Source organism: Streptomyces sp. GL_141 (assembly GCF_057834385.1).
Genome location: NZ_CM174402.1, coordinates 2,104,552 through 2,162,222 on the forward strand (window position 1 = coordinate 2,104,552; position 57,671 = coordinate 2,162,222).

The window sequence follows — 57,671 nt, forward strand, 5'->3', positions numbered from 1 at the left end:
TCGTTCATCGGATGTCTCCAACCGTTTCGTGAGCGGTGTCGTGGGAGTGGGAGTCGGCGTGGGAGTGGGAGTCGGAGTGCGAGTGGGAGTCGGAGTGCGAGCGGGAGCGGGTGGCCAGCCGGCGGGTGTCGATCCCGCGGTCGGCGCAGAAGGCGCGCAGGTCGCCGTGGACGAGTACGTCGCACCGGCTCAGATCGGCCGGGGTGCGCGCGCCCAGCGCGGTCATCAGGGCTTCCACCTGGTCGAGCCACGTGGTGATCTGCGCGATCAGGGCGGACGGGCCGCCGTCGAGAACGGTCCGCAGGAAGCCTCCGGACACGCCCACGGCGGCGGCGCCGAGCGCCAGTCCGCGCACCACGTCGAGCGGGTTGCGGACCCCACCGGACGCCAGTACCGGGATGGCGGCGTTCTGGGAGTCCAGCAGGCAGGCGGGGGCCGACTGGCCCCAGCCGTTGAGGTAGGCGTAGTCGGCGTGCTTGCGCCGGTCGTTTTCGATGCGCGCGAAGTCCGTGCCGCCGCGGCCGGCGACGTCGGCCACGCGCACGCCCATGTCGCTCAGCGCCGCTATGGTCTCGCGGCTCAGTCCGAAGCCGACTTCCTTCACGATCACCGGTACGTCGGGTCCGACCGCGTCCGCGATCTTCTCGATCTGCGGTCCCCAGGAGGAGAAGGAGCGGTCGCCCTCCGGCATGACCGTTTCCTGGATGACGTTGAGGTGGATCTGCAGGGCGTCCGCCCGCAGCAGGTCCACGGCCCGCCGCGCCTTCTCCACGGAGGCGTTGGCGTTGATGTTGGCCATGACGAACCCGTCCGGGTTCTCGCGGCGCAGCACGCCGAAGGTGTCGGCCACGGCCTCGTCGGCGAAGTACGCGCTCATGGAGCCGGTCGCGATGGGCACGCCGGTCTCCCGGGCCGCGATCGCCAGATCCCGGTTGATGGCGCCCGTCCGCACGCTGCCACCGGTCATCGCGTTGATGTACAGCGGCACCTTCCATTCCATGCCGCCGAACCGCGTGACCAGCGAGGCGTCGGACCGGTCGATGCCGGCCAGCGCGTGGTGGACGAAGGACACCTCGTCGAACTGGTTGTATCCGCCCAGGTGGCGTTGTTGCTCGGCGGCGAACCGCACGTGGTCGTCCTTGCGCTCAGCGATCATGCTGCGCTCCCTTTCGTCGACTGGAGATGGATCGGCACGGGGAGCACCCCTGCGGCGGCCCATTCCTTGCGCAGGTGCGAGATCTGCTCTTCCGCCGTGGCGTCCAGCAGCGCGATGCCGCAGTCGCCGCCCCCGGCACCCGACGGTTTCCCCGCGCCGCCGACGGACTCGGCGGCATCGCACAGCGCGGTCAGTGTGGTGGTGAAGATTCCGAGCCGGACCTCTTCGTCCAGTTCGGCGAGCATCCGGCGGGCGCCCCGGACCTGCCGGAGCAACTCGGGGCCGTCGCCCCGTTCGAGCGCGTCGGCCGAGGCGCGCACGCACGCGTCGCTGCGTTCCACGAAGCTCCGCTGGGACGCGCTGCCGTGCCACGCGCGCCGTCCGAGGCTCCCGACCAGCGAAGCCGTACTGGCCGGCCGGCCGGTCCAGCCCACTTCGACCGCCAGGCCACGGGGCGACGGCAGCCGTCGCAGACCGAACCCCGGCCACGGCGCGCGGAGCGACTCCGCGATGCCCCGGCGCCGCAACAGGTCGAGTACAGCGGCCCGATCGGGCGCTTGGTACTCGATCCACCCGCCCCAGACGCTCGCGGCGAGATCGCCGCCGGAGGAACGGGCGTCGAGCCGCGCCGTCGCGAGCATCGCGAGCCGGAACCGCTCCTCGTCCGACAGCTCCAAGCCGTAGTACGCGGCTACGGCGGACACCGAGGCGACCGTCACCGCCCCGCTGGATCCCAGGCCGAGCTTGGTTCCCTCGTGGTGCAGGCGACTGCTGATCGAGACCTGGACGGGGGCCGCGGACAGCCCCTGCTCGGCCAGCAGCCCGTCGACCACGTCGATCGCCGACACCACGTGGGTGAGCCCGTCCCGCACTCGCTGATCGTCGTCCGCGCCGAGTGCGACGAGCCCGCCGTCACCCCGGCGCAGTCGCGCCCCTCCCGGGCAGAGGTCGGAATCGATCTCTACGTCGGCGCCGCCGCCGGGGTGGGCTGCCGATACGGTGACGCCGACCTGCCGGTCGACGGCCGCGAGGATCGCCGGGTGACCTGGCTGCACGACCGCGTACTCACCGACGATGAACAGCTTGCCGGGTGCATACCGGGTCACGGCTCCCGTACCGGCCACGGTTCTCGTACCGGCCGCTCTGCTCGCACCGGCCACGCTGCTCGGGCCGGTCACTGCTCGTCCGCCGCCCGCAGCCGGGCTCCCGGCCCGCGCCGTGCGGTGAGCACCGAGCATCCGGGGGCGGCGGCCAGCAGCGTTTCGGCGACCCGGGGCGCGGCCTCGGGGTGGCAGAGCACCTTGACGTTGGGTCCGGCGTCCATGGTCGCGTAGGCCGCCACGCCGTCCTTGCGGAGCTCCAGGACGCTGTCGAGCACGGCCACCGTGGCCGGTGACAGGTAGCGCACCGCCGGCCGCGCGGCCAGCATGGTCGCGTGCATGCCGAGGGCGTTGCGCTCCGCGATCTCCCCCACCGCTTCGAGGTCGCCGCGGAGCAGCGCGGCGCGCATGTCGATCAGGTCTCCCTTGCTCGACGTCGCCCAGGCCTGGTAGAGCGGCGAGGTCTCGACGGTCCGCCGCATGGCCGCCCGGCTGGACACGGCCTTGGGGCCGGCGTTGACCAGGGCGACCACCAGGGCGGGGTCGAAGTCGGGGAGGGGCACCGGCTCGGCATAGGAGCTGAGGTCCGCCGCCTCGCCGACGCCCTGGCCCGCGTGGCACAGGGCGAAGCCGCCGAAGATCGACCGGGAGGCCGACGCGGAGCCGCGCCGGGCGAGGCGGGAGAGGGCGGTCGGGTCGAGGTCCAGCCCGTACGCGGCGGTGGCGGCGACGGCGAGGGCGGCGAAGCCGCTCGCCGACGAGGCCAGTCCCGCCCCGGTGGGGACGGCGTTGCGGGTGTCGACGGCGGCCCGTTCGGTGCGGCCGGCCAACTCCCGTACGAGATCCAGGAAGACGACGACGCGCCGGTGCGGCTCACCCTCGGCGGGCCTTCCGTCGAGGATGACGCTGTCGGCCCGCGCCTCGGGGTCGAGCCGGACCGTGGTGTGCGTCGGGAAGACGTCCAGGGTCATCGACAGGCTGTCGACGTACGGGATGACGAGTCCCTCGTCGCGCTTGCCCCAGTACTTGATGAGCGCGATGTTCGGATGGGCGACGGCGGTCGACCCGCGGCCGAGGAGGCTCTCCTGCGTCAGCCCCACGCTGTGGTCAATCGTCATGGTGTGCAAACCTTCCCGTCGGGACTACCCAGGTACGGACGGCGCCGGCTTCGTGGAGGCTCCGCACGGTCGCCTCCGCCTGGCGCGGCTCTGCGGCCAGCGCGATCACGCAGCCGCCCAAGCCGCCGCCGCTGATCTTGGCGCCCAGGCCGCCGGCCGCGAGAGCGGCGTCGACCAGCTCGTCGATCCGGTCCGTACTGAGCCCCAACTCGCGGAGCAGCTGGTGGTTTTCTGTCATCCGAGCGCCGAAGTCGCTCGTGCGGCCGTACTCGAGATCACGTGCGGCGGCGCGGGTCAGGCGCGAGACGCCGACGATGAAGTCCGCCTGCGTGTGCGCGCTGCGCTGGAACTTCCGCCACAGGAGCTCGACCGCTTCCTTGGTACTGCCACTGACCCCGCTGTCCGCCAGGACGAACAGCCCGTCGAACGCGTAGGACCGGCCTTCACCGGCGTCGCCGTCGGCCCGCTCGGGGGATTCCGCGGGGGCGTGTCCCGGCATGGGGACGGGCAGTTCCCGGGCCCCGCCGGAACGGAAGAGGAGGGGGGACGTCGCGCCGGTGGCGAGCGCGTCGATACCGCTCGACCTGCCGTGCGCCACCTTCTCCGAAGCCTGTACGAGATCGAACACCTCGCGGGCGTCCAGCCGGCGATCGAAGAGGTCGGCCAGGGCCAGCACGGCCGCCCGGGCGCAGGCGGCGCTGGAGCCGAGCCCACGGCCCTGCGGGATCGCGCAGTCGATGATCACGTCGACACAGACGTGGCCGTCGACACCCGTGATCGCCTTGAAGTCCGGGAGCAGGCACCGCAGGCCGTCCGCGGCCAGCGGTGTGACCGCCCCGGGCCCCGGGCCCGCCATGGCGAAGGAGATCCTGTCCGCGCCGTGGTCGGAGCAGCGCAATCGCCTGGCGGTCGCGGTCACCGGCAATTGCGGGACCGGAATGGCCAGTGCCGGTGCGCCGTAAACGACGGCGTGCTCGCCTAGCAGGATGGCCTTTGCGTGGGCGCGCCCCCATCCGACCCGTCCGTCTTCGAGGTCCGCGTCACCCGCGGAGACGGCGTGGTCGGCGAAAGCCTGCGCATTCGTCAGGGTCATCAGCGAGCTCGCTGCGTGGCATTGATCGCCATCATGGCGAGCTGGTCCTTTGCGGGGGCGGTGGCGCTGCTGGATTCCAGTACGCCCATGGCCCGGTCGGTCCGGTGCGCGATCTGGCGCTCGATCTGGTCCACGGCGCCGACCGTGACGAAGATGTCCCGAAGGGCGTCGATCTCGTTCTCGGAGAGCTCGGTGCCTATCTTCGCCCTGAGGAACCTCGCCGCGTCCGGATCGCATTCGTCCGCTTGTTTGAGCGCCGTCGCGAGCAGCACCGTGCGCTTTCCCTCTCGAAGGTCGTCGCCCGATGGTTTTCCCGTCACCGTCGGGTCGCCGAACACGCCCAGCAGGTCGTCCCGGAGCTGGAACGCGATTCCGATGTCCGCCCCGAACGCCCCGTAGGCGGCGACGAGGTCCGCCCCCGCGCCGGCGATCGCGGCGCCGAACTGCAGCGGGCGCTCCACCGTGTAGGAGGCCGTCTTGTACTGGTTGACGCGCAGGGCCGCATCGACGCTCTCGTCGTCGCTCGCCTGGTTGATCACGTCGAGCAGCTGGCCGTACAGGACTTCCGAGCGCACCGCGGACCACACCGGCCCGACCCGGGCCTGCGCCTCCGCCGACAATCCCGATGCGCGGACCATGACGTCGGACCAGGTCTGGGCCAAGTCGCCGACCAGGATGGCGGTTCCGGTCCCGAAGGCCTCGGGTGCTCCGGAGAAGCCCCGGGTCCGGTGCCGCGCGGCCAGCGCCACGTGTGCGGCGGGACGGCCGCGGCGGGTGTCGGACGCATCGATGATGTCGTCGTGTATCAAGGCCGACGCGTGCAGCAGTTCGAGCCCTGCGCAAGCGGTCAGCACCGCCGTGGCGTCCGGATCGTCCTGGTCGCCGCCGGCACCGAGCCAGCCCAGCCAGGCGAAGACCGGCCGGACTCGCTTGCCGCCGCGCAGGACGTAGTGCTCCAGCTCGGCGACCACTGCCGCGAAGTCCTGGCCGAGCGCGTCGGCTTCGGCCCGGCGCTGGCCGAAGAACTCAACTATCGCGGCGTCGATGGCAGTCGTATCCACGGCTGCCCCGAGATGACTGACGGTCATGCTCTCTTCTCCCGGTCGATGTGACGGTCATTCTCATCATCAATCTCGTACTTGTACTCGCATGTGCACGAATTCGCCGAGATCACGTCACCCGAGTCCGGGCCGTCAGCCCTTTCCGAATACACATCGGCCTCGCCGATTTCCGCAGAAGCCCATCCATGGCCTTAAGCCACCCCACACGTGATCAGCATGCTTCGATGTTAGCCACGGGGCGTCAACCTGCCCACTACTCAACCGAGTAGTGCCCACTGACAGGGGAAGTGCGCGTACGGGAGGGGTCCCACTCAACCGAGTGAGACATTCCCTCTCAGGGAAATGCGGGAGCATGTCGTGTCACGATGAGCCGACTTCTCGAATGATTGTCCCGACAACACGGGGGCGGCCATTCGAACCGCCACCTCACCACGGGAGTCACCATCCGATCCATCCGATCCATCGGAATCCTCGGTACCGGCGCGCACCTCCCGCCGACCGAAGTCTCCAACGACGAGATCGCCGAACGGGCCGGGGTCACGGACGAATGGATCGTCCGCAAGACCGGCATTCGGAGCCGCCGCCGGGCGGATCCCGGCCAGGCCACTTCCGACCTCGCCGCGGCGGCTGCCGTCCGGGCTCTCGAGCAGGCGGGTGTCGGCCCCGAGGAGCTCGCCTACATCGTCGTCGCCACGTCCACACCCGATCACCCGCAGCCGTCCACGGCGAGCATCGTCCAGCACCAGCTGGGGGCGGTGAACGCGGCGGCCTTCGACCTGAACGCGGTGTGCAGCGGTTTCGTGTACGCGCTGACGGTGGCCGAGCGGATGCTGTGCACCGAGCCGGGCGAACGCTACGGACTGGTCATCGGCGCGGACATCTACTCCCGGATCCTCGACTACTCCGACCGCCGGACGGCCATCCTGTTCGGTGACGGCGCCGGGGCCGTCGTCCTCGGCCCGGCCCCGAACGACCGCGGCATATTCGCCACTTCGCTGCTCACCCGGGGCGACCAGCACGAGCTGATCAGCGTGCCGGCCGGCGGCAGCCGGACCCCGACCACCGCCGGGACGCTGGACGAGGGCCTGCAGTACTTCCGGATGGACGGCCGGCGGGTCCGCGAGTTCGTGCAGGACAACCTGCCCGGGGCCGTGGGCGACCTGCTGGCGGGCGTGGGGCTGGACCCGCGCGAGGTGCGTCACGTCGTCGCCCACCAGGCGAACGCGGTGATGCTCCGGGAGGTCTGGCCCTCGCTCGGACTGCCCGAGGCCAGCTTCCACCTGGCCCTGGAGACCTACGGCAACACCGGCGCAGCCTCCGTACCCATCACCCTCGACCTCGCCCACCGCGACGGATCCCTCGCCGACGGGGACGTGGTCCTGCTCACCGGCTTCGGCGGCGGCATGTCCGTGGGATCGGCACTCACCCGCTGGCTACCCACCCGGCACGCGGGACCGGCCAGGAATCCGGCCTACGCCGCGGCCCCCGTGCGGTCGAGGTGAGGGCCCGGGGCCCGCGTTCTACTCGCCTTCGATCGAATAGATCGCGGCCCTGCTCGAATAGCTCGCGGCTCCGCGCGCCAGTTCGGCGCGGGTGTTGATGTTCAGCTTCCGGTAGATCTTCCTGAGGTGGTAATTCACCGTGTGCGCCGACAGGTGGACCCGTTTGGCGATCTGCTGGTTCGTCATCCCCGCGCTCACCAGATACGCGATGCGCCGCTCCGTGTCGGAGAGACCGGACCAGCACGCGGAATTGAGCGGTGCCGCCGCTTCCTCGGGCTTCGCCTGCGCGGGATCGGCCTTCGCTCCGTAGATCTTGGCGAGTTCCTCCGTCGCGAGGGCGACCGAAAGCGGGTCCGGCGACTGGGCGATGATGCGCGACAGTACGGACGGATCTCCACTCACCAAGGCGTTCGCGTGCAGGGCACTGAGGCCGAGCACGGAAATGCCGGGGTTGTCGCCCGCGAGGCCGTCGACGGTTTCGAGCACGCTGTTCTTGAGAGGGGTGTCCCCCACGTCCAGCGCGAGGCGGACCAGGAACGCGGCGGCGGCCGGATCCTCGATGTACAGGCTCCGCTGCGTCGGCAGATGGCTGTATTTGTCGGAGAACAGCTCGACGGCCGCCCGCGGACCCTCCCTTTTCACCGCGATGCGCACGTCCGTCCAGGCGTACTGCGGCGAGTAGAGCACCGCCTGGTCCGTCTCGAACTCGCCCTGCACCCTGTTCAAGTATTCGGTCGCCGCCGGCAGATCCCCCTTGTAGAGGAGGATGGTACTGAGCACCGAGCACGCAAGGGGCCGGAGCATCGCCACCGCGTCCCGGTCGACCGCGGTGGTCGCCAGCTCCGCCTGGCGGCGGGCCTCTCCGACGCGTCCCGCCTGGAGGAACAGCCGGGCGCGCATCGCCGCGGGCGCGGCGTCCCAGACGCGGGTGCCCAGTTCGCGCAGGCCGGCTTCCGCGTCGTCGATCAGCGACTCGGCCTTGTCGAATTCGCGCAGGTTGGCGAGCTTCCCGGCCAGTGCCAGCCGGAAGTGAAGGCGCCACACGGGATCCACGCCGTCGCTGTACCGCACCGCGGCCCGCCCCAGACTGAGCCCCTCGCCCAACTCCCCGGCGCGCCAGCGGGCATTGGACAGCGCCGTCAGCGCCATCAGCCCGGCAACGTCACCCGGCCCGGCTCCCTGTTCCCGCAAGATCCGCGCGGAGCGCTTCTCCGCCTCCTCCATGCCGAGCAGGGAGTACCCCAGGATCACGGAGGCTTCCGCGTCGAGCCGGGCGGAGGCCGAACTCGTGGAGCTGGAGAGAACGCGCTCCGCCGTGCGAATTCCGGCGGTCGCCTTTCCGTCCATGATCAGGCCGTGGGACTTCGAGTAGACCTCGCCCGGGTCACCCGCGGCCTCCCGGGACGGTTCGGCCGGACGGTCGGCCACCCACAACGGGTGCCCGGCCACCCAGAACTGCCGGTCGTGCGACGGCGCGTGCCTCCTGGAATGACCCAGCGCCTCGCGCTGCAACGCGCCCCGGGCGGGAGCGGGGATCGACTCGATGACCCCCGTCAGGAGGAAATCGCTCTGGAATACGAGTTGGTGTTCCGCCGCGACGACGAAGCCCGAAGAAATCGCTTCATCCAAGGACGAAAGCAGACTGGCCGCGGATTTGTCCAGCATTCTGGACACGTCCTCCAGCATGAAGGACCTGCCCAATACCGCGGCGACCTTGAGGAATCGCTGGCAGTCCATGCTGAGATCACCGAGCAAACGCTTCACGAATGACACCACGCGGCCCGGGACCCTGCGCTCCGTCAGCCCGACCGTTCCGCCGTACTCCTTTACGAGCCCTTCCTCCATGAGCCCGGTCGCGCATTCGGCAAGCAATCGAGAGTTTCCGCCGGCGTCGGCCGCGAAGTCGAGCAGCCCCTGGTCCGGTTCACCTCCGAGGATGTCCCGCAGGATCTGTTCGCCCACGATGTCTTCACGCCGGGCCGGTATTGCGCCGTTGACCATGGCCTTCAGACCGCGACTCTCCATTAGCAATTTCATTGCCATGACCCCGGCTTTCCCCCGTATGTAGTCCCGGCACCCAAGAACGGCCTGTCGGCATTGTCTGCACAGAAGGCTCGACCCTCCTGCGAGGATCTTACGAAGCCCGGTCCGGTCTTGACTTGGCAAACGGTTGCCACGGACTCCCGCATTAATGCGCTGTACACCTGCCCGGCGGCCGGGGGTGGCCGCCGGGCAGGTCCGGACGTACGAGCGCTGCGGGCGCCGGGGGCGCCGAGGCCTCTTGGGGCTCCTGGGACTCCGGGAGCTCCGGGGTTCTTTCAGCCCGCCAGGGCCAGGGTCAGGGGGAGCACCTGGTCGGCACCGCTCTGGCGCAGCAGGCGTGCGCCCACGGCCAGGGACCAGCCGGAGTCGGCGTAGTCGTCGACGAGCAGGACCGGTCCGGGGGTGGCGGCCAGAGCGGCGGCCAGTTCCTCGGGGACGGCGAACGAGGCGGCCAGGGCGCGCAGCCGCTGGGCGGAGTTGCTGCGGTGTGCGCCGTACTCGCCGGCCTGCGGGGTGTAGGCGAGGCTGCCCAGCAGCGGGAGCCGGCCGACCCGGGCCAGGCCCTCGGCGAGCGAGCCCACCAGCTGCGGGCGGGAGCGGGAGGGCATGGCCACGATCCCCACGGGCCGGGCCATCGCCCCACCGGCCCAGCCGCCCGGCGACCGGGCCCAGTCGGCCACCACCGTCACCACGGCCGCCAGCACGTCGTCCGGAACCGGGCCGTCCGCGGCCTGCTCCGACAGCAGCGGGCGCAGCCGGTTGCCCCAGCCGATGTCCGACAGCCGCCCCAGCGCGCGTCCCGTGGCCGCCTGCTGGCCCGCGGGGATGCGGCCCTTGAGGTCGACGCCGACCGCGGGCATGCCCGAGGGCCACATGCGGCGGGGCTCGACCTCGACCCCCGGGCGGTCCAGCTCACCGGTCGCCGCGTCGAGGGCCCCGTGGGACACGGCGGGATCGAGCCAGGGCCCGGCGCAGGAGTCGCAGCGGCCGCAGGGCGTCGCCTTCTCGTCGTCGAGCTGCCGCTGCAGGAACTCCATCCGGCACCCCGTGGTCGCCACGTAGTCCCGCATGGCCTGCTGCTCGGCCTGCCGCTGCCGGGCCACCCACTCGTACCGCTGCGCGTCGTAGGCCCACGGCTGTCCGGTGGAGGCCCAGCCCCCCTTCACGCGCTTGACCGCGCCGTCCACGTCCAGGACCTTGAGCATCGTCTCCAGCCGCGAGCGCCGAAGATCCACCAACGGCTCCAGCGCCGGCAGCGACAGCGGACGGCCCGCCTGCTCCAGCACGTCCAGGGTCCGCCGGACCTGCTCCTCGGGAGGGAACCCGACCGAAGCGAAGTACGCCCAGATCGCCTCGTCCTCCCGCCCCGGCAGCAGCAGCACGTCGGCGTGGTCCACGCCGCGTCCCGCACGCCCCACCTGCTGGTAGTAGGCGATCGGGGACGAGGGAGAGCCCAGGTGCACCACGAACCCCAGGTCCGGCTTGTCGAAGCCCATGCCCAGCGCGGAGGTCGCCACCAGCGCCTTCACTCGGTTCGCGAGCAGATCCTCCTCGGCCTGCAGCCGATCGGCGTTCTCCGTCTTCCCCGTGTAGGAGGCCACCGGATACCCGCGCTGCCGCAGGAACGCCGCGACCTCCTCCGCGGCCGCCACCGTCAGCGTGTAGATGATTCCCGAGCCCGGCAGGTCCCCCAGCCGCTCCCCGAGCCACGCCAGCCGGTGCGCCGCGTTCGGCAGCTCCAGGACGCCGAGCCGCAGGCTCTCCCGGTCGAGCGGGCCGCGCAGGACCAGAGCGCCCCCGCCTCCCGTGCCCAGCTGCTCGGCCACGTCCGCGGTGACCCGTGCGTTGGCCGTCGCGGTGGTGGCGAGCACGGGCACGCCGGGGGCGAGCTCGGCGAGCATGGTGCGCAGCCGGCGGTAGTCGGGGCGGAAGTCGTGGCCCCAGTCGGAGATGCAGTGGGCCTCGTCGACCACCAGCAGGCCGGTCGTGGCGGCCAGCTTGGGCAGGACCTGCTCGCGGAAGTCCACCGAGTTGAGGCGCTCGGGACTCACGAGGAGGACGTCGGTCTCGCCCCGCTCGACCTCCCCGTAGATCGTCTCCCACTCCTCCGGGTTGGCCGAGTTGATCGTGCGCGCCTGGATCCCGGCCCGCGCCGCCGCATCGACCTGGTTGCGCATCAGCGCCAGGAGCGGCGAGATGATCACGGTCGGGCCCGCGCCGCGACGGCGCAGCAGGGCCGTCGCCACGAAGTACACGGCCGACTTTCCCCACCCCGTGCGCTGCACCACCAGGGCCCGCCGGCGCTCCTCCACCAGGGCCGACACCGCCTGCCACTGGTCCTCCCGCAGCCGCGCCGAGCCCCGCGGGGCACCGACCAGCTCAGCGAGGATGGCATCGGCTTCAGCGCGGAGCTCCAGGTTTTCCATGCCCCCATGCAACCCGATGCCTAGGACAATCGGCCAATTCACCCAGCGTGACGTGCGGCCCACCACCCGTCCGCCGCGCCGCGCGAACACTGCGGCGGACCGGCCGCCGAGGAGGTGTTTCCCCTGGTGCCCGTGGTCCGGCCCTGCCCGAATGAGTCATCTTCGGCGTGGCGGGGCAAGGATATGAACGGCATACCGGCGAATTCCGGTCGGCGGCTCCAATTGCTCGTTGCCGCATGCTCACGGGCCACGCGAGAATTGTCTTGCTCCCGCTCGGCTCGACGGCGCATCCCTGGGCCGTGCCGCGGCGCGCCCGCACTCCAGCTGTGCCCGTACGCGGGCGTGTACCCGAAGGGAGGACCGTGACCTTCGGATTCGCCCCGCCCTCGACCACGTCCCTGACCATGGCCACCGGCGGCGCCAGCCGGCACGGCAGGCTGCTGGAACCCTCCGAGTGGACGGCGTCGGGCGTGCCGCTGCTGCGCAACCCGCGCGAGGTCGTCAGCGGACTGCATTCACGGCACGGTCCCGTCCCGTCCACGGCGGTGATCGCCGTGCTCGGGCCCGAGGAGCGGCTCGTGGCCAGCGCCTCCTTCGTGCAGCGCTCGACCGCGGCCGACGGCTGGGAGTACCGCAACGCCCTGCTCTCCCGGCTGCGCCGGGTCATTCCGCACGACCTGCGGCGACGGACCCCGGTACGGACCGCCGTGCTGCTGTTCTGCCGCGACGGCGACGAGCGCTGGACCGAGGAGGACGGGGCCTGGATGTGGGGGCTGCGGGACGCGTGCACCCTGCACGGGCTGCGCTGCGGCGCCTACATCACTCTGACCCGGGGCGGCTGGCAGGTGCTGGGCGAGGGCCGCGGCGGCCGGAGCCCCAGCTCGGAGTCCCGGCCCGAGCGCCTCGGCGATGCACCGTCCGAGTTCGCCCCGCTCTCCCTGCGCAGCGGCGGCGGGGCCTCGGAGGCCCTGCGCCGCACCGCCGCACGCTGAGTCCGTAGCGCCGCACGCGCGGCCCGGACCCGCCGGACCCACGGAGCCCGCAGGGCCGCGTACCCGGGAACGACCAACGGCCGTACACCCGGAACGGGCGTACGGCTGGTCAGGCCTCGGACTTCGGCAGGGCCGGCCACCGGCCCGCCCCGCCCGTCGACCGTGCGGGGGTACGGAGCGTCAGACGCCCGCGCCCAGCACGGAGTTGATCTGCTGCGGCTCGCCGCACACGATCAGGAGCGCACCGGCTCGCGCGAGCGCGACCGGGAGGGCTCCGGCGGCCGCGTCGACGGGTCCGCCGTTGGCCGCGAAGACCACGACGGGACGGCCGGCAGCGCGCTTGACCTGCGCCGCGTCCGCGTAGAAGACGTCGTCCCCGGCATCGTGCAGGGCCCAGTACGCGGCCTCGCCGAAGGACAGCTCGTGCGCGGCCCACGGGTGCGGGTCGCCGGTGGTGAGCACCAGGATGTCACCGGGCGCCCGCCCGGTGTCGAGCAGCAGGTCCACAGCCTCTTCGGCCGCGTCCAGCGCGCCCTCGGCGGATGCCGGGATCAGCTGGACCTGCGGGACGGCCGCCGAGACCGAAGGTGCGGTGGCGGCTACGGGAACGGGGGTGGCCTGCGGTTTCCGCGGCGCGGGCGGCGCGGGCCTGGGGGCGGGACGCGGACCGGGTACGGGGCGGGGGGTCTGCGCGGTGCGGCTTACGGCCGGCGTGACGCGGGGACCCTGGGCACTCTCGTGAATCTGAGGCTCCTCGGGGGCGGGGGTGAGAGGCATGAGCTGACAACTATCAAACACCGGTGCGAAACGTACCGGTTGGTGGCACGTACGTGCGATCAGAAATCGAAGCCGAGTTGGCCTCCGTTTTCCAGTTCCATCGATTCCTCGCTGCGGCGCACCTTCTTGAGGTGGCTCCAGCGGGGCAGCGCGTCGAGGTAGGACCAGGAGAGCCGGTGGTACGCGGTCGGCCCCCGCTCCTCCAGTGCCGCCCGGTGCACGGGCGAGGGGTATCCGGCGTTGGCGGCGAAAGCGAAGTCCTCGATTCCGCCACCCTGTTCGCCGATCTCGGCCATCATCCGGTCGCGCCGGACCTTGGCGATCACCGAGGCCGCGGCAACGGCGACGCAGGACTGGTCACCCTTGATCACCGTCCGGACCTGCCAGGGCGCACCGAGGTAGTCGTGCTTGCCGTCGAGTATCACCGCGTCGGGCCGCACGGGCAGCGCCTCCAGGGCGCGCACCGCGGCGAGGCGCAGGGCGGCGGTCATCCCGAGCTCGTCGATCTCCTCGGGGGACGAGTGGCCCAGGGCGTAGGCCGTGACCCAGTCCTCCAGGACGCCGACGAGCGCGTCACGGCGCTTGGCGGTGAGCAATTTGGAGTCGGTGAGTCCCGCGGGCGGCCGGCGCAGGCCGGTGATCGCCGCGCAGACGGTGACGGGACCGGCCCAGGCCCCTCGTCCGACTTCGTCGACCCCGGCGATGACCTTGGCGCCGGTGGTCGCTCGGAGGGAGCGTTCGACGGTGTGAGTGGGTGCTTCGTACGGCATGGCGCCAGCAAGGTTACGCCGCCCCGGGCCGCCTGCACACCCCGCCCCCTCCCCGCCGCGCCACCGCCCCCTTCGCGCCGCGCCCCGGCCACCTCGGCGCCGCGCCACCCACCCCGGCCCGTCTCACACCCTGGGCAGCGGAACCATCATCCCGTCGCCCACCTCGGCGATTTCCGCGTCCGCCCATTCGCTCCCGCACACCTTCGCTCGGTACGTCATCAGCACCGGAATGACCTCACCGAGAAGCGGACCGGTCACGTCCGACCGAATCTCCCCCCGCTCGTTTCCATGACGCACCAGCTCACCGATCAACCCATGCGCCGGTTCGCACAGCCCGGCCCGGACCAGGCACCGGAACCGCTCCACAGGGAGGTGATCGCACTCGTGAAGCACCACCCTCAACGCCTGCCCGTCCGCGCTCCCGAGGCGACGCCCTCCACGATGAGGGCGTGCCGGCCCGCGGTGCTCAGCCGCTCCAACGCGGCGCCGAGAATCGCCCGTTCGAGTTCGGGCCCGCGCCCCGGGGCCGCGCGGGCGTCCCGTACGGCGGGCCCCGCGCGGACCGGCGGCCCTAGGGCGTGTCCGCAATGACATTGCGGACACCCCCTAGTACTCGATCCGGCTCCCGAAGGCCCCCAGGCCCTTGCACTGCTCGTACGAGGCGCTCACCCCGCGCTCGCCCAGGATCTCCCGGGCCCGGCGCTCCCCCAGGCTCGTCGCGTACCAGGGCGTCCGGCCCGCCGCCGCCAGCTCCCTGGCGATCCCGCGCAGGGCGCAGGAGCGCTGGGGCTCGGGCAGCCGGTCCAGGGCGGGTACCGCGTCCGCCGACAGCGACTGGAAGTAGGCCAGGTCGATCTTGCCGTCCTGTTCGTACCGCGTGACGTTGCCCTCCGCGATCACCCCGTCCGGGGACATCAGCCCGAAGGCCAGTACGGCCGCCACGGCGCTCCCCGCGACCGCGCGGGGCAGCCATCGCGCGCCGAACACCCCTCCCACCATGATCAGTACGATGACCAGCCCGAGCCACAGCTCCACACCGGCGACCGACAGGCGCAGCCTGGTCAGCCCGTACGCGTCCACGTACAGGTCCATGCGGCGGAGCGCCGAGGCGACGACCACGAGGGTGAGCGCGCAGAGCGTGCCGAGCACGACGCGCACCAGCCGCCGGTCGCCGGCTCCGTCGCGCGGGGCCCAGCGCAGGGCGAGCGCGATGACGGCGAGGGTGAGCAGCGTGGCCCAGAGCAGCTGCCAGAAGCCCTGGCGCGCGTACGCGGCGTAGGTGAGGCCGGTGGCCTCCAGGACCTTGCGGTAGCCGCCGAAGAGGACGGCGAGCTGGACGGCGTTGAACGCGGCGAAGAGCAGGTTCAGCACGATGAGCGGAAGGGCCCACTCCACCCGCGAGCGCGCCTTCCCCGGGCGCACCGCGATCCGGTCCCAGCGGGAGGGGGCGGCGGCCGCGCGGGCGACGGCGATCGCGACGAGGAGGCCCACCGCGAAGAGCAGGAAGCGGACCGGGCCGCCGATGCCGCTGATGTCGGGGGTCAGCCCGCTCAGCAGGTCGGCGAACGCGGCGTCGGCGGAGGCGAACAGGGCGCCGAAGAGCGCCAGCAGGACCACGGCCACCACCACGGCCTTCGCCACCGGCAGCCAGCTCTCCCGGCGCCCTTCGCCGCGCGAGCGCAGACCGCTCCAGACCCAGCGCACCCCGAGGACGGCGGAGTCCAGGAGGCCGACGGGGCCGAGCAGGATGCCGGGCCAACTGCGGCTGCCGTGCAGGGCCAGGGCTCCCGTCAGGAGAGCCGCGAACAGGGCCAGCACGGCCGGCCAGGCGGAGGCGCGCAGGGCGGGGACGGCGAGCAGCGCGAGACAGCCGAGCGCCCAGAGCGCGGTCCACGGGCGCAGCCCGCGGCCGGCCGTACGGGCGGCAGCGTAGGCGGCCACGAGCGCCGGCAGGACCGCGAGGAGCAGCCCCGGGCCCAGCCCCTCGCCGAGGAGCAGGGAGGCGGCGAGGCCGGAGGCGAGCACGGCGCCCAGCACGACGGCCGGTACCGGTCCGACGGCGGCCGGGCGCGCGGCCTCGGCCCAGGCGAGCGGGGCCATCGACCAGGCGCCGGAGGCGGCGCGCTCCTTGCGCAACTGGTGGGCCTGCCAGGCCTTGGGATCCCAGCCGGGCGGCGCGGACGCGGGTGGTGCGGGCGCGGGTGGTGCGGACGCGGATGGTGCGGGCGCGGATGGTGCGGAGGGAGCGGACGCCGCGTCGGCCCCCGCGCCCGCGGCGTCCGCCGTCCCGGCCTTCTCCGTCCCGGCCTTCTCCGCGCCGGTGTTCTCCGCGCCGGTGTTCCCTGCTGACATCGGGTTCCCCTCCCCTGTCGGCCGCCCCGGCCGTCGGGCAGGGATAGCGAAGCCGACAGAGTAGGCCGGTCACCCGCAGTTTTGAACAGGCTCAAAAGATGCCTGTGGCAGGACCGTGACAAACAGAAGGGTGCGCGACTACTCCGCGGACTCCGGCAGCCAGGCCGGCAGCGCCTCGGTCCGGGCCAGCCAGGCCCGCGGCAGCACCGCGTCCCCGCGTGCGCCCAGCACCCCGCCGACGATCGCGCAGGTGGTGTCCACGTCGCCGCCCACCTGGGCGGTGGTCCAGAAGGCCCGCTCGTAGTCGTCCAGACCCCGCGCCGCCGACCACAGGGCGAACGGCACCGTGTCGTGGGCGCTGGTGCGCCGTCCGCAGCCCAGTACGGCGGCGACGGTGGTCGCGTCGCCGTAGTCGAGCATGTCGCGCGCCCGCCGCACCCCGGCGCCCACCGCGCTACGCGGAACGAGCGCGATCACCCCGTCCAGCAGGTCGGCGGCCTTCGGCGGCCCGGCCGGATCGGCCGCCAGCGCGGCCGCGGCGGCCACGGCCATCGCGCCGCACACCGCCTCGCGGTGCTGGTGGGTGGTGTAGGCGGAGATCTCCGCCTGGTGGGTGGCCTGCTCCGGGTCGTCGGCGTACCAGGCGCCCAGCGGGGCGACCCGCATGGCCGCGCCGTTGCCCCAGGAACCCTGCCCGTTGAACAGTTCCGCGGCGAGCGTGCGCCAGTCCGCGCCCTCGCGGACCAGGCGCAGCATCCGGTTCACGGCGGGCCCGTAGCCGCGGTCGAAGTCGTGGTGGTGTGCGAAGGAGGCGGCCAGCGCGTCCTGGTCCACCCGGCCGTGCCCGGCGAGCACGGCCACCACCGAGCAGGCCATCTCGGTGTCGTCGGTCCACTGCCACGGATCGCTGCCGGCGGGCAGCTCGCGCCGCTTGAGCAGCGGGTAGTTCACGGGGACGAAGTACTGGGAACCCAGTGCGTCGCCCAGGGCCAGACCTCGGAGGCTGGCCATGGCGCGTGCGTAGCGCCCTTCGGGAGAGGAGTCAGAGGTCATCCCGCGTCACTCTAGCCGTCCAGGTCATAAGGCTCGGGTGTGGTCCACCGCTCAAACGGGCGGTCCATCCGGTACCGGCCGTCGGAGCCCAGCAGGAGCACCCGGTACTCGCCGTTCCCCGGGTTGGAGAGGGCTTCGAACTCGGCCACGGACCAGTGGAACCAGCGCATGCAGAACAGCCTCATCGTCAGGCCGTGCGTCACGAGCAGCACGTTCTCGGGATGGTCCGGGGCCTCGAAGCTGCGGTAGAGGCTCTCCAGGAAGGCCCCGACCCGGTCGTACACGTCCGCGCCCGACTCCCCCTGCGCGAAGCGGTAGAAGAAGTGCCCGTACGCGTCCCGGTAGGCCTTCTGCAGTCGTACGTCCTCCCGCTCCTGCCAGTTCCCCCAGTCCTGCTCGCGCAGCCTCGGCTCCTCGCGCATCCGTACGCGCGTCGGGTCCAGGCGCAGCTCGCGGAAGGTCTGCAGGGTCCGGCGGTAGGGGGAGACGTACGCGCTGACGTGCTCGTCCCCGAAGAGATCGCGCAGGCGCACGCCGGCCTCGGCCGCCTGCTCGCGCCCGGTGCGGGTCAGCCGGAGGGCGTGGTCGGGCTCCCTCTCGTACACCGTGTCATCGGCATTGCCCTCCGATTCCCCGTGCCGGACAAGGACGATGCGCCGTGGTCGAACCATTCCACGACCCTATTCGGCCATCGCCGGGCCCATCGACCGGGCTCGCCGGTCGGGCCCGGCGGCGACCATACAGTCGGGTCGTCAGACTCACCCGGTCACACCGTCCAGGACGGTTCGAGGTCGACGACGTCCCCGGTGAGGGCCTCCACGTCGGCCTGGATCTGGGCGCGCAGCGACAGCCGTTCGACGCGTTCCTGCCGGTACTTGCCGTGTTCGGCCGCCGCGTGCCACATCGACAGCACCAGGAACTCGCGGCCGGGAGCCTCGCCGAAGAGGCCGCGGACCATGCCGGGCGAGCCCGCCATGGCCGGGTTCCAGACCTTCTCCTGCATGAGCGCGAAATGGTCCACGCGGCCTTCGCGCACCCGGGTGTGGGCGACCCGGACGACGTCGGCGTCGGTGAAGCGCGGTTCGAAGCCGGTCTTCACGTCGAAGCGGTGGTCGAAGAGCGTGACCCGCGCGTCGGTGTAGGTGCCGTTCTGGGAAGCGGCCAGCCGGTCGTGGGAGCGGGCCATGAAGGAGTCGTAGAAGGAACGGCTCTCCCAGAAGGTGAAGACGTGCGCCACCCCCTGCCGGCCCCGGCTCCAGCCGCCGCCCTGCCCCCGGAATCCGGGTTCGCCGGGCAGCCCCGCCCATTTGCGCTGCCCGCGCTCGAACCCGCGTCGGTCCGTCACCGTGCAGCGAATCCACTTGACCAGCACTGCGCCATCGTACGGGCCCGGCGGGGCCCGGGTCAGTCCTCGGCGCGGTACATCCGAAGGAGTTCCGCCGCGTCCCGCTCGGACAGCCGAAGCCCGAACTCCCGCCCGAGCAGGGCGAGCAGTTCTCCGGCCGGCACCTCCCGCCGCTCGGTCCGCCCGTCGGGGAGCAGCCGGGAAAGCTCCCGCCCTACGAGGGCCAGGCGCTCGGAGTCGCCCTGCCGCTGGACCACGACCCGGCCGACGAAGGCGGAGCGGGGGTGCGAGGAGCTGTAGTGGTTCAGCACCACGTAGTCGACGGGGTGGTAGGGCTGCGGGGAGAAGGCGTACAGGTCCCTCCAGACGCCCTCGCGGGGCACGCACAGCACGAGGACCCCGTCCGCTTCCTCCCGGACGCGGAACACCCACTCCCCCTGGCGCACTTCCGCGCCGGGGCGCGCCAGCGGCACGGGCTCGCGCGGCCCCTGCCAGCCGAACCCGGCGTCGCAGAGCCACGGTTCTCCCTCGACGGTGACGACGAGCACGGCGTGCGTCACCGCGGTCAGGGTGTCCCCCCGGGTGCGGTTGCGGGCGCCGCGTCCGGAGACCTCGAAGCCGATCCGCTCCAGGGCGGCGGCCAGCAGGGTGTTCTGCTCGTAGCAGTAGCCGCCGCGGCGGCCGTGCACGAGCTTGTCCTCGACCGTCTTGACGTCCAGCCCGACGGGGCGGCCGAACAGCACGTCCAGGCTCTCGAAGGTGATCGCACCGGCATGCGCCCGGTGCACTGCCTTCAACGTCTCCAGGTCCGGCCGGAGTTCCCCGCCGCTCCAGCCGATCCTCGCCAGATAGGCGTCCAGATCCAGTGCGTCACCGTTCCACATGGCTGCTCCCCCACACCGTGCCGTCACGTACGGGGCGCCCGGTCACGGCCGCCCCGGCACAATGATCGGCTCGCCGGCCCGGGACGCCAAACCGCTTTCACGCGGCCGGCACGGCACACCCCGCACCGGCGGCGGAGCCCAGCGGGTGCCACTCCACGGGCACGTCGCGCATCAGCAGGGCGCAGTCGAAGTGCGCCGTGCCGGCCGGGAAGCGCTCGGGGTCCTCGAAGAAGGAGGACTCGGCGCGGGTGACCTCGGTGGCCTCCACCCGCCACGCGTCCGTGTGCAGTTGCATGCCGTCGAGCCGTCCCTCGGCACTGGCCGGCGAGTATCCGCGGTCACCCTGCCGGAAGAACTCGGAGGCCTCGGCCAGGTCCCCGAACAGCCGGCTGCCGCGCAGTTCGTCCGCGACCCGGGCCACGACGCCGACCCGCGTGGAGGCGTCCTTGGTCTCGTACGCGACCCCGATCTCCTGCGGGGTCTCCCGTACGTCGAAGACGGCCGCCCCGTGCGCCCCGGGGAACAGCCGGCCGCCCGCCAGGACGTTGAGCCGGGAACCGCTGTCGCGGCGCGGGATCCAGACGCCCGCCTCGACCCCGTCCGGTCCGTCCCATTCGACGGAGATCCGGTGCGCCGCGTTCTCGCTGCGCACTCCGGTACCGGCCGGCGCCCACCTCGGCCGGGTGTCCCCGAGCCGCAGCAGGCAGATCCCGGCAACGGCCCAGCCGCCGACGAGCTGCGGCCTCATCCCGGCCGGCAGCAGTCCCGCCGCCACCTCGGGCTCGACCCGGTAGTTCACGAGCAGCCGCCGCTCGATGACACTCGCGAGCTTCAGACTGATCATTCCGCGCTCTCTCCCGACTCGTTCTTGCGCCGCTGGTGCCGCAGCACGATCTGCTCCGGGCACACCATGCTGAGGAACCGCCCGACGGAGGCGGCCAGCCGCTCCTCGACGAGCGTGTAGAGGATGCGGTTGCCGTCGCGCCGCTCCCGCACCAGCCCCGCGGACTTCAGCACCCCCAGGTGCCGCGACACGGACGGGGCGCTGATGGTGAACCGGCCGGCGATCTCCCCGGCCGCCAGCTCCCCGCCGCGCAGATCCTCCAGGATCTGGCGCCGCGTGGGGTCGGCGAGCGCCCGGAAGACGCCGGCATCGTCGTCGCTCTCGCTGTTCTCAGCCATGCGATCTTTTTAGCACATGAGCTAATTAGCTAAATACAGCACCACCCCGGCACGACCACGTCGGCACCGGGCCGAGGGCACGACGAAGGGGACCGGCCGATGGCCGGTCCCCTTCATGAGCCGCTGGTCAGCCGTCCGCGCGGGTGCGTCCCGCGCCGACGGCTACCGCCGGTGTCAGCTGCAGCCGCTGGTGGAGCCGCAGCCCTCGCAGATGTAGCAGGAGCCGGCGCGCTGCATCTTCGTACCGCAGGAGAAGCACAGCGGGGCGTCGGCGGAGACGCCGAGCTGCATCTCGACCAGTTCGGCGTTGGAGTGCGCCGTCTTGGCGGCCGGGGCCGGGACGATCGCGACCGGCTTGGGGGCCGGGACGGCCTGGACCGCGGCGAGCGGGGCCGCCTGGGTCAGGGACTCCGTGTCGAGCTCCTCGTCGAGGGGCTCGTAGGAACCGGTGTCCAGGTGGCGCTGACGCTCCTCGGCGGAGTGGATGCCGAGGGCCGAGCGGGTCTCGAAGGGCAGGAAGTCGAGCGCCACGCGACGGAAGATGTAGTCGACGATCGACTGCGCCATCCGCACGTCCGGGTCGTCCGTCATGCCGGCCGGCTCGAAGCGCATGTTCGTGAACTTCGCGACGTACGTCTCCAGCGGGACGCCGTACTGCAGACCGACCGAGACGGCGATCGAGAAGGCGTCCATCATGCCCGCGAGGGTCGAACCCTGCTTGGACATCTTCAGGAAGACCTCGCCGAGACCGTCGTCCGGGTAGGAGTTCGCGGTCATGTAGCCCTCGGCGCCACCGACCGTGAAGGAGGTGGTGATCCCCGGGCGGCCCTTCGGGAGGCGCTTGCGGACCGGGCGGTACTCGATGACCTTCTCGACCGCCGTGCGGATGGTCTCCTCGGCCTTCTCGGTGACCTCGACCTTCTCCTCTTCCTTCTTCTTCGCGGAGAGGGGCTGGCCGACCTTGCAGTTGTCGCGGTAGATCGCGAGCGCCTTGACGCCCAGCTTCCACGCCTCGAAGTAGATCTCCTCGATCTCCTCGACGGTCGCCGTCTCCGGCATGTTGACCGTCTTCGAGATCGCGCCGGAGATCCAGGGCTGGATCGCGGCCATCATGCGCACGTGGCCCATCGCGGAGATGGAACGCTCGCCCATCGCGCAGTCGAAGACCGAGTAGTGCTCCTGCTTCAGGCCCGGGGCGTCGACGACCACGCCGTGCTCGGCGATGTGGGCGACGATCGCCTCGATCTGCTCTTCCTGGTAGCCCATGCGGCGCAGGGCCTGCGGAACGGTGCCGTTGACGATCTGCATCGAGCCGCCGCCGACGAGCTTCTTGAACTTGACCAGGGCCAGGTCCGGCTCGACACCGGTGGTGTCACAGGACATCGCGAGACCGATGGTGCCGGTCGGCGCGAGGACGGAGGCCTGCGAGTTGCGGAAGCCGTTCTTCTCGCCGAGGCGGATCACGTCCTGCCAGGCCTCGGTGGCCGCGGCCCAGATGACGTTGTCCAGGTCCTCGGTGCGCGGCGCGACGGCGTTGGCGTCGGCGTGCTGCTTCATGACGCGCTTGTGCGACTCGGCGTTGCGGGCGTAGCCGTCGTACGGGCCGACGATCGCGGCCAGCTCGGCGGAGCGCTTGTACGCGGTACCGGTCATCAGCGAGGTGATCGACGCGGCGAGGGTGCGGCCGCCGTCGGAGTCGTACGCGTGGCCGGTGGCCATCAGCAGGGCGCCGAGGTTGGCGTAGCCGATGCCCAGCTGGCGGAAGGCGCGGGTGTTCTCGCCGATCTTCTGCGTCGGGAAGTCCGCGAAGCAGATGGAGATGTCCATCGCGGTGATGACCAGCTCGACGACCTTGGAGAAGCGCTCGGCGTCGAAGGACTGGTTGCCCTTGCCGTCGTCGTCGAGGAACTTCATCAGGTTCAGCGAAGCGAGGTTGCAGGACGTGTTGTCCAGGTGCATGTACTCGCTGCACGGGTTGGACGCGGTGATGCGGCCGGACTCGGGGCAGGTGTGCCAGTTGTTGATCACACCGTCGTACTGGATGCCCGGGTCGGCGCAGGCCCACGCGGCCTCGGCGAGCTTGCGGAAGAGCGACTTGGCGTCGACCGTCTCGATGACCTCGCCGGTCATGCGGGCGCGCAGGCCGAACTCGGTGCCGTTCTCGACGGCCGTCATGAACTCGTCGTTCACGCGGACGGAGTTGTTGGCGTTCTGGTACTGGACGGACGTGATGTCGTCGCCGCCCAGGTCCATGTCGAAGCCCGCGTCGCGCAGGGCGCGGATCTTCTCCTCTTCCTTCACCTTGGTGGCGATGAAGTCCTCGACGTCCGGGTGGTCCACGTCCAGGACGACCATCTTGGCCGCGCGGCGGGTGGCGCCGCCCGACTTGATCGTTCCGGCGGACGCGTCGGCGCCGCGCATGAAGGAGACCGGGCCGGAGGCGTTGCCGCCGGAGGAGAGGAGCTCCTTGGAGGAGCGGATGCGGGAGAGGTTCAGGCCGGCGCCGGAGCCGCCCTTGAAGATCATGCCCTCTTCCTTGTACCAGTCGAGGATCGACTCCATGGAGTCGTCGACGGCCAGGATGAAGCAGGCGGAGACCTGCTGCGGCTGGGGCGTGCCGACGTTGAACCACACCGGCGAGTTGAAGCTGAAGATCTGGTGCAGGAGCGCGTAGGTCAGCTCGTGCTCGAAGATCTCCGCGTCGGCGGGCGACGTGAAGTAGTCGAAGTCCTCGCCGGCCTTCGTGTACGTCTTCACGATCCGGTCGATGAGCTGCTTCAGACCGGTCTCGCGCTGCGGGGTGCCGACCGCACCGCGGAAGTACTTGCTGGTGACGATGTTGACCGCGTTCACCGACCAGAAGTCGGGGAACTCGACGCCGTACTGCTCGAAGTTCACCGAGCCGTCGCGCCAGTTGGTCATGACGACGTCGCGGCGCGCCCAGGTCACCTCGTCGTACGGGTGCACGCCCGGGGTGGTGTGGATGCGCTCGATACGCAGGCCGCTCTTGGCAGTCTTGGTGCCCTTGGCGCGGGAACCTCGTGCCGAGCTGCTCGCCGTCTCTGTCATGCCGTTCCTCCCAATGCGGGCAAAACGCCCTAAAGTGCCAGCGCTATTCCGCGGCACGGTGCTGTGTGTCTTGTATCTACGTCTTCTTCGCCGGACCCACCGGCCGTTCCACGACGCGCGTGCGACGGGGAACGGGCAGGCCGGTCAGTCGGCGGCGGAGGCGGGCACGGGGACCGGAGCGGTCCCACCGGGCTCGCACTCTTGGTGAGGCCGCGGCACGCGGAGTTCCGCGATGGCGGTCTCGAAGTCTTCGAGTGTGTCGAACGCCTTGTAAACGGACGCGAACCGGAGGTAAGCGACCAGATCGAGGTCCTGCAACGGGCCGAGTATGGCCAGACCCACGTCGTGGGTGGTCAGCTCGGCGCTCCCGGTGGCGCGCAGCGCCTCCTCGACCCGCTGGCCGAGTTTGGCGAGGGCGTCCTCGGTGACCGGCCGCCCCTGGCACGCCTTGCGCACGCCGGAGATGACCTTGGTACGGCTGAAGGGTTCGGTCACCCCGCTGCGCTTGATCACCATCAGTGAGGCCGTCTCCACCGTCGTGAAGCGACGGGAGCAGTCGGGGCACTGGCGGCGCCGGCGGATCGACGTGCCGTCGTCGGTGGTGCGACTGTCGACGACACGGCTGTCGGGGTGCCTGCAGAAGGGGCAGTGCATGGTTCCCTCACCCTCCTCTTGGCACGACTGAATCACCTCGTGAGACCCCTGAACGGCAGAGTCGAAGCTCTGTCGGAGGCTCTCGAAGCAGCCACAAGCATATGCGATGTCGAGGGCCCCGGCCGACCGAGGACCACAACTTCTGGGTGGCAGCGCTCATCCAACCACTAGATCTTGGGTTGTGGTGGATTTACACCGCTCCGCGTGTCGCGGCGTCCGGTGGCCGGATAACAGGCCTCGCGGTGCCACACTGGGCACAGACCCGGACGGCGGCGACCCGACCCGGAAGGGTACCGTAAGCAGTGGCTCCGGAGCCGAACCCCCGTTCGGCCCGGACGGCCCGTCGGCGGCATATACACCTCACGAAGTGAACACGGTGGGTGATCTCCGATTTTTCACTCGAACGTGTGTTTGGCGCAACCTTTCGAAAGCAACTACCGTTGTCCAGCTAGGGAGAACATTTCGAGAGGGGCCGACGTGACCACCACCGCAGACAGTGCCACCATCACTGCCCAGAACCGCTCCCAGAGCCGACTTGAGCCGGTGCATGCCATGAATGACGCAAGTCTGAACCCGGAGGCGGAGCCCGTACGCCCCGCACGCTCGCTGCCAGGGCGACCTCCAGGCATCCGCGCCGACAGCTCCGGGCTCACGGACCGGCAGCGGAGGGTCATCGAGGTCATTCGCGACTCGGTGCAGCGGCGCGGCTACCCGCCGTCGATGCGGGAGATCGGCCAGGCGGTCGGCCTGTCCAGCACCTCTTCGGTCGCGCACCAGCTGATGGCCCTGGAGCGCAAGGGCTTCCTGCGCCGCGACCCCCACCGCCCCCGGGCGTACGAGGTCCGCGGCTCCGACCAGCCCAGCTCGCAGCCCACGGACACCACGGGCAAGCCCGCGGCCTCGTACGTGCCCCTGGTCGGCCGGATCGCGGCCGGTGGCCCGATCCTCGCCGAGGAGTCGGTGGAGGACGTGTTCCCCCTCCCCCGCCAGCTCGTGGGCGACGGAGAGCTGTTCTGCCTCAAGGTCGTGGGCGACTCGATGGTCGAGGCCGCGATCTGTGACGGCGACTGGGTGACCGTCCGCCGCCAGCCCGTCGCGGAGAACGGCGACATCGTCGCCGCCATGCTCGAAGGCGAGGCCACGGTCAAGCGCTTCAAGCGCGAGGACGGCCATGTCTGGCTGCTCCCGCACAACGCCGCCTACCAGCCGATCCCCGGCGACGAGGCCACCATCCTCGGCAAGGTCGTGGCGGTACTGCGCCGGCTCTGACTGCCCGCGCCCTCATCCAGCCCTGGGACCTACTGCGCCGGTCCCAGGGCTGCTTCGTGTTACTTCCCGTCGGCCTGCGCCGCGGCGTCGATCGCGGCGAGCGAGCGGCGGACCTGATTGCGGTCCGTGGTGTACCAGAAGTCCGGCAGCGTGGCCCGCAGGAAGCTCCCGTACCGGGCCGTGGCCAGCCGGGGGTCCAGGACCGCGACGACGCCCTTGTCGCCGGTGGCCCGTACGAGCCGGCCCGCGCCCTGGGCCATGAGCAGTGCCGCGTGCGTCGCCGCGACGGACATGAAGCCGTTGCCGCCGCGCTCCTCGACCGCCTTCTGCCGGGCGCTCATCAGCGGGTCGTCGGGTCGCGGGAACGGGATCCTGTCCATGATCACCAACTGGCAGCTGGGCCCCGGGACGTCCACGCCCTGCCACAGCGACAGGGTCCCGAACAGGCAGGTCTTCGGATCGGCGGCGAAGGCCTTGATCAGCTCGCCGAGGGTCTCCTCGCCCTGGAGCAGGATCGGGTTCTCCAGCCGGCCGCGCAGCTCCTCGGCGGCGGCCTTCGCCCCGCGCATGGAGGAGAACAGTCCGAGGGTGCGGCCGCCCGCCGCCTCGATCAGCTCCGCGAGCTCGTCCATCATGTCGCCGCGGGTGCCCTCGCGGCCGGGGGTGGCCAGGTGCTTGGCGACGTAGAGGATGCCCTGCTTGGGATAGTCGAAGGGCGAGCCGACGTCGAGACCCTTCCACTGCGGCACGTCCTCGCCCTCGACGCCCTCCGGGGCCAGGCCCATCGACGCGGCCACTCCGTTGAAGTCGCCGCCGAGCTTGAGGGTCGCGGAGGTCAGGACCACCGACCGGTCCGCGAACAGCTTCTCCCGCAGCAGGCCGGACACCGACAGGGGAGCCACTCGCAGGGTGGCGCCGAAGCGGTCGTGGCGTTCGTACCAGACCACGTCGTACTCGGAGCCGGCCGTGATCCGCTCGGCCACCCCGTGCACGCTCTCCACCGCGGCGAGCGCCTGCTTGCGGACGGCGTCCTCGTCGTGGACGGACTTGTCCCGCGTGTTGCCGATCGCCGAGATCACGCTGCGCGAGGCGTCCCGCAGGGCCATCAGCGCGTAGCCGAGGTCCTCGGGGATCTCCTCCAGGCGGCCGGGGAGGGCCAGCTCCATGACCCGCTCGAAGGTCTCGGACGCGGTCTGCAGGGAGTCGGCGGTCTTCTCGTCGACCAGCTTCGCCGCACGCTTCACGGCGCGGTTGACCTGGCCCGGGGTGAGCTCTCCCGTGGCGACCCCGGTCACCCGGGACACCAGCTCGTGGGCCTCGTCGACGATCAGCACCTCGTGCTGCGGGAGGACCGGTGCGCCCTCGATGGCATCGATGGCGAGGAGCGCGTGGTTGGTGACGACCACGTCCGCGAGCTTGGCCCGCTCGCGGGCGGCCTCCGCGAAGCACTCCGCGCCGTACGCGCACTTCGTCGCGCCCAGACATTCGCGGGAGGAGACGGAGATCTGCGCCCAGGCCTTGTCGGAGACGCCCGGCGTGAGGTCGTCGCGGTCGCCCGTCTCGGTCTCGTCCGCCCAGTCGCGCAGCCGCAGCAGGTCCTGGCCGAGCTTGCTGGTCGGGGTGGCCGCCTCGAACTGGTCGAAGAGGCCCTCCTCCTCGTCCTGCGGGGCGCCCTCGTGCAGACGGTGCAGGCACAGGTAGTTGGAGCGGCCCTTGAGCATGGCGAACTGCGGGCGGCGGCGGAGCTGCGGATGCAGCGCCTCCACCGTCCGGGGCAGGTCGCGCTCGACGAGCTGGCGCTGGAGGGCCAGCGTCGCCGTGGCCACGACCACGCGCTCGCCGTGCGCGAGGGCCGGCACCAGGTAGCCCAGGGACTTACCGGTGCCGGTACCGGCCTGGATGAGGCGGTGGGAACTGTCGTCGATCGCTTCGGCGACGGCTTCGGCCATGGCCACCTGGCCGGGGCGCTCCGTGCCGCCGACGGCGGAGACGGCGGCGTGCAGCAGGTCGGGGAGGGAGGGCTTCGTCATAGCAGTGCCAACCCTACGGGGCTCCGCCGACAGTGACCGCACCGGCGAGCGGTCATGACCGGTGGAGGGGGTTCGGCACGGTGCCGTACCGCACGGCGTGCGGGCGGTCGGGGCGGTCGCGGTAGCCGTCCTCGTAGAGACGGTTCCTGTTCAGGCAGAGCCTCACGATGCGTTCGCCGAGGAGGTCGAAGAGCTCGTAGCGCTCCTTGAGCTCCGGGAAACGGGCCTGGTGGCGCAGGATCTCCGCCCGCACGAGGGACCAGAACGTGTCCTCCGGGACCCCGAGCCGGTCCTCGCAGAGGGCGGAGAGGTAGCGGAAGACGCCGACGAAGAGCCCCGAGTGGATGAACTGGGGCAGGAAGTCCGCGGGCTCGGTGAGCAGCACCGCCCGGACCTCGTCAGGCACGGCCGCCAGCTCGGGCAGCGGTTCGGCGCTGATGTTGACGTCGTCCACGAAGTCCTTGACCGCGAGCCGGACCGGGACGTCGTGCTCGTCGAAGATCACGACGGTGTTCTCTCCGTGCGGGGAGAAGACGGTGCCGTAGCGGTAGAGGAAGCGGAGCAGCGGCGGCAGCAGCGCGGCGAAGAGGCGCTGGAGCCAGACCGTGGGCGTCAGACCGGAACGGGCGACGAGCTCGGCGGTGAAGGAGCGGCCGCGGGGATCGGTGTGCAGGAGCGAGGAGAGCGTGCGGGCCCGCTCGCCGGGAGCGAGGTGTCGGGTCAGCGGCTCGCGCCAGATCGCGCCGAGGAGCTCCTTGTACTGGTAGGGGACTTCGGGGAGCGCGTCGTAGACGGGGTGGCGGACCGTGACGGAGGCGACCTCGCCGAGCAGGATCACTCCGCATTCCTCGCGGAGGAAGGGGTCGCCGTCGCGCAGGGAGTGGATCCAGGCGGTGACGGCGGGCGCCGCGAGGGCCAGGTCCGAGGGCAGGCCGCGCCAGACCATGGTGTTGAGGACGGAGAGCGGCAGCTTGACGCTGTGGCGGTCGGGGCGGGTGAGGTTGAGGAAGGTGCGGATCGACTGCTGGGGAAGACGGAGGTCGGGGTCGGCGGGGAGCGGCACCAGGGTGCCGGCGGCGAGGGCCGGGGCGAAGAGGGGCAGGAGGACCTCGTCCCACTGCCAGGGGTGGACCGGGAGGTAGAGGTAGCCGAGCGGGTCGAGGCCGCGGTCGCGCAGGGTCCGGTCGAAGAGGGCGCGGGTGACGGGGTCGAGCTCGGCGGAGTAGAGGCGGGCGGGGTCTTCCAGGCCGGCGGTGCCCCGGTAGTGCGCGAGGGAGGTGTGGGCGGCGAGCCAGGGCAGGCGCTGGGCGGTGCGGGCCTCGGGCGCCCAGGCGGCGGTGTCGGAGGCGGAGAGTCCGATCCGCCCCTTGTTGAGGACGAGCCAGGGGTGGCCGGTCTGGTGGCCTTCGAGGGCCGCGTAGTCGAGGTCGGCGAGGACGTCCGCGGTGAGCGCGGTGTGGTCGATGCGGGCGTCGGCCGCGAGCGTGGCGCTGAGCTCGCGGACGAGGTGGCCGAGAGTGGCGCCGTCGAGGCCGAGGAGGGTGCGCGCGCGGATGAGGAAGGCGTACGGGTCCCCGAAGGCGGCCGGCGACCCGGCGGAGGCGGACTGCGGGGTGAGGGTGATCGTGTCGGGGGTGACGTGCCAGCTGCCGTACGCGCGGCGGCGGGCCCGGAAGCCGAGGCTGCTGCCGTCGTCGAGGGTCAGCGTCCAGGCGTCGCCGGAGGCGGCCGGGGCGGGGACCGGGGTGATGATCTCCTCGTACGCGAACTCGCCGAGCATCTTCGCAAGCAGGCGGCGGGCGGCGAAGTCCCAGGTCAGGCGGTTCAGTTCGGGCGGCGTGCACGGGTGCTGGGGCGACGGGGGCACGGTGTCAGAGAAGTGGGGGCCTGGGGAGTCGGGGGCTGCGGGGAAATTCTGCACGGGACTCCTCGGATTCGGGAAAGTTGCTGCGCGGCGCAGGGTTTTCGGGGTGAGTAGTACGGGAAATGAAGGAATGGGCAGGAACGGAACGGCCTGGAGGTACGGGAAGCGCGGAGCGGCACTCAGAGGAGATTGCGCAGCGCCCGCTCGCGGATCATCAGGGCGGCTCGTTTGCCGGGCAGGTCGATTTCGGTGGGGCAGCGGAAGCCGGAGTTCAGGAAGGCTGATACGGAGGGGGTGTTGCGGATGTCCGGTTCGGCGATGACGCGCATGCAGTGGGGGCGGTTGTCGAGCACCAGGTCGGCGACGGCGCGCAGGAGCGCGGTGCCCAGACCTCGGCCGCGGTTCGTGCCGTCTCCGATGAGCAGGTGGATACCCGTGTCGTGGGGGCGCGCCGGGTAGTACGCGGAGAGCGGGTCGAGGTCGGCCCGGTAGATCTCCCAGTAGCTCATCGGCGTGCCGTCGAGGAGGCCGAGGCACGGGATGCTGCGACTGTCTCCGACCATCTGCGCCCAGACGTGGGCGGCGGTGACACCGGCCGGGCCGGCGAGTTCCCAATAGGCGTCCACCTGCGGGTCGTTCATCCAGCCGGTGAGCAGGTCCAGGTCGTGGTCGAGCCGTACGGGTTCGAGGCGGAAGACACCGGACCGCGTCGTGACGCCGCCCCAGGCAGCCGGGGAGTCGAGGAGATCGGCCTCGGCGAGCTGGGGAAGCGACTCGGCGCGCAGACACGGCACGTCGGTGCGGAACGCATCGGAGCGGAACCGATCCGTGAGGAGCACGCCGGTGTGGAGCACTCCGGTGTGGAAGTCGGTGGAGGGCATCGGGGGCTCTTCTCCGTTTCGGTGCTGACGCGTCAATCGTGAAGGGGGTTGGCGATGGTGACGTAGACGGACTGGGTGTCGACGGGGCCGACGAGCTCGTCCAGGCCTCCGAGGCGGGTGAGCAGATTCGCCTTGCAGCGCAGGGTGGGCGAGTCGAGCAGCCTCTCGGGGAGCGGGCCGAGGCCCCTGGCCTTGCCGAGGAAACGACGAAAGGCGGCCAGCAGGATGCGTTCGTCGGCGAGCCGCTGGGATCCGAAGGCTCCGATGAGACCGAGCACGTTGTTGATGCCGAGGTAGTAGGCGAAGCGTTCGTCGGTGACGGCGTCGGAGACGAAGGTGTCGCTCGTGGCGCCGATTCCGGGGAGCCGGCGCTCCAGCTCCGCGCGGCGGGATTCCCGGAAGTAGTAGCCCTGGTTGTCGCGGTAGCGGCCGCCGACCGGCCAGCCGGCCGGGTCGAGGAGGACCAGCGTGTTCTGCTGGTGCGCTTCGAGGGCGATGCCGGCGAGTGCGTCGAAGGCGAGGACCGGCAGGACGACGTGTTCGAGGTAGCGCAGGAACCACTCGGCGGCGACGGCGGAGGTCGTCCGCCCCGTGGTGGCGGCGAGCCCCGAGATGGTCTCGGCGAGCCGGGAGCTCATGCCGGTCCGCCCGGGCCACGGGCGGGGTGCGGTCAGTGCGGCGATGCAGAGGGCGTCGTCGCCCGGTCGGAAGGGGTTGTGCCGGAGCAGGACGTCGAGTCCGGGGACGGGTGTGCCGTCCGGGGCGTCGACGGCGACCCACGCGGGATCGCGGACGATGTCGAAGCCGGGGTGGGCGGACTGCCACCGCTCGGCGAGTCCGGTGCGGAGCAGCCGGTGCACCTCGATGCCTCGGTGGAGTTCCTTGCGGAGGTTCTCCCGACGGGAGTTGGTGATGCGCAGGCCGAGGGAGAGCTTGAGCATCGCGGGGGCGCCGGGCTGGTGGACGGTGCGGATGGAGGAGGTCGGGTACCAGGGGGCGCCGTACAGGCCCAGGTCGTACAGGAGTCCCGCGTCGCGGAGGGCGGCGACCGCGGGGCGCTGGAGCAGGTCGCGGGCCTGCCAGGGGTGAAGGGGAAGGGAGGCGGCGCCGTCGGGCACCGGGAGCCCGGGGGCGAGGCGGCCCAGGAGCTGGGCGGCGGGGACCGGGCGGCCGCGTTCGGTCCAGGCCGAGTCGGTGGCGAGGACGGCGGGTGCGACCGCCACCCAGTGCAGGGGGAAGGAACCGTGCAGTTCGGGTGAGTAGCTGCGCACTTCGGCTTCGGAGAGCCCTTCGCGGCTCTTCGGGGTCGGGTGCAGCGGATGGCCGAGGAGGAGGGACTGTTCGGCGGTGAGGAACCGGTCGGCGGCGACGGGGTCGGGTGCGGCCGGGCGCTGGCGGCGGTCGGTGATGAAATCGGCGGTCCGGTGCACCGAGTCGGCAACCCGCCCGACGAGGTCGGCGCCGCCGGGGGCGCCGTCGCCATGGGCGTTTCCCGCGGTGTCTCCAAGGGTGGCTTCGCCTTCACGGGAGATCAGCGCCGCGAGGGTGACCGCGTCCACGGCCGGGGCGTCGGCGGTGACGCCTTCGATGCGGGCCGGGCCGAAGCGGTGCCAGCCGGCTGCGGACCAGTAGCGGACGGCGACGAGCAGGGCGGCGCCCGATGCGGGGAGGGGGATGCGCAGGACGGGCCCGGCGGGCTGTTCGAGTCCGGTCTCGCGGACCCAGCAGCGCAGCAGGTTCTCCACCGAGGCGGCCTCGGCGGCGACCCTGGGATCGGGGTGGTCCAACGGCTCGGCCGCTCCCGCGCGGGGCCGGGCGGTACCGTCCTTCTGCCGTGGCACCGCGGCAGGTGACTGCGGCTCTGCCGGCGGCCAGGGCATGCCCGCGGCAGGCATGCCCGGAAGCCCACCTGCAGGACCGGTGGAGCCGTCACCCGGCGGCGCCGACGCCGTGGCCCGCTCCTCCGCTTCGGCTGCGCCGTGTCGTGGGGCCACCGCGTCCTGGGCAGCGATGGGCGTGCCGGTGGAACCCGAGGCCGAAGGGGCCACCTCAGAAGGCCCCTTGGGCACGGCCCTGCTCTGACCTCCCGAGGGCAGCTCGCCCGAACGCCCGGGTCCCGGAGGCGCCGGGTCTGCCGAGGAGCCGGGTCCGGTCGCCGCTCCCCGGACTTCCGCCCCGGACCGCCCGGCCTGGGCCTCCGCGGAGCCCCCGCCCGGCAACCCCTCAGCCAGTCCTGCCGGACCACCATCGGCCGCGTCCCCGGAACCCGGCCGCGAAGCCACGGTCGAGGACGCCCTGCCCAAGACCCCACTGAGAGCCGCTCCCCCGACCTGCGCCAAGCCACCGGCCACCGACGGCCAGGCGGCGGCCCCGCTCGAAGACCCACCGGACACGGCCGCATCGACGGCGGACCGAGGGGAGGCGTCCGCCGCACCGAGCAACGGCGGCCACGCCGTAGACCGCAGCGTCGACTCACCGGACACAGCCCCATCGGCAGAGGACCGAGAGGAACCGTCCGCCGGACCGAGCAACGGCGGCCACGCGGTAGGCGGCGGCCCACTGGCCACATCCGCGTCGACGGAGGACAGGGGGAAACCGTCTGCCGCAGCAGGATCGGCGGCAGGCTGAGGAGAACGTTCCGGCGAAGCGGGTGGCGCCTGCCCTGAGGGGGCTGCGAATGGAGGCTCGCTGCCCGGGGCCGCGGGCGAAGCGGGCGACTCGGGTCGGGTCGCAGCAGCCGAAGGTGACGCGGACGGAGTGCCGTCCGCGGGGAGGGAGGAGGTGGTTCGGGCCGAAACAGCCGTTCCAGCCGAGGCCGCATTGACTGCGGGCTGCCCGTCCGGGGCCCCCGCGACGGCCGGGGCTGGGCTCGTGCTGGGAGCCGTGGGCTCAGTACCGGAAGGCTCCCCGATCCGGATCGGCAGGTTCCCGGCGGAGGCCGTCAGGGAGGGCGAGGGGCGGCCGTCCGGAGAAGGTGCCAGCCCGGCGCCGGGGGCCGGGCCCGACGGCGACGTAGGTGCGGTTCCGGGCATCGGGGTCGACAGCGGCATGGGCACGGATCCAAGAGTCGGGGCCGACAGCGGCAGGGGGACGGATCCAAGGGGCGAAGCCGACGGCAGCGTAGGCCCGGACCCCAGGGGCGAGGCCGACGGCAGCGTAGGCCCGGACCCCAGGGGCGGGGCCGACGGCGGCGCGGGCTCGGACCCGAGGGGCGGGGACGAAGGCGACGTAGGCGCGGACCCCAGGGGCGAGGCCCACGGCGACTTGGGCCCGGACCCCAGGGGCCGGGACGACGGCAGCGTAGGCCCGGACGCCAGAGGCGAGGCCGACGGCGACTTGGGCCCGGATCCGAGGGGCGGGGACGAAGGCGACGTAGGCGCGGATCCCAGGGGCGGGGACGGCGGTGGTGGTGCGGCTGGGGCTACGGGGGCTGGCGCCGGTGCGCTCTCGGCGGCGGACCGGGGCCCCGGGGCGGGGGGCGGCGTCGGCTGGAGCACTGTGGGGGCGGTCAGGAGCAGAGAGGGCCAATGCCCGTCCGGAGCAGGTGAGCCCTGGGCGCCCCCAGGGGGTGCACCGATCGTGGGCGGTCCTCCGGGAGGAGCGGCTGATGCGGTTGAGCGGGGACCGGCCTCCTCCGGAGTCGGCCATGGTGAGGAGCCGATGGGGAGAGGCATGGAGGGCGTGTGCCCGTATCCGAAGGCAGGGGGAGAGCCCGGAGCGTCCGGAGAGGGACCCGGACCGCCCCCTACACCGGGTGGCGTGCCGAGGGGCGAGGCCGACATCCCCGATGGAGCGACGGGCCCCGGCATCGGCAGGGGTGCGGCCGCGGTCGGAGCAAGGGGGAGCCGTGACGGATCGGCATGGTCCGACAACGGCAGCACGGGGGCGAGCGAAGAATCCGATGAGGTGAGCCGATCAGCGGGCATCGGCGACGGGGTGACCGGCTCGGCCGGAGCCAGCAGGGACCGTGGCGCATCGTCAGGCGTCGAGCCGGGCGGCACGGAAGCCGCCGCCGACGGGAGCGGCGAGCCCAGCCGCTCGGCCGGTGCCGAGAGCGGCAGCGCGGGAGCAGGCGACGAGTCCGGCGACGGAGGAACGGAATCAGTCGCAGCAAGCAGTGACAGCGGCGGATCGGCGGGCGGCGCGGAGGCGGTCGTAGGGAGCGGCGAACCCAGCCGATCAGAAGACACCGTCGGCGGAGGGGCCGGGGCAGACGGAGAGTCCGGTGACGCCTGCGGAGCAGCGGGCATCGGCCTAGGCGGTGCGGACTCACCCGGAGTGGGTGGGGGCCGTAGCGGGTCGGCGACCACCGGCCCGGTAGGACCAGAGGCCGCCGGACGGCCAGGGGTGGGCCGGAAGCCGGGAGACGCCAAGGGATCAGCGGGCATCGGCCCCGGCGTCGCGGGCTCAGCCTGGGCCGGCGGGGACGGTAGCGGAGTGGTGAGCGCCGGCGGCGGGATGGACGCGGCCCGAGCCTGCGGGGGCTCCGGCGAAGTCGTGAGCGGAGGGGGCGGGGCGGCAGCGGCCTGAGGTGGTGGAGACCCCAGCGGAGCCGGGGGCGGCGGGGTGGCCGCGGTCGGAGTCTGCGGTGGTTGTGGGGGGTTGGCAGGTGGCTGCGCGGAGGCGGGTGGCGGGGAGGTGGGCCCCAAGGGGGTGCGCAGCGGGGCCGACGACACCGTGGACCCGGCCTGGGGAAGGCTGGATCCCAAGGCTGCGGACGGCGCCCCCGTGGACGGGGCCGACGGAAGGGTGGGACCCAAGGCGCCGGGCCCCAGCACCGTAGGCGTCGCCTGCGGAAGGGTCGGGTCCAAGGCTGTAGGCGGCAGCCCCGTGAACGGGACCGACGGATGGGAGGAGCCCGAGGTATCGGGTGGCGGCCGTGTGGGGGCCACCGGCGGGAGGGCGGAGTCCAAGGCCCCCGGAGGCGAGACCGAGGATGGGGCCGACAGCAGCACCGTGGGGGTCGACGACGGAAGGGTGCGGTCCGACTCTGCGGGCGGCAGCACCGGTGGCACCGCGGACGGGTCCGACGGGTGGGTGGGACCCGAGGTGCCGGGTGGCCGCACTGCGGGGGCCACCAACGACAGGGCGGAGCCCAAGGCACCGGACGGCGGGCCCGGGGGAAGGCTGGAACCCAAAGCTGCGGGCAGCGGCATCGTGGACGGGGCCGGCGGGAGCGTGGGATCCTCCGCGGCGGCTGGCAGCACCGTGGGCGGGACCGCGGACACCCTGACGGCAACCGACGGAAGAGGCGAACCCAAGGAGCCAGGCAGCGACACCACGGACGGGACCGGCGCAAGGGCGGGATCCCCCGCCGCGGGAGGCAGCACCGTGGGCGGGACCGGGGGCACCGTGGCGTCGGCCGACGGGAGGGTGGGACCCGAGGTGCCGGGCCGCAGCGCCGTGGGGGCGGCCGAAGGGAGGGCCGAGCCCGAAGTGACGGTCAGTGGCGGCGACGGCTGGAGGGGCGGGCCCGAGGTGGCGGTCGACAGTGGCGGCAGCGTGGGGGTTGCCGCCGCGAGGGCGGAGTCCAAGGCGCCGGGACGCGGGACCGAAGTGCCGGGAGGGGAGACCGAGGTACCGGTCAGTGGCGGCGGCGACTGGAGGTCCGGGCCGGAGGTGCCGGGCGACGGCGGCGGCAGCGTGGGGGCGGCTGCCGGGAGGACGGAGTCCAAAGCGCCGGGAGCCGGGAGCGAGGCGCCGGGAGCCGGGACTGAGGTGACGGTCAGTGGCGGCGGCGACTGGAGGGCCGAGCCCGAGGTGCCGGGCGACAGCGGCGGCAGCGTAGGGGCGGCTGCCGGGAGGACGGAGTCCAAAGCGCCGGGAGCCGGGAGCGAGGCGCCGGGAGCCGGGACTGAGGTGCCAGTCAGTGGCGGCGGCGACTGGAGGGCCGAGCCCGAGGTGCCGGGCGACGGCGGCGGCAGCGTAGGGGCGGCTGCCGGGAGGACGGAGTCCAAAGCGCCGGGAGCCGGGAGCGAGGCGCCGGGAGGCGCGACCGAAGTGACGGGCGGCGGGACCGAAGTGCCGGCAGGGGGGACCGGAGTGACGGGCGGGGGGGCCGAGGTGACGGTCAGGGGCCGCGACGGCTGGAGGGGTGGGGCCGCGGTGGCGGGCGGGAGGGGGTTGGGGGGAGGTGGGGGTGTGGGGTGGAGGGGGTCGGGCATGGGGGTCCTTAGCGGCGGGTGGCGGCGGGGATGGCGTCGGCGAGGCGGTCGAGGACGGCCGCCGCCTGTTCGTCGGTCAGGGTGAGAGGGGGGAGGAGGCGGACGACGCTGGAGTGGCGGCCGCCGAGTTCGACGATCAGGCCGCGGTCCAGACAGGCCTGGCGGACGGCCACGGCGAGCTCGGGCGAGGCTTCCCCGGTGTCGGGGTCGGCCAGTTCGACGCCGATCATCAGCCCGCGGCCCCGTACGTCCGCCACGCAGGGGTAGGACGGGATCAGGCCGCGCAGCGCGGTGAGCATGCGCGCGCCCAGGATCCGCGCGCGCTCCGCGAGGCCGTTCTGCCGGACGTAGGCCAGCGTCGCGGTGCCCGCCGCCATGGCGAGCTGGTTGCCGCGGAAGGTGCCGGCGTGTGCGCCGGGGGTCCACTGGTCCAACTCCGCCCGGTACACGATCACCGCGAGCGGCAGGCTGCCCCCGATGGCTTTGGAAAGCACCATCACGTCGGGGACGACCCCCGCATGGTCGACCCCCCAGAAGGCCCCGGTGCGCCCGACCCCGGTCTGGACCTCGTCGGCGATCAGCGGGATCCCCCGCTCCGCCGTGATCTCCCGCATCCTGCGCAGCCAGGCGTCGGGGGCGGGGTGGACCCCGCCCTCTCCCTGGACGGGTTCGACGATCATCCCGGCGGGCGCGGGCACCCCGCTCTTGGGGTCGTCCAGCAGGTTCCGCGTCCAACGGGCCGACAGCTCCGCCCCCTCGGCCCCGCCGACCCCGAACGGGCAGCGGCGGTCCTGCGGATACGGCAGCCGGGTCACCCGTACGTCCGCGGCCCCGCCGGACAGGGCCAGCGCCCCCGCCGTCATGCCGTGGTAAGCCCCCGTGAAGGCGAGCATCCCCGACCGGCCGGTCGCGGTGCGGACCAGGGTGAGCGCGGCCTCCACGGCGTCCGTCCCGGCCGGTCCGCAGAACTGGATGCGGGCGTCCGCGGCCAGCTCCGCCGGCAGGTTGGCGAACAGCTCGGTGGTGAAGGCGTCCTTGACCGGAGTCGCGAGGTCCAGCACGTGCAGCGGGGCCCCCGAGTCGAGGACCCCGCGGATGGCCTCGAGCACCACCGGGTGGTTGTGGCCCAGGGCGAGGGTCCCGGCGCCGGAGAGGCAGTCGAGGTAGCGGCGCCCGTCGGCCCCCTCGATGGTCAACCCCCGTGCGCGCACGGGCACGATGGGCAGGGAGCGCGCGTACGTCCGTGCCGCGGACTCCCGTTGTGCCTGCCTGCGCAGGATCCCCTCGCCCGGACCCCCATCCGGCCCCGGTCCCGCCCCCGGCACCGCCCCCGGACCCGGCCCGGTGAAGTGCCCTTTCTCCTCAACCCGGTCCGCCTGCCCCGGGACCTGCTCCCCGGCCGTGGCCTGCTCGCCCGTCCAAGCCGTCAAAGGCACGAGTGTCGCTCCTCCCGCACGGTTGCGTTGCCCTTCCGGGGTGCGCTTCGAACACCCACGCTGCTCCCCCATCCCCCGTACGTACCAACGACGGTGGCGGCGACGGATCACGGGTGGGCCCAAGATCCTTGCCCGGCCGGGATCCCGGCCCGCCTAAAGATCCCTGCCCGCCCCAACTTCCCTGCCCGCCCTGGATCCCGGCCCCGCCCCACAATCCTTGCCCGCCCGGGATCCCGGCCCGCCCCAAGATCCGCGCCTCCCGGGCTCCTTGTCCGGCCCGGGATCGCTTTCCGGCCCGGGGGAACCGGTGCCCCGGGCTGTGCCGTCCCCCACGGCAGCGGCATAGTGGGGTGCTGCAACCCAGGCGCCCGCCTACCTATCCAGGCACCATCCCGAACCAAGAACCATCCAGGGGGATTCACGACATGCGACCGATCCGACCGGTCACCGCGATCCTGTGCTCGGCCGCGCTCGCGCTGACCGCCGCGGCGTGCGGGCCCGGCGACGGTGAGACCGACGCCAAGCCGACCGTGGCGGTGAGCCTGCCCACCAGCCTGGACGGGGTGAAGATCCCCGACGGGCTCAAGGACAAGCTCAAGGAGCACGGCATCGACCTGGAGAAGTGGAAGGGGGGTGAGTGGAAGAACTGGAAGAAGGAGGACTGGCTCCGCGAGGCGGGCGACTACATCAACCCGATCATCGAGGACCTCTGGGACCCGGACCGGATGCGTGACGCCGCCAAGACGCCGCAGCCCCCCGCCGTCGACCCGGACGCGGGCAAGGACCAGGGCGTCACCGACCCGACCCCGGCTCCGGTGGCCGCCAAGGCCGCGACCCCGCCCTACCACCAGAGCGTCCCCGCCTCCGGCAAGGTCTTCTTCGACGGCCCCGAGGGATCGATGGTCTGCTCGGCGACCGTGGTCAAGGACCCGGCGCACCCCGGCAAGTCCAACATGGTCTGGACGGCCGGCCACTGCGTGCACGCGGGCAAGTCCGGCGGCTGGTACCGCAACATCGCCTTCGTCCCGTCGTACAACAACAGCGGCAAGTCCGCGGCCGCGCTCAAGGGTGCGCCCCGCGAGGAGGTCGCCCCGTACGGCGTGTGGTGGAGCGACTGGGCGCAGACCTCCGACCAGTGGATCGCGACCGGCGGTCCGACCGGCGGCGCGGGTGCCCCGTACGACTTCGCGGTGCTGCACGTGACCCCGGAGAAGGGTGGCGGCAAGTCGCTGGAGGAGACGGTCGGTACGGCGCTCCCGGTGGAGTTCAACGCCCCGGCCGCGCCCAAGATCGCGAAGATGACGGCCACCGGCTACCCGGCGGCGGCTCCGTTCGACGGTCAGAAGACCTTCCAGTGCGCCGACAAGCCGGGCCGGCTGTCGCTGAACGCGACCGACCCCACGATGTACCGCATCGGCTGCACGATGACCGGCGGTTCCTCGGGCGGCGGCTGGGTCGCGGCGGGTAGCGACGGCAAGCCCGCGCTGGTGTCGAACACCTCCATCGGCCCCGCCAAGGCGGGCTGGCTGGCCGGTCCCCGGCTGGGTCCGGAGGCGAAGGGCGTCTTCGACGCGGTGAGCGGCAAGTTCAAGTAGCCGCACCGGCACACCACATGGCTGAGGGCCCCCGCTGCCGCGGGGGCCCTCAGTCGTTCATCCGGTACGCGTCAGTGCTTCGCGAGCACGTACGGAGCGAACTCCGCCGCCAGTTCCGCGTGCACCCGCGCCTTGAGCAGGGTGCCCTCCGCCGTGTGCTCCTCGGAGATCACCTCGCCCTCGGCGTGTGCCCGGGCGACCAGACCGCCGCGCGTGTAAGGCACCACGGCCTCGATCTCGATCGCGGGCCGCGGCAGCTCGGCGTCGATGAGCGCGAGGAGTTCCTCCATGCCCTGCCCCGTGCGCGCCGAGACGGCGATGGAGCGCTTCTCGATCCGCAGCAGGCGCTGGAGCACCAGCGGGTCGGCCGCGTCCGCCTTGTTGATCACCACGATCTCGGGCACCTTGACGGCGCCGACCTCGCGGATGACCTCGCGGACCGCCGCCAGCTGCTCCTCCGGAGCCGGGTGCGAGCCGTCCACGATGTGCAGGATGAGGTCGGAGTCGCCGACCTCCTCCATCGTGGAGCGGAACGCCTCGACGAGGTGGTGCGGCAGGTGCCGGACGAAGCCGACCGTGTCGGCCAGGGTGTAGATCCGGCCGGACGGGGTCTCGGCCCGGCGCACGGTCGGGTCGAGGGTGGCGAACAGCGCGTTCTCCACCAGTACGCCCGCGCCCGTGAGGCGGTTGAGCAGCGAGGACTTGCCGGCGTTGGTGTAACCGGCGATGGCGACCGAGGGCACCTTGTTGCGGCGCCGTTCCTGCCGCTTGATGTCGCGGCCGGTCTTCATCTCCGCGATCTCCCGGCGCATCTTCGCCATCTTCTCGCGGATCCGGCGCCGGTCGGTCTCGATCTTGGTCTCACCGGGGCCGCGGGTGGCCATGCCGCCACCGCCGCCGCCACCCATCTGCCGGGACAGCGAGGCACCCCAGCCGCGCAGTCGCGGCAGCATGTACTGCATCTGCGCGAGTGCGACCTGCGCCTTGCCCTCCCGGGACTTGGCGTGCTGGGCGAAGATGTCGAGGATGAGCGCGGTCCGGTCGACCACCTTCACCTTGACGACGTCTTCGAGGGCGATGAGCTGGCCGGGGCTGAGCTCACCGTCGCAGACGACGGTGTCGGCGCCGCTCTCCATCACGATGTCGCGCAGCTCGCGCGCCTTGCCGGAACCGATGAAGGTGGCCGGGTCGGGCTTGTCGCGGCGCTGGATCACTCCGTCGAGTACGAGCGCGCCCGCCGTCTCGGCGAGGGCGGCCAGCTCCGCGAGGGAGTTGTCCGCGTCCTGCACCGTGCCGGAGGTCCATACGCCGACCAGGACGACCCGCTCCAGGCGGAGCTGGCGGTACTCGACCTCGGTGACGTCTTCGAGCTCGGTGGAGAGGCCGACCACGCGGCGCAGGGCCGCGCGCTCGGAGCGCTCGTACTGGGCGCCGTCCCGGTCTCCGTCGATCTCGTGGCTCCAGGCGACGTCCTCTTCCATCAGGGCGTCGGCCCGAAGGCTCTCGGTGAAGCTCTGCGGATCCGGCGCACCCTGTGCGTCGTCCCGCGCGTCCTGGGAAGGGGAAGAAGAGGAGGTCATTGGATCCTTACGTCGTTTTCGAATGCGTCCGCGTCAGGCGAAGCGGAGCCAAGGCCAAAGCTACTCCCGCGCGTGACATAACACTGTCACGTCCAACGTGTGACACTCCCCGGAGATTCCCCCGGAGCGCCCCGCGGAACGGCCTCGTCGATGGTGGCATGCCCGTTCCGCACGCGTCACACGCTTTTCGGGGCGCTCCACTCCGGGTGCCCCGGCATCGGCGGCGTCTTCTTCCCGTACAGCCACGGCTTCAGGAACGCCGCCAGGTCCCGGCCCGCCTCCTGCGAGGCCAGCCGTACGAAGTCCTCCGTGCCCGCGATCCCGTCCCGGTGCTCCCCCACCCAGCGCCGCTCCACCCGGTCGAAGGCCTTGACCCCGATCTCCTGCCGCAGCGCGTACAGGATCAGCGCGGCCCCGTCGTAGACCGCCGGGCGGAACAGCCCGATCTTCTCGCCCGGGGCGGCCGGCTTGGGCGCGGCCGGGGGGCCGCCCGCCGCCCGCCACTGGTCGGAGCGCTGGTACGCCTCGCGCATCCGCCGCTCCAGGGAGTACTTGCCGAGGCCGTCCGCGTACAGGGCTTCGTACCAGGTGGCGTGGCCCTCGTTGAGCCAGAGGTCGGACCAGGTGCGCGGGCTCACGCTGTCGCCGAACCACTGGTGGGCCAGCTCGTGGACCATCACGGACTCGACGTACCAGTCGGGGTATCCGCCGCCGCCCGCGAACAGCGCGCTCTCGAACAGCGACAGGGTCTGCGTCTCCAGCTCGAAGCCGGTACGGGCCTTCGCGATCAGCACGCCGTAGTTCTCGAAGGGGTAGCGGCCGACCCGGGCCTCCATCCACTCGATGTGCCCGTGGGTCTTCTTCAGCCAGGGCTCCAGCCGTTCCCGGTCCGCCGCGGGGACCACGTCGCGCAGCGGCAGTCCGTGCGGGCCGGTGCGGTGGATCACGGCCGAGTCGCCGATCGAGACCTGGGCGAGCTCGGTGGCCATCGGGTGCAGCGTCCGGTACGTCCACGTGGTCGCGGCGCCCGCCCGGCGGGCCGGCAGCGCGCCCGGCACCCCGTTGGCCACGGCGGTCATCCCGGCCGGCGCGCTCACCCGGAAGGTGAAGTACGCCTTGTCGGCGGGGTGGTCGTTGCACGGGAAGACCCGGTGCGCGGCGTCGGCCTGGTTCGCCATGGCCAGCCCGTCGTCGGTCACCACCCAGCCGCCGTCGCCGCGGCCGCGCGGGTCGCTCGTGTGCCGGACGGTGATGTGCAGGGGCAGGTCCGGCTCCACCGGCCGGGCGGGGGTGAGCACGAGGTCCTCGCCCACGCTCGCGAAGCCGGCGGGTTCCCCGTTGACCTCCGCGGAGGCCACCTTGCCGTGGGTGAAGTCGAGATTGACGGTTTCGAGGCGGGTGAGGCTGCGCGCGTCGATGACGGTGACCGCGTCGAGGGGGCTGCTGTTGTCCTTGTAGGCGAAGGACAGGTCGTACGAGAGCACGTCGTACCCGGGGTTGCCGAGCTCGGGGAACAGCGCGTCGCCGATGCCGAGCGCCTTGGGCGGGGGCACGACGGCGGCGACGAGGGTGAGGGAGGCCGCGGCCAGCAGGGCGGCGCGCAGGCGCGGGGAGGTGAGCTGCATCCCCCACCGCTTATCAGCGCCCGCCACGCGCCCGCGAACGGCGCGCGACGGCTCCACCCGAAAGGGGTCGGGCGGGCTACGCCCGGCTGACGTCACGGACCCCCGGCACGGCCCCGGGGGCTACGCCCGGCTGACGTCGTAGACCCCCGGCACGTCCCGCATGGCCCGCATCAGCGCCGGGAGGCCCGTCGCGTCGGGGAGCTGCAGGGTGTAGCTGTGCCGGACCCGCTGTTCGACCGGCGGCTCCACGGTCGCGGAGACCACCTCGACCCCCTCGCGGGCGATGGCCTCGGTCAGATCGGCCAGCAGGTGGGGGCGGCCGAACGATTCGGCGAGCAGGGTGACCCGGCAGTCCGCGGTCGCCCGCCAGTGCACGGCGACGGGGGTGCGCCCCACCGCCCGCATCTGGGCCACGGTCGCGCAGTGGACCCGGTGCACGGTGACGGCCCCGCCGCGTACGACGAACCCCTCGACGGCGTCCGGCGGGACCGGGGTGCAGCAGCCCGCGAGCCGCACGGTGGCGTCGGGCAGGTCGGCGACGGCGTTGCCCCCGCCGCTGCGGAGGCCGATCACCGAGAGCGGCGGCCGGGGCGCGGCGTCGGCGGGCCGGGCCCCGTCGGGGTGGGACTCCAGCCAGCTGCTGACGGCGATCCGGGCGGCCGGGGTCTTGGCGTGGTCCAGCCAGTCGGCGGTGGGCCCCGAGGAGGCGTCGTGCGCGAGCAGGAGCTGGACGGTGTCCCCGTCCGAGAGCCGGGAGGACAGGGAGGTCAGGCGCCCGTTGACCCGGGCGCCGATACAGCCGTGGGCCGCCTCGCCGTACTGCGCGTAGGCGGCGTCGATACAGCTGGCGCCGGCCGGCAGGCCCAGCGTGCCCCCGTCGGCCCGGAACACGGTGATCTCCCGGTCCTGGGCCAGCTCCGAGCGCAGGACGTCCCAGAAGGTGTCGGGGTCGGGGGCCGACTGCTGCCAGTCGAGCAGCCGCGACAGCCAGCCGGGCCGGGTCGGGTCGACCCGCTCCTCCTCGCAGTCGGCGGGCTCGGCCTGCTGCGGGGAGGTGTACGGATTGCCGAGCGCGACCACGCCCGCCTCGGCGACCCGGTGCATCTGCCGGGTCCGGACGATGACCTCGGCGACGTACCCCTCGGGCGTCGCGAAGGCGGTGTGCAGGGACTGGTAGAGGTTGAACTTCGGGGAGGCGATGAAGTCCTTGAACTCGGAGATGACCGGGGTGAAGCAGGTGTGCAGCTCCCCCAGCACGGCGTAACAGTCCGCGTTCTCCCCTACGAGGACCAGCAGGCGGCCGAAGTCGGAGCCGCGCAGCTCCCCGCGCTTGAGGGAGATCCGGTGCACGGAGACGAAGTGCCGGGGCCGCACGACCACCTCGGCGGCGATGCCCGCGTCGCGCAGGACGGCCCGTACCGAGTCGGCGATGGCGGGCAGCGGGTCGCGTTCGCCCGCGTGGGCCGCGATGAGGGCGCGGGTGTGCTCGTACTCCTCGGGGTGCAGGATCGCGAAGACCAGGTCTTCCAGCTCGGTCTTCAGGGCCTGCACGCCGAGCCGTTCGGCGAGCGGGATGAGCACGTCGCGGGTGACCTTGGCGATGCGTGCCTGTTTCTCGGGCCGCATCACCCCGAGGGTGCGCATGTTGTGCAGCCGGTCGGCGAGTTTGATGGACATCACGCGGACGTCGTTGCCGGTGGCGACGAGCATCTTGCGGAAGGTCTCGGGCTCGGCGGCGGCGCCGTAGTCGATCTTCTCGACCTTGGTGACCCCGTCGACGATGAAGCAGACCTCGTCGCCGAACTCCTCGCGGACCTGATCGAGGGTCACGTCGGTGTCCTCGACGGTGTCGTGGAGGAGCGAGGCCGTCAGCGTCGTGGTTTCGGCGCCCAGTTCGGCCAGGATGAGCGTGACGGCGAGCGGATGTGTGATGTACGGCTCACCGCTCTTGCGCATCTGGCCGCGGTGCGAGGTCTCGGCGAGCAGGTACGCGCGGCGCAGGAGCGACAGGTCCGCGTCGGGGTGGTGGGCGCGGTGCGCTTCGGCGACATGGCCGATGGCGTCCGGCAGCCGGTCCCGGGGCGTGGGGCCGAGCAGCGCAGCGCGTCCGAGTCGTCGCAGGTCAAGCCTGGTACGGCCGCGTCTGCGAAGTTCGGGGAGCGCTTCGGGACGTGCTTCGGGGTTCGTGGCCTCTGCACTCATGGGCACCTCCGGCGGCTTCGACCGGCGGTGGTGGGCATGGGGTGCGCCCGCAGGGCCGGTGCCTGATGCTACCGACCCCACCACGTGGCGCAGTCCACCTCTCGCTCAGCGTGAAACGGATCACCCATTAGAGGGAAGCTTCAGGCGAAAGCCGTTTCGGTGAGCCAGGCGGGATCGAACTCGCCCTCGGCCACGATCACGGCGGGTCCGGTCATCTCGATCCGCCCGTCGGGGTGCTCGGTGATGACCAGGGTGCCGCCGGGCAGATCGACGGTGTACGTGGCGGGCGCGCCGGTGACGGCCGGGTCCGCGCCGTCGCGGCGGATGGCGGCCACGGCGACCGCGCAGGCGCCGGTGCCGCAGGAGCGGGTCTCGCCGGAGCCTCGCTCGTGGACGCGCATGGCGACGTGCCGCGGGCCGCGGTCGACGACGAACTCGACGTTGACACCCGTCGGGTAGGCGGACGCCGGGCTGTACGGGGGCGGGTCCAGCAGCTTCCCGGCGTCGTCCAGGCTGTCGACGAAGGCCACCGCGTGCGGGTTCCCCATGTTGACGTTGCGCGCGGGCCAGGAGCGGTCGCCGACGGAGACGGTGACCTCGCCCTCGGGCAGCTCGGCGCGGCCCATGGAGACGGTCACGTCGCCGGTCTTGTCGAGGTGCACCCGCTTGACCCCGCCGCGCGTGGCGACGGCCAGGTCGCCCGGCTCCACGTGCCCGGCGTGCTGGAGGTAGCGGGCGAAGACGCGGACGCCGTTGCCGCACATCTCGGCGATGGAGCCGTCGCTGTTGCGGTAGTCCATGAACCACTCGGCCTCGTCGGCCAGGTGCGCGGCCTCGGGGTGCGCGGCGGAGCGCACGACGTGCAGCACGCCGTCGGCGCCGATCCCGGCCCTGCGGTCGCACAGCCGCGCGACGGCGGAGGCCGGCAGCTCGATGGCGTTGTCCGGGTCCGGGACGATCACGAAGTCGTTCTCGGTGCCGTGGCCCTTGAGGAAGGAGAGGCTGGTCTGCGTCACCCGCCCATGGTACCGAGCCGGTGCCCGGCACGGCCGGGCCGGCTCAGCTAGCGGAGCCGGGCCACCCGGTACACCGCGAGCGCCACGACGCCCAGCGCGACCAGCGCGTACAGCGCGTACAGCAGGGCGAGGCGCCAGTCGGGGCGCTGCCCCGAGCCGCGGGCCGGGAGCCCCGGCAGGGCGTAGCCCACGCGGCGCGCGGCCATCATGCCCCAGCCGCCCGCGCAGCAGCTGATGAGGAATCCGAGCATGGCGACGACCGCTCCGCCGTCGCCGAACTCGAAGGCGAGCGGGAAGGCGAACATCAGGGATCCGGCCGCGGCCAGCATGACGATGGGGGCGATCTGCCACAGCCTCAGCCGGCGCTGCGGGCGCAGTTCCACCTCGAACGCGGGGGCGGCGGCGGCCTCCGCCTCGGCGGAGTCCGGCGCGTCCGGGCCGTCGGGGGTCAGCCGCGCGGGATCCGCAGGCAGTCCGAGGCCGTCCGCGTCCGCGGGCAGGGCGAGGGCGTCGGCTTCCCCCGGCGCTCCGCCGAGCGGGCCGTCGCCTTCGGCGAGGGTGCTGTGAAGCATCGGGTCCGTTTCCCGTCGGGTGTCGTCCCGACCGGTGTCACGAGGGCCGGCCTCCATCGCCACGCGCCCTCCCCACTTGGACTTCGTACGCCGCCGTTCACCGCCGGTGACGGCACCGGCGGAAGTTTGATGATGGCACGCCGTCAGGCCCCGGACGGGCGTGCGGGGCGTCCCGATGCCATCACGTGATCAGGCTGTAACCGCTCGTTCGACCAACGACTGCGCGAGTCCGGCGAGTTCCGATCGGTCCTCGGCGGCCCCGCTGAGCCAGTGCACCCTCGGGTCGCGGCGGAACCAGGAGTCCTGCCGGCGGGCGAAGCGCTTGGTGGCGCGGACCGTTTCGGCGCGGGCTTCCTCCTCCGTGCACTCCCCGGCCAGGGCGGCCAGCACCTGCTGGTAGCCGAGCGCCCTGGAGGCGGTGATTCCGCCCCGCAGGCCCGCGGCCTCCAGCGTGCGGACCTCGTCCACCAGCCCGGCCTCCCACATCCGGTCCACGCGCAGCGCGATCCGCTCGTCGAGCTCGGGCCGGGCCACGTCCACGCCGATCTGGACCGTGTCGTAGACGGACTCGTGGCCGGGCAGGTTGGCGGTGAACGGCCGCCCGGTGATCTCGATGACCTCCAGCGCGCGCACGATGCGGCGGCCGTTGCTGGGCAGGATGGCCTGCGCCGCGGCCGGGTCGGCGGCGGCGAGGCGGGCGTGCAGGGCGCCGGGGCCGCGCAGGGTGACCTCGGCCTCCAGCCGGGCCCGGACCTCGGGGTCGGTGCCGGGGAACTCCATGGCGTCGAGCGCGCCGCGCACGTAGAGGCCGGAACCGCCGACGAGGACCGGCGTACGGCCCTGGGCGAGCAGCTTGTCGATCTCGGCGCGGGCGAGGCGCTGGTACTCGGCGACGCTCGCCGTCTCGGTGACGTCCCAGATGTCGAGGAGGTGGTGCGGGACCCCTCCGCGCTCCTCGGTCGTCAGTTTGGCGGTACCGATGTCCATCCCCCGGTACAGCTGCATCGAGTCGGCGTTGACGACTTCGCCGTCGAAATGACGGGCCAGGGCTACGCCCAGATCGGACTTTCCGGCCGCGGTGGGTCCTACGACGGCGATGACCCGCGGGGCGGGGGCTGCTTTCCTCACCGCACCAGTCTCGCAGCCCCTCGTCAAGGCGCTGCCATGTACCCGATCGAGCTACGTGACGGGACCGGGCCGGGGTCGTTGCCTTGGCGGGGTTCCGGCCGGGCGCGCGCCTGCCGTACGGCGGCCCGTCCACGGCGGAACTTCACTCACACGAGTAACGTTATAGGAGTAGACATGGGCATTTTGGACCGGCTTCTCGGCCGCAAGACCCAGGCGACGACCGAAGAGGCCGTTTCCGCGGATCTGACGGTGGAGTCCGCGACGGCCGACGAGGCCGGGACCGAGCAGGCTGTGGCGGAGGAGAGCGCGGCGGTGGAAGCCGTCGAGATCCCGAAGCAGCAGTCGGCGCAGACCACCGCGGACAGCGAGGCCGCAGAGGGTGCCCGTACGTAGCTTCGCTATTGGAAGGTGACCCATGGGCCTGCTGGACAATCTGAAGGCCAAGCTCGCGCCCGCCAAGGACAAGGTCGGCGACCTCGCTGCACAGCACGAGGGCAAGATCACCCAGAATCTGGAGAAGGTGGCCAAGGCCGTCGACTCCAAGACCAAGGGCAAGTACAGCGGCCAGATCTCTAGCGGCGCGGACAAGGCGAAGGATGCCCTGGGCAAGATCGCGCACAAGGACGCTCCCGGCGGGCCGACGCCGCCGGCCGCTTCCTGACGCGGTCCCGGAACCCCGGACTCACCGGCATCACGGAAGGGGCGCAGCACCACTCGGTGCTGCGCCCCTTCTCCGTTCCCCGCGTGCGTTGCTACCGCCGCTACGACCAGGCGGCGACGAAGTACCCGACCCCGTACGGGGCGTCCTCGTACAGCAGTCGTCCGTCCAGCCCCGCACCCTCGGCGGCGCCCGCGAGCACCTGCCAGGGGGCCCGTCCGGCGGCCTGGAGCTCGGCGGCGAGTTCCGCGTCGAGGGCGGCGAGGGCGGGCAGGTCGGCGGCGCCGAGCGCGCGGGCGGCCTCGGCGTCGAAGGCGGCGGCGCGTTCGTCGAGGTAACCGGGGGCCTTGAGGGACCGGCAGGCGCTGCCGTCACCCATCACGAGCAGGGCGACCCGCTCCTCGCGTGCGGCGAGCTCCCGGCCGGCCTCCAGACACCGCCCGGTGTCCAGCGGCCCGGCGACCCCGAACCCCTCCAGGGGCGCGGCGCCCCAGCCCGCCCGGCCGAGCAGCCAGGCGCCGACCGCGAGCGGGGTGGGCAGCAGCCGCGGCCCCTCCTCGCCCTCGCCCAGCCGTACGTCGGCCCCGGCGCCGAATCCGCGGAAGGTGCCGCGGGAGCCCTGGGGGTAGGCGCCGTGGTGGTCGGGGTCGCAGGCTCCGACCACGACGAGCAGGTCGGGCCGGGAGGCGGCGAGCACGGACAGCGCGTCGGAACACGCGGTCCGGGCGTCGCCGAGTTCGGCGGCGGCTCCCGTGGCGAGCTCCGGGAGGAGCATCGGCGGGGCGGGGCAGACGGCGGCGGCTACGAGCATGATCCGCAGCGTAGCCGCCCCGCTCCTTCTTGACGCGCTCCTTCTTGACGCGAAGCTCGCACCGCTGCGCGGGCTTCGCCCCGCTGCGCCGGACTCCGTCCGGCGGCGGCGCGTCAAAAGGACGTGCGGCGCGTTATGAAGGGCTGGCGCAGCCCGACGTCGTGGCCGGGAGGGGGGCCGGGACGCCCAGGGTCGGGATGCCGAGGAGGACGCCCTTCGGCTGGGCCGGAGCCGCGTTGCGCTTCTCCCAGGCGTCGCCGGCACGGGTACGGCGTACCGCCCCCGTCGGGCCCTCCGCGAGGAGGTGGTGGGGGGCCGCGTAGGTGATCTCGACCGTCACCACGTCACCCGGGCGGACCTCGCCGTCCGGCTTGGTGAAGTGGACCAGGCGGTTGTCGGGGGCCCGCCCGGACAACCGGTGCGTGGCCCCGTCCTTGCGGCCCTCGCCCTCCGCGACCATGACCTCCAGGGTCCGGCCGACCTGCTTCTTGTTCTCGTCCCAGGAGATCTCCTCCTGGAGGGCGACCAGGCGCATGTACCGCTCCTGGACGACCTCCTTGGGGATCTGCCCCTCCATGTCGGCGGCCGGGGTCCCGGGGCGCTTGGAGTACTGGAAGGTGAAGGCGTTCGCGAAGCGCGCCTCGCGCACCGCGTGCATGGTCTGCTGGAAGTCCTCCTCCGTCTCACCGGGGAAGCCCACGATGATGTCGGTGGAGATCGCGGCGTGCGGGATGGAGGCGCGGACCTTCTCGATGATGCCGAGGAAGCGCTCCTGGCGGTACGAGCGGCGCATCGCCTTCAGGATGGTGTCCGATCCGGACTGCATCGGCATGTGCAGCTGCGGCATGACGTTCGGGGTCTCGGCCATCGCCGCGATCACGTCGTCGGTGAAGTCGCGCGGGTGCGGGGAGGTGAAACGGACCCGCTCCAGGCCCTCGATGGCTCCGCAGGCGCGCAGCAGCTTGGAGAACGCCTCGCGGTCGCCCAGGTCGGAGCCGTAGGCGTTGACGTTCTGGCCGAGCAGGGTGATCTCGGAGACGCCCTCGGCGACGAGCGCCTCGACCTCGGCGAGGATGTCGCCGGGACGGCGGTCCTCCTCCTTGCCGCGCAGCGCCGGGACGATGCAGAAGGTGCAGGTGTTGTTGCAGCCGACGGAGATCGAGACCCAGGCGGCGTACGCGGACTCGCGCCGGGTCGGGAGCGTGGAGGGGAAGGCCTCCAGCGATTCGGCGATCTCGATCTGCGCCTCTTCCTGGATGCGCGCGCGCTCCAGCAGGACGGGCAGCTTGCCGATGTTGTGCGTGCCGAAGACCACGTCGACCCAGGGGGCGCGGTCCACGATGGTGTCGCGGTCCTTCTGCGCGAGACAGCCGCCGACGGCGATCTGCATGCCGGGGCGCTTGGTCTTCATCGGCGCGAGCCGGCCGAGGTTGCCGTAGAGCTTGTTGTCGGCGTTCTCGCGGACGGCGCAGGTGTTGAACACGACGACGTCGGCGTCACCGTCGGAGCCCTGGGGCGCGCGGACGTACCCGGCGTCCTCCAGCAGGCCGGACAGCCGCTCGGAGTCGTGCACGTTCATCTGACAGCCGTACGTCCGGACCTCGTACGTTTTCACAACAGTCGCCTCGCCGCTCTCGGTGCTCACTCAGCAAGGGTAAGGGTCGGGCGTGGCGGCCCGGGCCGGGTGCGTGCCGGAGCGGGTCCGCGGGGCCGGGCGGGCCGTGACAGGAGGGCCGGTCGGTGGCAGGATCGCGGCCATGCCTCTCGTACCGCCCCGGATCAGCAGGCGCCGTGCCCTGCGGGCCCTGGTGGCCGTACTGGCGGTGCTCTGCGCGCTCGTCTGGTGGCTGCGGCCCTTCGGCCGGCCGGAGCTCACGGGTGGGATCACCCTCAGCACCGGAGTCCAGAACGGGGTCTACCACCGCTACGGACTGCTGCTGGAGCAGGCGCTCGCCGAGGACGTGCCCGGGTTGCGGGTCCGCCTGAAGACCAGCGAGGGCTCGCAGCAGAACCTGCAGCGGGTGGCCGCCGGCGAGGCCGACTTCACGGTGGCGACGGCCGACGCCGTGGCCAAGTACCAGGTCGACCGGAAGCCCGGGGCGGAGCGGCTGCGGGCCCTGGCCCGCCTTTACGACGACTACGTCCAGCTCGTGGTGCCCGCCGGCTCGCCCGTCCAGTCCACCCGGGACCTGCGGGGCAAGCGGGTCGCCGTCGGCCAGGAGGGCTCGGGGGTGCGGCTGATCGCGGAGCGCATGCTCAGGGCGGCGGGACTGGACCCGGTGCGCGACGTCACCCCGGTGGCCATCGGCATCGACACCGTGCCGGCGGAGCTGGAGGCCGGTCGGATCGACGCCTTCTTCTGGTCGGGCGGGTTGCCCACCACTGCCGTGAAGGAGCTCTCGGAGCGGTTCGAGATCCGGCTCGTGCAGCTCGGCGACCTGGTGGAGGCGCTGCAGGCCAGCGGCAGCCCCGCGCGGTACTACCGGGCCGCGGTGATGCCCCAGGACGCCTACGACCGTGCCCGCAGCAACTCGGCGGTGTCCACCGTCGCGGTGCCGAACCTGCTGGTGACCCGGGAGGACGCGGGCACCGAGCTCACGGAGCAGTTCACCCGCACGGTGATCGACAGCCGGGACAAGATCGGGGCCAAGGTGCACGCCGCCCAGCTCGTGGACCTGAGGACGGCGATCTACACGGATCCCCTGCAACTGCACGAGGGCGCGGCCCGCTACTACCGCTCCGTCAAACCCTGAGACGCCGTCTCACGCCCTGAAACGCCGCCTCACGACTTCAGCAGCATCGTCGCCGCGGCGGCGGCCCCGATCAGGCCCGCGTGGGTGCCCAGCATCGCCGGGACGACCTGGAGGTCCTTGACGAAGGACAGGGTCGCGTACGAGGCCAGGTGCGCGCGGACCGGCCCGAAGAGGGTGTCCCCGCTGGCGGCGACGCCGCCTCCGATGACGGCGATGTCGGTCTCGACGAGGGTGGCGGTGGCCGCGATGGCCGCTGCGAGCGCCCGGCCCGCGCGGTCGAAGGCGGCCAGGGCGACGGGATCGCCCGCGGCAGCGGCGACGGCCACCCCGGCCGCGGTGGCGTCCCCGGCCGGGACCCACCCCTGGGCCAGGGCCCAGGCCGCGATGGCGGTGCCGGAGGCGAGGGACTCCACGCAGCCGCGGCCTCCGCAGGCGCAGGGCTCCCCGTCGAAGGCGACGCTGATGTGGCCGATGTGACCCGCGTTCCCGGTGGGGCCGGGGTGCAACTGGTTGTTCAGGACGAGTCCGCCGCCGACGCCGGTGGAGACCACCATGCAGAGCGCGTTGGCGTGCCCGCGGGCGGCGCCCAGCCAGTGCTCGGCGGCGGTCATCGCCACCCCGTCGCCGGCCAGCACCGTGGGGATCCGCGCCCCGTGCCGCGCGAGCTCGGCCTCCACCCGGGCCTGCACGGGGAAGCCCCGCCAGGCGCCGATGTTGACCGGGCTGACCGTGCCGCGCGCGGTGTCCACCGGGCCCGCACTGCCGATCCCGCACCGGACGGCCGACGCCCAGAGCGGGGACTCCGCGAGCTCGGCGACGACCTCCGCGACGGCGGCGAACACGGTGTCCCCGTCGGCGCCGCGCGGGGTGGGCCGCCGGGTGGTGGCCGTCATGGCGCCGTCGGAGTCCACCAGCGCTCCGGCGACCTTCGTACCGCCGATGTCGATCGCGACCGTCGGGCCGGAGTCGGCCTGCGCACCGGCGCGGGGGGCGGGGAATGCGGAGGTGGGGGTGGGAGTGGTCACGGTGGCGCTCCAGGAAGGGGGTCGGTTTCAGTATGCGGCCGGCGGCGGCGCCGTACTCTCACGGGGCTCCAGCCTGGGCAGCTCGCTCTCGCGGGACCTCGGCCGGCCCCCCGCGAGGAGGGCGAGGAGCTCCTCGGCGGCGAGCCGTCCGAAGCCCGCGGTGTCGCGGACCAGGGCCGTGAGCCGGGGCCGGGTGACCCGGCAGAGCGCGGAGTCGTCCCAGGCGACGACGGAGAGCCCGCCCGGGACCGGGATGCCCAGCTCGGAGGCGACGGCCACACCGGCCACCGCCATGACGTCGTTGTCGTAGACGATCGCGGTCGGCGGCTCCGGCTCGGCGAGGATCCGCCGGGTGGCCTCCGCCCCCTCGGCGTCGGAGTAGTCGGTGGTGACCGAGCGCACCTGTCCGGCGCCGAGTCCCAGCCGCTCGGCCTCGGCGCGCAGCGAGGCGATCCGGCGCTCGGTGTGGGCGAGCCCGGGCAGTCCCGCGACGTGCGCGATCCGGCGGTGGCCGAGCCCGTACAGGTGGTCGAGCACCTGCGCCATGGCGCCCGCGTCGTCGGCCCGGACCGCGGACAGGGCGCCGGGGGCGGCGGAGGCGGGAGAGGCGGAGTCGGGGGCGGCGGAGCCAGGAGAGGCCGAGTCGGGAGAGGCCGAGTCGGGAGAGGCGCAGGCCGGTCCCGTCTCCCCCACCGTGACGGCCGGCAGGCCGAGCTGTTCGAGCAGCGCGGGGCGCGGGTCGTCGGTCCTCGGGTCCACGACGACGACCCCGTCGACGCGCCGCTCGGCCCACCAGCGGCGGTAGACGGCGCATTCGGCGTCGAGGTCCTCGACCACCTGGAAGAGCAAGGCGATCCGGCCGGCGGCCAGCACCTCCTGGATGCCGGAGACGAGCTGGAGGAAGAAGGACTCGACGCCGAGGGTGTGCGCGGGCCGGGCGAGGACCAGGCCCACGGCGCCGGACTGTTCCCCGGAGAGGGCGCGGGCGGCGCTGTTGGGCTGCCAGCCGAGCTCCTCGGCGACCCGCCGGATGCGGGCGCGGGTGTCCTGGGAGACCCCGGGCCGGTTGTTGAGCGCGAAGGAGACGGCGCTCTCCGACACCCCGGCCTGGCGGGCGATGTCCTTGATGGTGGGTCTGCGGGCCATGGCCTGTCTCATCCCTCGCTGACGTGGACGGCAATGGCCGGACCGTACGCGATCCTGCCCTGACAGACCGCCTTGACCACGATCCAGTACTCCCCCGCGGGGGTCGCGAGCGGCGGCCGCAGCTCGAAGACGGCCTGGGCCTCGCCGTCCGCGGGGACCTCGACGGGCAGGACGGCGGGGGCCGTCATGTCCCAGGTGCCGAAGGGCGAGACGGCGTACGCCTGCCCCGTCAGGGGGGTGCGGATGCCGGTGGAGCCGATGCGGGCCCGTACGAGGGCCCGCCCGCCGGGGGCGACGGTGACGGCGGCCTCGGGCGCGGCCACCCACAGCCCGGCCGGAACTCCGGCCGGGCCGCCGGGGACGGTGACGGCGAGTACGTCCTCGAAGGTGCCCGCCGGGGTGGTGGCGAGGATCCGGACCAGGTGTTCGCCGGGTTCCGCTCCGGTGGCGGGCTCCACGGTGAGCGGGAAGGAGAGGTGGCCGCCGGCCGGGAGCTCGGCCCGCCGCCGGGTCCAGGAGGTCGTCCAGCCCGCCGGGGCCCGGACCTCCAGCGCGACCGGGCCGCCGTCCGCCCGTCCGTGGGCGGCGAGGGTGACCGTGGCACCGGCGGGGATCCCGTCACACGTCACCGTGTACGGGGCGTCGCCGAGCGGCGCGGTCCCGGTGTTGTGCAGCCAGTACCGGCTGAACACCGGCTGGTGCGCCTCCCGTTCGCCCTCCCGCAGCGGCATGCCGGATTCCGTGAGCAGCAGGAGCGTGGTCGTCGCGGCGCCCTGGACCTGCCCCTCGAAGAACCCGGTGGGGCGGTCCAGCAGATCGGCCTCGGCCGCCGGATCCGTCGGCCACAGGGTCTCCGCCATCACCGGGCGGCCGTGCGTCTCGCGCAGCCGGACGGCGAGGTCGCCGCGGTCGCCGGAGCCCTCGGCCCGCTTCACCGACTCGATCAGCACCCGGTCGGCCGGCTCCACCCCGAGCAGCGAGCGCGCGGGCGGCCGGGGTCCCTCGGCGGGGGCGGCCACGATGGCGGTGAGCGGCTTGTTGAACTCCCGTCCGCGGCGCGCGAGGTCCACCGCCCGCCAGTCCCCGGAGCCCGCGACCAGTGCGTGCTCGAAGACGTGGGTCCAGTGCTGGAGCTGGAAGGAGCTGCCGTCGGGGGCGGTGCGCCGCGGCGGGTCCATCCACTCCCCGCTCGGGCGGCCGGTGCAGGACCGCATCAGGGTGCTGTGCAGCCGCCCGGCGGTGTCGACGGCGAAGCTGGGCGTGCCGCGCACCAGGATCCCGACGGTGCGGTCGGCGTACGGCTCCTCGCGCGGGTACGCCGCCTCGTGCGCGCCCGCTGCGTCCGACCGGGCCGGGGCCTCGCCGTCCGACCGGGCCGGCGCCTCGCCCACCGGAGCCACGGCGTCGATCCGGCCCGACGCGGCGACGGCCCGGGCGAGCTGCTCCGGGGGGCCGGCGTGGACCAGGACCGGCAGGTCCCGCAGGCCCGTCAGATCGCAGCCGGGGCTCCAGAGCGAGCGGAGCCCCGCCCGGGCCGCCACCCAGACCTGCCCGTGTTCCCGTAGGGCTTCGCGCAGGGCCTTCTCGTGGGCGGGACCGGCCGACTCCAGCAGCGCCGCCGTGAAGGGGTTCTCCCCGGGGCCGCCGAGTGCGATGCGGACGTCGGGCAGGCTGCTGTCCACCGCGAGGTCGCCCCAGCGCGGCCCGGCCGCCCGGGTCGGGGTCGCGGTGACCCCGTGCCTGCCGAGGGCGGTGACCAGCTCCCGCAGCCCCTCGGCCCTGTACTGATCACGCAGCCCCGCGTCCGGGAGGACGATCTCCGCCGCGCCCAGGGCCCGGCCGCCCGGCCCGGTCATCGGGGCCGACAGCGCGAACCAGTTCAGGCAGGGGCTGTCCAGGGTCCAGGGGGCCCGGGTGTGGTCGGCCCCGGTGTCCGCCTCGGGGAAGGCGAACCCGCGCCCCACTGCGGAGGCGGCCGTCTCGGCGACCGGCAGCGCCCCGGGCACGTCGGCCGGGATCCGCAGCCGCAGCAGCTGGTCGGAGCCTTCGAAGGCGTGCACCGTCGTGGTGAGTTCCGCCCGGTCCAGGCCGTTCCACAGGGTGGTGGTCCGGGTCCAGCGGACGGGCCCGGTGCGCCCGGTGGCCACGATGCGCGAACCGAGCGGCCCGCGCTCCGCGCGGCAGGACTCGGCGGGCCCGGCGCCCGAACCGGTGCCCGGGCCCTTGGGCAGCAGGTGCCAGGGGCCCTCTTCGAAGTAGGGGTGCTTGTCGTACTCCTCCTGCACGACGAGCTCGTCCACCTCGCCGGGGGTGAGGATCTCCTGCCCGGTGCGCCGGTCCAGCAGCCGGGCCAGTCCGCCGCCGCGCGCGGGATCGGCCTCGGCGCGCAGGAACTCGTTCTCCGCGGTGTGCCCGGGCGCGGGCTCCCACCCGCCCGAACACGGCGGCTCCGACGCCGCGAGCCACCAGGTCCGGTGGCCGAGCGAGGGCACGTCCCCGGCGAGGAAGGCCACCTCGGCGGTCCCGCCGGCCACGGCCTCGACGTGCACGGGCGCAGCCCGGCCCACCTCGTCCAGGACGGTGATCAGGCGGGCGTCGCGGGCATCGGCGAGGCCGAGCGCCGCCAGCTCGACCCGGGTGCGGACCAGGTCGGTACGGGTCCACGAGACCGGGTTGTACACGGTGACGGCGAGCGGTCCGGGGCCCCGGGTGTCGGCCGCGGCGGTGAGCGCGGCGAGCGCCTCCTCCCGTACGCCGTCGGCCAGTTCGGCGGCCTCGCGCCAGGTGGGGAGCAGGTCGAGGTACACCTGGTCGGAGAAGGTCCCGGTGACGGCGTCGTGGTGGGCGGCGTGCAGCAGGTGGCGCCAGGCCTTGGACAGGGTCCGGGCGGGGTAGTCGGTCAGGCCTTCGGCGCAGGCGAGGGCGGCGAAGGTCTCGGCCTGTTCGAGGAGGTTCTCGGCGGCCCGGTGCGCCTGTTTCACGTCGGCGTAGGTGACGTCCTTGCCGGTGTAGACCGGGCCCATCTCCCGGGTGACCGGCAGCGGCTGCTCGCCGCGCGCCGCGAGTTCGGCGCGGACGGCGTCGAAGTGGGCGCGCGGGCCGGTGTGTTCCATGCGGGGCCAGCAGTAGCGGCGGTTCCAGGCGTGCTGGACGTCCAGGCCCCAGCGGTGCGGCCAGGAGAAGTCGGTGCCCATCGGGATCAGGACGTTCTTGGTCGCGGCGGCGGTGCGCAGCAGCTCGTACAGGTCCAGCAGCTGTTCGGCGGCGGCCTCGGCGTCCGGCGCCTGGTGGGAGAACCAGCCGGCGGAGTAGTGCGCGGGCAGGTAGTGCAGGAGCAGG

Annotated in this window: 43 protein-coding genes (2 of these 43 only partly in view); 7 read left to right on the top strand and 36 right to left on the bottom strand. The window is 72.8% G+C overall.

The features are described from left to right. From AC3IX6_RS08860 to AC3IX6_RS08885, 6 genes are all read right to left on the bottom strand, one after another. Positions 1 to 8, bottom strand: partial view of a hydroxymethylglutaryl-CoA reductase gene (locus tag AC3IX6_RS08860; protein WP_489369677.1) — the start only. The gene continues 1,054 nt to the left of window position 1, outside the view; only the first 8 of its 1,062 coding nucleotides appear in the window; its start codon is at positions 6 to 8; its stop codon lies off the left edge, out of view. Continuing rightward, positions 5 to 1,156 (bottom strand): type 2 isopentenyl-diphosphate Delta-isomerase, encoded by a 1,152-nt coding sequence (gene fni, locus AC3IX6_RS08865; protein WP_489369678.1) that lies wholly within the window; start codon positions 1,154 to 1,156, stop codon positions 5 to 7. Before fni ends, AC3IX6_RS08860 begins: the two co-directional genes overlap by 4 nt. Next, entirely contained in the window at positions 1,153 to 2,262 is a 1,110-nt protein-coding gene (locus AC3IX6_RS08870) for a phosphomevalonate kinase (RefSeq protein ID WP_489369679.1), read from the bottom strand. Before AC3IX6_RS08870 ends, fni begins: the two co-directional genes overlap by 4 nt. Positions 2,263 to 2,330: 68 nt before the next feature. After that, complete coding sequence (gene mvaD, locus AC3IX6_RS08875; protein ID WP_489369680.1) at positions 2,331 to 3,374, bottom strand: diphosphomevalonate decarboxylase; 1,044 nt, start codon at positions 3,372 to 3,374, stop codon at positions 2,331 to 2,333. Beyond that, positions 3,364 to 4,467 carry a mevalonate kinase gene (mvk, locus tag AC3IX6_RS08880; RefSeq protein ID WP_489369681.1) on the bottom strand — a complete coding sequence of 368 codons (1,104 nt, stop codon included), beginning with the start codon at positions 4,465 to 4,467 and terminating at the stop codon, positions 3,364 to 3,366. Before mvk ends, mvaD begins: the two co-directional genes overlap by 11 nt. Then, a complete protein-coding gene (locus tag AC3IX6_RS08885) occupies positions 4,467 to 5,555 on the bottom strand; it encodes a polyprenyl synthetase family protein (RefSeq protein ID WP_489369682.1) in 1,089 nt (362 codons plus the stop codon). The genes mvk and AC3IX6_RS08885 overlap by 1 nt, the downstream gene beginning before the upstream one ends. Before the next feature lie 359 nt (positions 5,556 to 5,914). Here AC3IX6_RS08885 and AC3IX6_RS08890 point away from each other — a divergent pair, with 359 nt between their 5' ends. Further along, the gene (locus AC3IX6_RS08890; protein ID WP_489369683.1) at positions 5,915 to 7,030 is read left to right on the top strand and encodes a 3-oxoacyl-ACP synthase III family protein; all 1,116 of its coding nucleotides are present in this window, start codon (positions 5,915 to 5,917) and stop codon (positions 7,028 to 7,030) included. 18 nt (positions 7,031 to 7,048) lie between these two features. Here AC3IX6_RS08890 and AC3IX6_RS08895 read toward each other — a convergent pair whose 3' ends face one another. Both AC3IX6_RS08895 and AC3IX6_RS08900 read right to left on the bottom strand, forming a co-directional pair. Next, positions 7,049 to 9,073: a LuxR C-terminal-related transcriptional regulator gene (locus tag AC3IX6_RS08895; RefSeq protein WP_489369684.1), complete on the bottom strand. Its 2,025-nt coding sequence runs from the start codon at positions 9,071 to 9,073 to the stop codon at positions 7,049 to 7,051. A 275-nt stretch (positions 9,074 to 9,348) separates the two neighbouring features. Next, positions 9,349 to 11,499 carry a RecQ family ATP-dependent DNA helicase gene (locus AC3IX6_RS08900; protein ID WP_489369685.1) on the bottom strand — a complete coding sequence of 717 codons (2,151 nt, stop codon included), beginning with the start codon at positions 11,497 to 11,499 and terminating at the stop codon, positions 9,349 to 9,351. Between the two features lie 362 nt (positions 11,500 to 11,861). Between AC3IX6_RS08900 and AC3IX6_RS08905 the strand changes: the two genes are divergently transcribed. Then, entirely contained in the window at positions 11,862 to 12,491 is a 630-nt protein-coding gene (locus tag AC3IX6_RS08905) for a hypothetical protein (RefSeq protein WP_489369686.1), read from the top strand. Between the two features lie 180 nt (positions 12,492 to 12,671). On the opposite strand, the gene AC3IX6_RS08910 is transcribed toward AC3IX6_RS08905, so the two are convergent. From AC3IX6_RS08910 to nrdR, 12 genes are all read right to left on the bottom strand, one after another. Next, positions 12,672 to 13,268, bottom strand: coding sequence for a hypothetical protein (locus tag AC3IX6_RS08910; protein WP_489369687.1), 597 nt, complete (start codon positions 13,266 to 13,268; stop codon positions 12,672 to 12,674). Positions 13,269 to 13,327: 59 nt separating this feature from the next. Further along, the gene (gene rnhB / locus AC3IX6_RS08915; RefSeq protein WP_489369688.1) at positions 13,328 to 14,038 is read right to left on the bottom strand and encodes a ribonuclease HII; all 711 of its coding nucleotides are present in this window, start codon (positions 14,036 to 14,038) and stop codon (positions 13,328 to 13,330) included. A gap of 123 nt (positions 14,039 to 14,161) precedes the next feature. Next, positions 14,162 to 14,632: a TetR/AcrR family transcriptional regulator C-terminal ligand-binding domain-containing protein gene (locus AC3IX6_RS08920; RefSeq protein WP_489371379.1), complete on the bottom strand. Its 471-nt coding sequence runs from the start codon at positions 14,630 to 14,632 to the stop codon at positions 14,162 to 14,164. A 12-nt stretch (positions 14,633 to 14,644) separates the two neighbouring features. Beyond that, the gene (locus tag AC3IX6_RS08925; RefSeq protein WP_489369689.1) at positions 14,645 to 16,390 is read right to left on the bottom strand and encodes a DUF4153 domain-containing protein; all 1,746 of its coding nucleotides are present in this window, start codon (positions 16,388 to 16,390) and stop codon (positions 14,645 to 14,647) included. 138 nt (positions 16,391 to 16,528) lie between these two features. After that, positions 16,529 to 17,443, bottom strand: coding sequence for an ADP-ribosylglycohydrolase family protein (locus AC3IX6_RS08930; RefSeq protein ID WP_489369690.1), 915 nt, complete (start codon positions 17,441 to 17,443; stop codon positions 16,529 to 16,531). Between the two features lie 11 nt (positions 17,444 to 17,454). Beyond that, entirely contained in the window at positions 17,455 to 18,114 is a 660-nt protein-coding gene (locus AC3IX6_RS08935; protein ID WP_489369691.1) for a histidine phosphatase family protein, read from the bottom strand. A 95-nt stretch (positions 18,115 to 18,209) separates the two neighbouring features. Continuing rightward, positions 18,210 to 18,815 carry a YdbC family protein gene (locus tag AC3IX6_RS08940; RefSeq protein WP_250748831.1) on the bottom strand — a complete coding sequence of 202 codons (606 nt, stop codon included), beginning with the start codon at positions 18,813 to 18,815 and terminating at the stop codon, positions 18,210 to 18,212. Between the two features lie 32 nt (positions 18,816 to 18,847). Further along, on the bottom strand, positions 18,848 to 19,672 hold the full coding sequence (locus AC3IX6_RS08945) for an arylamine N-acetyltransferase family protein (protein ID WP_489369692.1): 825 nt from the start codon (positions 19,670 to 19,672) through the stop codon (positions 18,848 to 18,850). 97 nt (positions 19,673 to 19,769) lie between these two features. Continuing rightward, positions 19,770 to 20,516, bottom strand: coding sequence for a DUF2071 domain-containing protein (locus AC3IX6_RS08950; RefSeq protein WP_489369693.1), 747 nt, complete (start codon positions 20,514 to 20,516; stop codon positions 19,770 to 19,772). Continuing rightward, on the bottom strand, positions 20,513 to 20,854 hold the full coding sequence (locus AC3IX6_RS08955; protein ID WP_489369694.1) for a metalloregulator ArsR/SmtB family transcription factor: 342 nt from the start codon (positions 20,852 to 20,854) through the stop codon (positions 20,513 to 20,515). Before AC3IX6_RS08955 ends, AC3IX6_RS08950 begins: the two co-directional genes overlap by 4 nt. Positions 20,855 to 21,028: 174 nt before the next feature. Continuing rightward, positions 21,029 to 23,923 carry a vitamin B12-dependent ribonucleotide reductase gene (locus AC3IX6_RS08960; RefSeq protein ID WP_489369695.1) on the bottom strand — a complete coding sequence of 965 codons (2,895 nt, stop codon included), beginning with the start codon at positions 23,921 to 23,923 and terminating at the stop codon, positions 21,029 to 21,031. A 144-nt stretch (positions 23,924 to 24,067) separates the two neighbouring features. Next, positions 24,068 to 24,577: a transcriptional regulator NrdR gene (nrdR, locus tag AC3IX6_RS08965; protein ID WP_489369696.1), complete on the bottom strand. Its 510-nt coding sequence runs from the start codon at positions 24,575 to 24,577 to the stop codon at positions 24,068 to 24,070. A 477-nt stretch (positions 24,578 to 25,054) separates the two neighbouring features. On the opposite strand from nrdR, the gene lexA reads away from it, so the two are divergent. Then, positions 25,055 to 25,846, top strand: a complete 792-nt coding sequence (lexA, locus tag AC3IX6_RS08970; RefSeq protein ID WP_489369697.1) for a transcriptional repressor LexA — start codon at positions 25,055 to 25,057, stop codon at positions 25,844 to 25,846. Positions 25,847 to 25,905: 59 nt separating this feature from the next. Here lexA and AC3IX6_RS08975 read toward each other — a convergent pair whose 3' ends face one another. The 5 genes from AC3IX6_RS08975 to AC3IX6_RS08995 all read right to left on the bottom strand — a co-directional run bounded on the left by AC3IX6_RS08975 (position 25,906) and on the right by AC3IX6_RS08995 (position 38,110). Further along, positions 25,906 to 27,876 (bottom strand): ATP-dependent DNA helicase, encoded by a 1,971-nt coding sequence (locus tag AC3IX6_RS08975; protein WP_489369698.1) that lies wholly within the window; start codon positions 27,874 to 27,876, stop codon positions 25,906 to 25,908. A gap of 52 nt (positions 27,877 to 27,928) precedes the next feature. Then, positions 27,929 to 29,797, bottom strand: a complete 1,869-nt coding sequence (locus AC3IX6_RS08980) for an IucA/IucC family protein (protein ID WP_489369699.1) — start codon at positions 29,795 to 29,797, stop codon at positions 27,929 to 27,931. A gap of 122 nt (positions 29,798 to 29,919) precedes the next feature. Then, positions 29,920 to 30,621, bottom strand: a complete 702-nt coding sequence (locus tag AC3IX6_RS08985; RefSeq protein WP_489369700.1) for a GNAT family N-acetyltransferase — start codon at positions 30,619 to 30,621, stop codon at positions 29,920 to 29,922. A 32-nt stretch (positions 30,622 to 30,653) separates the two neighbouring features. Next, positions 30,654 to 32,516, bottom strand: a complete 1,863-nt coding sequence (locus AC3IX6_RS08990; protein WP_489369701.1) for an IucA/IucC family protein — start codon at positions 32,514 to 32,516, stop codon at positions 30,654 to 30,656. 4,277 nt (positions 32,517 to 36,793) lie between these two features. Then, positions 36,794 to 38,110 carry a diaminobutyrate--2-oxoglutarate transaminase family protein gene (locus tag AC3IX6_RS08995; protein ID WP_489371380.1) on the bottom strand — a complete coding sequence of 439 codons (1,317 nt, stop codon included), beginning with the start codon at positions 38,108 to 38,110 and terminating at the stop codon, positions 36,794 to 36,796. A 536-nt stretch (positions 38,111 to 38,646) separates the two neighbouring features. Here AC3IX6_RS08995 and AC3IX6_RS09000 point away from each other — a divergent pair. After that, the gene (locus AC3IX6_RS09000; RefSeq protein WP_489369702.1) at positions 38,647 to 39,816 is read left to right on the top strand and encodes a trypsin-like serine peptidase; all 1,170 of its coding nucleotides are present in this window, start codon (positions 38,647 to 38,649) and stop codon (positions 39,814 to 39,816) included. Positions 39,817 to 39,887: 71 nt separating this feature from the next. Here the strand turns inward: AC3IX6_RS09000 and hflX are convergent, their stop codons facing one another. The 6 genes from hflX to miaA form a co-directional block, all read right to left on the bottom strand. Next, positions 39,888 to 41,396, bottom strand: coding sequence for a GTPase HflX (gene hflX / locus AC3IX6_RS09005; RefSeq protein WP_489369703.1), 1,509 nt, complete (start codon positions 41,394 to 41,396; stop codon positions 39,888 to 39,890). A 176-nt stretch (positions 41,397 to 41,572) separates the two neighbouring features. Beyond that, on the bottom strand, positions 41,573 to 43,021 hold the full coding sequence (locus tag AC3IX6_RS09010; protein ID WP_489369704.1) for a M1 family metallopeptidase: 1,449 nt from the start codon (positions 43,019 to 43,021) through the stop codon (positions 41,573 to 41,575). A gap of 120 nt (positions 43,022 to 43,141) precedes the next feature. After that, the gene (locus AC3IX6_RS09015; RefSeq protein ID WP_489369705.1) at positions 43,142 to 45,223 is read right to left on the bottom strand and encodes a RelA/SpoT family protein; all 2,082 of its coding nucleotides are present in this window, start codon (positions 45,221 to 45,223) and stop codon (positions 43,142 to 43,144) included. Positions 45,224 to 45,363: 140 nt separating this feature from the next. After that, positions 45,364 to 46,239, bottom strand: coding sequence for a diaminopimelate epimerase (gene dapF, locus AC3IX6_RS09020; protein ID WP_274549853.1), 876 nt, complete (start codon positions 46,237 to 46,239; stop codon positions 45,364 to 45,366). Positions 46,240 to 46,286: 47 nt separating this feature from the next. Beyond that, positions 46,287 to 46,874: a hypothetical protein gene (locus tag AC3IX6_RS09025; RefSeq protein ID WP_489369706.1), complete on the bottom strand. Its 588-nt coding sequence runs from the start codon at positions 46,872 to 46,874 to the stop codon at positions 46,287 to 46,289. A 126-nt stretch (positions 46,875 to 47,000) separates the two neighbouring features. Next, on the bottom strand, positions 47,001 to 47,939 hold the full coding sequence (gene miaA, locus AC3IX6_RS09030; RefSeq protein ID WP_489369707.1) for a tRNA (adenosine(37)-N6)-dimethylallyltransferase MiaA: 939 nt from the start codon (positions 47,937 to 47,939) through the stop codon (positions 47,001 to 47,003). 174 nt (positions 47,940 to 48,113) lie between these two features. Between miaA and AC3IX6_RS09035 the strand changes: the two genes are divergently transcribed. Beyond that, complete coding sequence (locus AC3IX6_RS09035) at positions 48,114 to 48,332, top strand: gliding motility protein (RefSeq protein WP_489369708.1); 219 nt, start codon at positions 48,114 to 48,116, stop codon at positions 48,330 to 48,332. A gap of 22 nt (positions 48,333 to 48,354) precedes the next feature. Continuing rightward, positions 48,355 to 48,600 (top strand): antitoxin, encoded by a 246-nt coding sequence (locus AC3IX6_RS09040; RefSeq protein ID WP_266881466.1) that lies wholly within the window; start codon positions 48,355 to 48,357, stop codon positions 48,598 to 48,600. Positions 48,601 to 48,700: 100 nt separating this feature from the next. Here the strand turns inward: AC3IX6_RS09040 and AC3IX6_RS09045 are convergent, their stop codons facing one another. Both AC3IX6_RS09045 and miaB read right to left on the bottom strand, forming a co-directional pair. Next, positions 48,701 to 49,408 carry a class III extradiol ring-cleavage dioxygenase family protein gene (locus AC3IX6_RS09045; RefSeq protein WP_489369709.1) on the bottom strand — a complete coding sequence of 236 codons (708 nt, stop codon included), beginning with the start codon at positions 49,406 to 49,408 and terminating at the stop codon, positions 48,701 to 48,703. A gap of 133 nt (positions 49,409 to 49,541) precedes the next feature. Next, a complete protein-coding gene (gene miaB, locus AC3IX6_RS09050; protein ID WP_489369710.1) occupies positions 49,542 to 51,053 on the bottom strand; it encodes a tRNA (N6-isopentenyl adenosine(37)-C2)-methylthiotransferase MiaB in 1,512 nt (503 codons plus the stop codon). A 112-nt stretch (positions 51,054 to 51,165) separates the two neighbouring features. Here miaB and AC3IX6_RS09055 point away from each other — a divergent pair, with 112 nt between their 5' ends. Further along, positions 51,166 to 52,161, top strand: coding sequence for a TAXI family TRAP transporter solute-binding subunit (locus tag AC3IX6_RS09055; protein WP_489369711.1), 996 nt, complete (start codon positions 51,166 to 51,168; stop codon positions 52,159 to 52,161). Between the two features lie 29 nt (positions 52,162 to 52,190). On the opposite strand, the gene AC3IX6_RS09060 is transcribed toward AC3IX6_RS09055, so the two are convergent. From AC3IX6_RS09060 to AC3IX6_RS09070, 3 genes are all read right to left on the bottom strand, one after another. Beyond that, the gene (locus tag AC3IX6_RS09060) at positions 52,191 to 53,108 is read right to left on the bottom strand and encodes an ROK family protein (RefSeq protein WP_489371381.1); all 918 of its coding nucleotides are present in this window, start codon (positions 53,106 to 53,108) and stop codon (positions 52,191 to 52,193) included. Positions 53,109 to 53,213: 105 nt separating this feature from the next. Further along, complete coding sequence (locus AC3IX6_RS09065; RefSeq protein ID WP_489369712.1) at positions 53,214 to 54,332, bottom strand: LacI family DNA-binding transcriptional regulator; 1,119 nt, start codon at positions 54,330 to 54,332, stop codon at positions 53,214 to 53,216. A gap of 8 nt (positions 54,333 to 54,340) precedes the next feature. Next, a protein-coding gene (locus tag AC3IX6_RS09070) for a glycoside hydrolase family 38 N-terminal domain-containing protein (protein WP_489369713.1) crosses the window boundary here: on the bottom strand, positions 54,341 to 57,671 show its 3' portion. It continues 998 nt past the right edge of the window; the window shows 3,331 of its 4,329 coding nt (coding positions 999-4,329); its start codon lies off the right edge, out of view — the gene reads right to left on this strand; it ends in the stop codon at positions 54,341 to 54,343.

Bases quoted from the DNA above. Each gene is read 5' to 3' on its own strand.
- fni (WP_489369678.1), bottom strand. From the start codon at position 1,156: ATGATCGCTGAGCGCAAGGACGACCACGTGCGGTTCGCCGCCGAGCAA.
- mvaD (WP_489369680.1), bottom strand. From the start codon at position 3,374: ATGACGATTGACCACAGCGTGGGGCTGACGCAGGAGAGCCTCCTCGGC.
- mvk (WP_489369681.1), bottom strand. From the start codon at position 4,467: ATGACCCTGACGAATGCGCAGGCTTTCGCCGACCACGCCGTCTCCGCG.
- AC3IX6_RS08885 (WP_489369682.1), bottom strand. From the start codon at position 5,555: ATGACCGTCAGTCATCTCGGGGCAGCCGTGGATACGACTGCCATCGAC.
- AC3IX6_RS08895 (WP_489369684.1), bottom strand. From the start codon at position 9,073: ATGGCAATGAAATTGCTAATGGAGAGTCGCGGTCTGAAGGCCATGGTC.
- AC3IX6_RS08900 (WP_489369685.1), bottom strand. From the start codon at position 11,499: ATGGAAAACCTGGAGCTCCGCGCTGAAGCCGATGCCATCCTCGCTGAG.
- AC3IX6_RS08910 (WP_489369687.1), bottom strand. From the start codon at position 13,268: ATGCCTCTCACCCCCGCCCCCGAGGAGCCTCAGATTCACGAGAGTGCC.
- rnhB (WP_489369688.1), bottom strand. From the start codon at position 14,038: ATGCCGTACGAAGCACCCACTCACACCGTCGAACGCTCCCTCCGAGCG.
- AC3IX6_RS08920 (WP_489371379.1), bottom strand. From the start codon at position 14,632: ATGTCATTGCGGACACGCCCTAGGGCCGCCGGTCCGCGCGGGGCCCGC.
- AC3IX6_RS08925 (WP_489369689.1), bottom strand. From the start codon at position 16,390: ATGTCAGCAGGGAACACCGGCGCGGAGAACACCGGCGCGGAGAAGGCC.
- AC3IX6_RS08930 (WP_489369690.1), bottom strand. From the start codon at position 17,443: ATGACCTCTGACTCCTCTCCCGAAGGGCGCTACGCACGCGCCATGGCC.
- AC3IX6_RS08935 (WP_489369691.1), bottom strand. From the start codon at position 18,114: ATGGTTCGACCACGGCGCATCGTCCTTGTCCGGCACGGGGAATCGGAG.
- AC3IX6_RS08945 (WP_489369692.1), bottom strand. From the start codon at position 19,672: ATGTGGAACGGTGACGCACTGGATCTGGACGCCTATCTGGCGAGGATC.
- AC3IX6_RS08950 (WP_489369693.1), bottom strand. From the start codon at position 20,516: ATGATCAGTCTGAAGCTCGCGAGTGTCATCGAGCGGCGGCTGCTCGTG.
- AC3IX6_RS08955 (WP_489369694.1), bottom strand. From the start codon at position 20,854: ATGGCTGAGAACAGCGAGAGCGACGACGATGCCGGCGTCTTCCGGGCG.
- AC3IX6_RS08960 (WP_489369695.1), bottom strand. From the start codon at position 23,923: ATGACAGAGACGGCGAGCAGCTCGGCACGAGGTTCCCGCGCCAAGGGC.
- nrdR (WP_489369696.1), bottom strand. From the start codon at position 24,577: ATGCACTGCCCCTTCTGCAGGCACCCCGACAGCCGTGTCGTCGACAGT.
- AC3IX6_RS08975 (WP_489369698.1), bottom strand. From the start codon at position 27,876: ATGACGAAGCCCTCCCTCCCCGACCTGCTGCACGCCGCCGTCTCCGCC.
- AC3IX6_RS08985 (WP_489369700.1), bottom strand. From the start codon at position 30,621: ATGCCCTCCACCGACTTCCACACCGGAGTGCTCCACACCGGCGTGCTC.
- AC3IX6_RS08990 (WP_489369701.1), bottom strand. From the start codon at position 32,516: ATGCCTGCCGCGGGCATGCCCTGGCCGCCGGCAGAGCCGCAGTCACCT.
- AC3IX6_RS09000 (WP_489369702.1), top strand. From the start codon at position 38,647: ATGCGACCGATCCGACCGGTCACCGCGATCCTGTGCTCGGCCGCGCTC.
- hflX (WP_489369703.1), bottom strand. From the start codon at position 41,396: ATGACCTCCTCTTCTTCCCCTTCCCAGGACGCGCGGGACGACGCACAG.
- AC3IX6_RS09010 (WP_489369704.1), bottom strand. From the start codon at position 43,021: ATGCAGCTCACCTCCCCGCGCCTGCGCGCCGCCCTGCTGGCCGCGGCC.
- AC3IX6_RS09015 (WP_489369705.1), bottom strand. From the start codon at position 45,223: ATGAGTGCAGAGGCCACGAACCCCGAAGCACGTCCCGAAGCGCTCCCC.
- AC3IX6_RS09035 (WP_489369708.1), top strand. From the start codon at position 48,114: ATGGGCATTTTGGACCGGCTTCTCGGCCGCAAGACCCAGGCGACGACC.
- AC3IX6_RS09040 (WP_266881466.1), top strand. From the start codon at position 48,355: ATGGGCCTGCTGGACAATCTGAAGGCCAAGCTCGCGCCCGCCAAGGAC.
- AC3IX6_RS09045 (WP_489369709.1), bottom strand. From the start codon at position 49,408: ATGCTCGTAGCCGCCGCCGTCTGCCCCGCCCCGCCGATGCTCCTCCCG.
- AC3IX6_RS09055 (WP_489369711.1), top strand. From the start codon at position 51,166: ATGCCTCTCGTACCGCCCCGGATCAGCAGGCGCCGTGCCCTGCGGGCC.
- AC3IX6_RS09065 (WP_489369712.1), bottom strand. From the start codon at position 54,332: ATGGCCCGCAGACCCACCATCAAGGACATCGCCCGCCAGGCCGGGGTG.